Source organism: Arcicella lustrica, from assembly GCF_034930985.1.
GTDB lineage: Bacteria > Bacteroidota > Bacteroidia > Cytophagales > Spirosomataceae > Arcicella > Arcicella lustrica.
Genome location: NZ_JAYGIM010000021.1, coordinates 1 through 57,671 on the forward strand (window position 1 = coordinate 1; position 57,671 = coordinate 57,671).

30 protein-coding genes and 1 pseudogene are annotated in these 57,671 nt (G+C 37.1%); 10 read left to right on the forward strand and 21 right to left on the reverse strand.

Going from position 1 to position 57,671, the window contains the following annotated elements; all coding sequences use genetic code 11:
• A partial coding sequence (locus tag VB798_RS22535; protein WP_323689502.1) for a response regulator transcription factor occupies positions 1 to 404 on the reverse strand: 404 nt, incomplete at its 3' end.
• Positions 405 to 730: 326 nt separating this feature from the next.
• On the opposite strand from VB798_RS22535, the gene VB798_RS22540 reads away from it, so the two are divergent.
• Both VB798_RS22540 and VB798_RS22545 read left to right on the forward strand, forming a co-directional pair.
• Positions 731 to 1,405, forward strand: a complete 675-nt coding sequence (locus tag VB798_RS22540) for a response regulator transcription factor (RefSeq protein WP_309922145.1) — start codon at positions 731 to 733, stop codon at positions 1,403 to 1,405.
• Positions 1,406 to 1,434: 29 nt separating this feature from the next.
• Positions 1,435 to 2,685, forward strand: coding sequence for a sensor histidine kinase (locus VB798_RS22545; protein ID WP_323689503.1), 1,251 nt, complete (start codon positions 1,435 to 1,437; stop codon positions 2,683 to 2,685).
• A 244-nt stretch (positions 2,686 to 2,929) separates the two neighbouring features.
• On the opposite strand, the gene VB798_RS22550 is transcribed toward VB798_RS22545, so the two are convergent.
• On the reverse strand, positions 2,930 to 3,529 hold the full coding sequence (locus tag VB798_RS22550; RefSeq protein ID WP_323689504.1) for a recombinase family protein: 600 nt from the start codon (positions 3,527 to 3,529) through the stop codon (positions 2,930 to 2,932).
• A gap of 619 nt (positions 3,530 to 4,148) precedes the next feature.
• Between VB798_RS22550 and VB798_RS22555 the strand changes: the two genes are divergently transcribed.
• The 6 genes from VB798_RS22555 to VB798_RS22580 all read left to right on the forward strand — a co-directional run bounded on the left by VB798_RS22555 (position 4,149) and on the right by VB798_RS22580 (position 14,656).
• The gene (locus VB798_RS22555; RefSeq protein ID WP_323327603.1) at positions 4,149 to 4,778 is read left to right on the forward strand and encodes an RNA polymerase sigma factor; all 630 of its coding nucleotides are present in this window, start codon (positions 4,149 to 4,151) and stop codon (positions 4,776 to 4,778) included.
• A gap of 182 nt (positions 4,779 to 4,960) precedes the next feature.
• Positions 4,961 to 6,058 (forward strand): FecR family protein, encoded by a 1,098-nt coding sequence (locus tag VB798_RS22560; RefSeq protein WP_323689505.1) that lies wholly within the window; start codon positions 4,961 to 4,963, stop codon positions 6,056 to 6,058.
• Positions 6,059 to 6,280: 222 nt separating this feature from the next.
• Positions 6,281 to 9,679, forward strand: a complete 3,399-nt coding sequence (locus tag VB798_RS22565) for a TonB-dependent receptor (protein ID WP_323689506.1) — start codon at positions 6,281 to 6,283, stop codon at positions 9,677 to 9,679.
• A 67-nt stretch (positions 9,680 to 9,746) separates the two neighbouring features.
• Entirely contained in the window at positions 9,747 to 11,510 is a 1,764-nt protein-coding gene (locus VB798_RS22570; RefSeq protein WP_323327598.1) for a RagB/SusD family nutrient uptake outer membrane protein, read from the forward strand.
• 249 nt (positions 11,511 to 11,759) lie between these two features.
• A complete protein-coding gene (locus tag VB798_RS22575) occupies positions 11,760 to 12,788 on the forward strand; it encodes a family 43 glycosylhydrolase (protein WP_323327596.1) in 1,029 nt (342 codons plus the stop codon).
• 38 nt (positions 12,789 to 12,826) lie between these two features.
• The gene (locus VB798_RS22580; protein ID WP_323689507.1) at positions 12,827 to 14,656 is read left to right on the forward strand and encodes a glycoside hydrolase family 97 protein; all 1,830 of its coding nucleotides are present in this window, start codon (positions 12,827 to 12,829) and stop codon (positions 14,654 to 14,656) included.
• A gap of 68 nt (positions 14,657 to 14,724) precedes the next feature.
• Here the strand turns inward: VB798_RS22580 and VB798_RS22585 are convergent, their stop codons facing one another.
• The 13 genes from VB798_RS22585 to VB798_RS22645 all read right to left on the reverse strand — a co-directional run bounded on the left by VB798_RS22585 (position 14,725) and on the right by VB798_RS22645 (position 39,366).
• Positions 14,725 to 15,783: a serine hydrolase domain-containing protein gene (locus tag VB798_RS22585; protein WP_323327592.1), complete on the reverse strand. Its 1,059-nt coding sequence runs from the start codon at positions 15,781 to 15,783 to the stop codon at positions 14,725 to 14,727.
• Between the two features lie 14 nt (positions 15,784 to 15,797).
• Positions 15,798 to 17,387, reverse strand: a complete 1,590-nt coding sequence (locus tag VB798_RS22590) for a hypothetical protein (protein ID WP_323327589.1) — start codon at positions 17,385 to 17,387, stop codon at positions 15,798 to 15,800.
• A gap of 186 nt (positions 17,388 to 17,573) precedes the next feature.
• Positions 17,574 to 22,223: a cellulose binding domain-containing protein gene (locus VB798_RS22595; RefSeq protein ID WP_323689508.1), complete on the reverse strand. Its 4,650-nt coding sequence runs from the start codon at positions 22,221 to 22,223 to the stop codon at positions 17,574 to 17,576.
• A 651-nt stretch (positions 22,224 to 22,874) separates the two neighbouring features.
• Complete coding sequence (locus VB798_RS22600) at positions 22,875 to 23,948, reverse strand: adenylate/guanylate cyclase domain-containing protein (protein WP_323689509.1); 1,074 nt, start codon at positions 23,946 to 23,948, stop codon at positions 22,875 to 22,877.
• Between the two features lie 61 nt (positions 23,949 to 24,009).
• Positions 24,010 to 25,353, reverse strand: a complete 1,344-nt coding sequence (locus tag VB798_RS22605; protein ID WP_323689510.1) for a TolC family protein — start codon at positions 25,351 to 25,353, stop codon at positions 24,010 to 24,012.
• Between the two features lie 16 nt (positions 25,354 to 25,369).
• On the reverse strand, positions 25,370 to 28,453 hold the full coding sequence (locus tag VB798_RS22610; protein ID WP_323689511.1) for an efflux RND transporter permease subunit: 3,084 nt from the start codon (positions 28,451 to 28,453) through the stop codon (positions 25,370 to 25,372).
• A gap of 8 nt (positions 28,454 to 28,461) precedes the next feature.
• Positions 28,462 to 29,481 (reverse strand): efflux RND transporter periplasmic adaptor subunit, encoded by a 1,020-nt coding sequence (locus VB798_RS22615; RefSeq protein WP_323689512.1) that lies wholly within the window; start codon positions 29,479 to 29,481, stop codon positions 28,462 to 28,464.
• Between the two features lie 60 nt (positions 29,482 to 29,541).
• Positions 29,542 to 29,922, reverse strand: coding sequence for a ferredoxin reductase domain-containing protein (locus VB798_RS22620; RefSeq protein ID WP_323327577.1), 381 nt, complete (start codon positions 29,920 to 29,922; stop codon positions 29,542 to 29,544).
• 100 nt (positions 29,923 to 30,022) lie between these two features.
• Entirely contained in the window at positions 30,023 to 30,583 is a 561-nt protein-coding gene (locus VB798_RS22625; protein ID WP_323689513.1) for a Crp/Fnr family transcriptional regulator, read from the reverse strand.
• A 70-nt stretch (positions 30,584 to 30,653) separates the two neighbouring features.
• Positions 30,654 to 32,855 (reverse strand): alpha-N-acetylglucosaminidase, encoded by a 2,202-nt coding sequence (locus VB798_RS22630; RefSeq protein ID WP_323689514.1) that lies wholly within the window; start codon positions 32,853 to 32,855, stop codon positions 30,654 to 30,656.
• Between the two features lie 63 nt (positions 32,856 to 32,918).
• Entirely contained in the window at positions 32,919 to 34,034 is a 1,116-nt protein-coding gene (locus VB798_RS22635) for an acyltransferase family protein (RefSeq protein ID WP_323689515.1), read from the reverse strand.
• Positions 34,035 to 34,313: 279 nt separating this feature from the next.
• A complete protein-coding gene (locus VB798_RS22640; RefSeq protein ID WP_323689516.1) occupies positions 34,314 to 36,884 on the reverse strand; it encodes a glycoside hydrolase family 2 protein in 2,571 nt (856 codons plus the stop codon).
• A 19-nt stretch (positions 36,885 to 36,903) separates the two neighbouring features.
• Positions 36,904 to 39,366, reverse strand: a complete 2,463-nt coding sequence (locus tag VB798_RS22645; RefSeq protein WP_323689517.1) for a glycoside hydrolase family 95 protein — start codon at positions 39,364 to 39,366, stop codon at positions 36,904 to 36,906.
• A gap of 177 nt (positions 39,367 to 39,543) precedes the next feature.
• Between VB798_RS22645 and VB798_RS22650 the strand changes: the two genes are divergently transcribed.
• Together VB798_RS22650 and VB798_RS22655 are read left to right on the forward strand one after the other, a co-directional pair.
• Positions 39,544 to 43,734, forward strand: a complete 4,191-nt coding sequence (locus tag VB798_RS22650; protein WP_323689518.1) for a hybrid sensor histidine kinase/response regulator transcription factor — start codon at positions 39,544 to 39,546, stop codon at positions 43,732 to 43,734.
• A 234-nt stretch (positions 43,735 to 43,968) separates the two neighbouring features.
• Entirely contained in the window at positions 43,969 to 44,832 is an 864-nt protein-coding gene (locus VB798_RS22655; protein WP_323689519.1) for an AraC family transcriptional regulator, read from the forward strand.
• A 224-nt stretch (positions 44,833 to 45,056) separates the two neighbouring features.
• On the opposite strand, the gene VB798_RS22660 is transcribed toward VB798_RS22655, so the two are convergent.
• The 6 genes and pseudogenes from VB798_RS22660 to VB798_RS22685 all read right to left on the reverse strand — a co-directional run bounded on the left by VB798_RS22660 (position 45,057) and on the right by VB798_RS22685 (position 57,517).
• Positions 45,057 to 46,682 (reverse strand): RagB/SusD family nutrient uptake outer membrane protein, encoded by a 1,626-nt coding sequence (locus tag VB798_RS22660; protein ID WP_323689520.1) that lies wholly within the window; start codon positions 46,680 to 46,682, stop codon positions 45,057 to 45,059.
• Between the two features lie 20 nt (positions 46,683 to 46,702).
• Positions 46,703 to 48,940, reverse strand: a pseudogene (locus VB798_RS22665) (SusC/RagA family TonB-linked outer membrane protein); the annotation flags it as partial.
• 27 nt (positions 48,941 to 48,967) lie between these two features.
• Positions 48,968 to 49,915 (reverse strand): carboxypeptidase-like regulatory domain-containing protein, encoded by a 948-nt coding sequence (locus VB798_RS22670; protein WP_323689521.1) that lies wholly within the window; start codon positions 49,913 to 49,915, stop codon positions 48,968 to 48,970.
• 275 nt (positions 49,916 to 50,190) lie between these two features.
• Complete coding sequence (locus VB798_RS22675; protein ID WP_323689522.1) at positions 50,191 to 52,578, reverse strand: glycoside hydrolase family 95 protein; 2,388 nt, start codon at positions 52,576 to 52,578, stop codon at positions 50,191 to 50,193.
• 262 nt (positions 52,579 to 52,840) lie between these two features.
• Positions 52,841 to 54,382, reverse strand: a complete 1,542-nt coding sequence (locus VB798_RS22680; protein ID WP_323689523.1) for a RagB/SusD family nutrient uptake outer membrane protein — start codon at positions 54,380 to 54,382, stop codon at positions 52,841 to 52,843.
• An 18-nt stretch (positions 54,383 to 54,400) separates the two neighbouring features.
• Positions 54,401 to 57,517, reverse strand: a complete 3,117-nt coding sequence (locus VB798_RS22685; protein ID WP_323689524.1) for a SusC/RagA family TonB-linked outer membrane protein — start codon at positions 57,515 to 57,517, stop codon at positions 54,401 to 54,403.
• Positions 57,518 to 57,671: the final 154 nt, after the last annotated feature.

A 57,671-nucleotide genomic window follows, 5' to 3' on the forward strand; every position in this document is an offset into this window, starting at 1 on the left:
TCAATCTGCAATTCATTATATCTGATAATATTTTTACTGCTCAACTTACTTCTTCTTAGCAACGAAAATATCCTAGCGACTAACTCTGATACTTCATAAGGTTTATTCAAAAAATCATCAGCACCTTGGTATAAAGCATCTATCTTTTTTTGGAAAGAATTATCAGAGGAAATAACAATAAGTCCGGCATGCTTATTAGCTTTCTTTATTTCTTTAATGAGTTGTAAGCCTTTGTTTTCCTCGAATGTCAAGTCAACTACAATACAATCGTATATAGAATTTTTAATTTTTTGCTTCAATTCTAGGGCGTTTATTACGAACTCTGTCCTATGTCCCATTCCTAATAAATCATTGGCAATCTCATCGCTAAACTTCCCAGAACTTTCCATTATGAGAATTTCCATGTCACAAAATAAATAGTGAATTCTGAATTTTTTTTAAATTAATCTAATTCTAAATAATATTTTTGACGACTTTAGCTTTTAGAATCATTTGGAAAACCTTTTTTATTGTAGATAAACTTACTTTTGAATATTTAAAACCAATATACAACCCAGAAGGATAGAGCAATCAAGTAATTTTATTTTCTCAAACGAGTCAAGCAACTAATGAATATTTAATTAAATAAAACCCTTTACGGTAAATTGTAAGCGTTCGTTGCGTTACTAAAAAATATTTTTAATCTTGTGTTCACAAGTAATAGCACTTTATTTATAAACTTTAGCAAACTATGAAGCTTTTATTGGTAGAAGATGAGCAATTTCTTTTAGAAGAAATGGATACTTACCTGACTGAACAAGGTTATCGTTGCGAAAAAGCAACAACATACACTGAAGGGCAGGAAAAACTACATTTGTATCATTACGATGCCATCGTATTAGATATTACTCTTCCTGGTGGTAACGGATTATCACTACTTGAAATATTAAAAAAGCAACATAAAAATGTTGGAGTCTTGATTTTATCAGCCAAAGATTCTTTGTATGACAAAATAACAGGTTTGGAAATGGGTGCTGATGATTATATCACAAAGCCTTTTCATCTGGAAGAACTCAATGCTAGAATTTTCTCCTTGCTAAGAAGAAGAACTTTTGATGGAGAAAATGAAGTAAAGTTTGACAGTCTTGTTATTAATATGGTTACTAAGACTGTAAGTTATAAAGACGAATCTATTGTTTTAACTAAAAAGGAATATGAACTGCTATTATATTTTATTGTCAATAAAAATCGTGTTGTAAGTAAACAAGCTATAGCAGAACACCTTTGGGGAGATCATTATGATATGGCCGAAAATTATGATACTGTATATGTTTATACGATGAATTTACGAAAAAAAATCACCACATACACAGGAATTGACTATATCAAAACGGTATATGGAATGGGATATAAATGGATTGCGTAATGAATAAATAAAACGTTTTAGTTTAGAAAATGACTTTACTTCATAAAACTACAAGAGACTATTTAATTGCCTCTGTATCTATTCTAATATTTACGGGATTTACCCTTTTTGTGATACTCCAAAAAGCAGTAAGTGATGAAATGAATGAGCAATTAGAATTGCAAGCAGATCAAATTTTTGAGAGCATCAGGTTCGGGAATCATGTCAATGCACCATTAATTAAAATAGATAAAGTTACTGATAATAATACATCCTTAGGACTGGTTTTTGGAGATTCTATGGTTTATGATAGAGTTCAAAAAGAAATGGAAGAATATCATTACCTTAAAGAAACACAAGTAATAGGAGACTCTAGATATCATGTAACAGTGATGAGTTCACATATTGGTTGGGATAATTATTATCTTACCATTTTCTTCATTTTTCTATTAACGGCTATTTTACTTACTCTGTCTGGCATTTTAATTAACTATTTTTCTAATAAGAAGATTCTGAAACCTTTTTTTGAAAACTTAAAGAATGTCCAAGCCTTTTCGGTTAGCTCACCATATACTCTTCAACTTCATGACTCGACTATTACAGAGTTTAAAGAATTAAATTTTACGCTAAAAGACCTAACGGAAAGAAGTAAAAAAGAATATTTGGCACTCCGAGAATTTACAGAGAATGCCTCGCACGAAATTCAAATACCTTTAAGTATTATTCAATCTAAGCTCGATAGGATGAGCCAGCTTGAGATTACAGAACAAATGGCTGGCTATATTACACAGGCAAAATCTGGTGTAAATCGTCTATCAAAGATGAACAAAAGCCTTTTATTACTGGCAAAATTAGATAATCAGCTATTTACAGAACAACATGAAATTGTTTTTAGCGATGTTTTAGATTCACATCTTCGGAATATGGAAGATCTTTTTTTAGCTAAAAATATTAATTTAATAGAAACATTAAACAAGACAATCATCTATTCCCATCAATATTTGATAGATATATTAATTTCAAATTTTCTTTCGAATGTACTTAAGTACACTTCAACAAATGGTACAGTTAAAATAAATCTGAAAAACAATGTATTTATAATTTCCAATACTGGTTCTCCCTTAGGTTTTCCAGATGAATACATTTTTGATAGATTCACAAAGAATCCAGAGAATACTTCATCAACAGGTTTGGGCTTAGCAATTATTAAAGAAATTTGTGTGTTAAATCATTGGACTTTAACTTATGATTTCCAAAATGGATGGCATACATTTATCATTGTTTTAAAACAAATAAATTAACTAATACATATTCGTTCTGAAGTCAAGAAATAAAAGGTAGTCTCAAATAATATTATTAGGATAGTTTTCTTATTCTTTCCATTATTGGAAGTTTTAAACGGGTGCAAGATACTACTCTTGTCATTGTCTTTCCGTTATAAAACGATGGGAAGTATTTTCTGTTAGCTTAACACAGTCTAAGGAAAGCTATCGAGATGTTTTGTTTTTTTGTAAATGCTAAAAGTATTTAGTTATAAAGTCTAAATTAAGTTGATAATTCTTTATGATAACTCCCAATCGTCACTTTCCGATGCCTCAAATATTTATAAAGAGTCATTTTAGAAACTCCGATTTCTAAGGCGATTTGATTTACACCCATTTTGCCTTCCTTGTAATAAGTTTCGGCTAAAATTGCTTTTTGTTCTGCTTCTTTAGTCATGCCTTGGCGACGGCCACCTTTTCTTCCTCTGGCACGAGCTGCTTCTAAGCCAGCCTTTGTTCTTTCTCTGATTAAGTCTCTTTCAAATTCTGCAAAGCAAGCAGAGATATTAAAAAACAAACGTCCTTTGGGAGTAGTCGTATCAATGGCATCGCTGATACTTTGAATTCCAATTTGTTTATCGTTTAGGTGAGCTACTACTTCCAACAAATGTTTTAAAGACCTTCCCAATCTATCCAGTTTATAAACCACTACTATATCTCCTTTGCGAATCTGGCTTAGCATTTTGGTAAGTTCAATTCTATCTGTTTTTGCACCCGAAGCCGTTTCCGTAAAAATGATTTCGCAACCAGCTTTTGTCAAAGCATCAGTTTGCATTTCGAGGTTTTGATCTTTGGTACTAACTCTAGCGTATCCTATCTTCATTTGTATATAGTTATTCATGTAAAAGTAAAGATATTTATACTTTGTATAATATACAAGTATTTTATACAAATGAAAGTGTCTACAGATAGTTTTAGATTATTTCTCCAATAAATTTATTAGATTGTAAAATTGTATAATTAAACGCACTTGGAAATAGAATTTTTAGCTTCTTTAAAATCTAATAAGAAAATATCGAAACAATTTCTTTAGATAACATAGTCAGTATTTTATTTTAGAAAGCCGGAAATATACCAATGAACGATAGAAGAGAAATTGGGACTAAGTGCAATGCAACAAATTAAAAAACTATCCTCTTCTCAAAGTCAATCCAATTCTCAAAGTCAATCCAAAATAAACACAGATAGATTTCTCAATATTATACTGTGCCTAATTTTTATAAAAATAAACCCTAAATGGATAAATGGAAATATCCAAAAAGATAGAGAATATATCTTATATTCATGTTTAAAATAGGGATCAAATATTTTTAGATTGCCCAAAAAATTTATTAGCTATTGTAATAAATATATATTTTTTTGAATAAAAGTCATGAGTCAAAGAGTATCATAGCACTTAATTTACCTCTTTAATAAAACTTCTATTACGATTTTTAATATTTATGAAAACGGCAAATAGAGTTTCCTATGAGGAAACAGAGCTTAGTCGATTATGGCTCCATTTTAAAAATGGAAGTGGAGAGGCTTTTGACCAAATTTTTTTAATGAGATACAAAGAATTATACAATTATGCTACACGTTTTACAAAAGATAAAGAGTTAATCAAAGATTGTCTTCAAGATCTTTTTCTTGAATTATGGTCACATAGAGAAAGGCTACTTCCAGAAAACCCCTATGTTACAATTTATCTTATTAAGGCATTTAAAAATAATTTATTTAGAAAATTAAAAATAGAAAAACGCCTAGGGAATGTCATCGATATTGATGATTATGCAACCTTAACAGATGGAGAGTCAATAGAAAGTGAATGGATTGCAGAGGAGTTTTTACAAGAAAATGAGAAAACAATTCGTCAGGCAATAAAACAACTGCCGAAGCGTCAACAGGAGGTAATATATTTAAAATATTATAAGGGTTTTTCTAATGAAGAAATAGCTTCAATTATGGATATTGAACGCCAAACTGTGGCCAACTTCTTGCATCGATCAATTTTAAACTTAAAAAGAAACTTGCTGACAGCAGTTGAAATTTTAATCATCCCATTCTTAAAGGCACTGTTTTTTTCTCTCTAGTTGTCACAATTAAACTATTATATTACTGCCAAACATTTAGGGCTGAGTAGTGTTTACTCAGCCCTAAATGTTTGAAATGAAATTTATTTTAAAAAAATCGTAAAAATAAATTAAATAAAAAGGGTATTGTTCTTAATTAAAATACTATTTCAGTGTATAAAAGCTAAAATACAAATTTATCTATGGAAGATTATACAAAGTATTCAATCAAAGATTTCGTTTTAGATGAATTCTTTTGTCGATGGGTAATCCTAAATTCAACCGAAGATACCATATTTTGGGAAAACTGGCTGAATCAACACCCAGACCAAACAAAGACAGTTTGGGCAGCAAAAGAGCTTATTGAGAAAATACATAATGCTCATGAAGAATTAACAGAAACCGAATTGGAAACAGAGTTAATTCGTTTGACAAAGAGTAGAAATGAATTTGTGGATAAAAGACCAAATCACTTAATCAATTTAACTAAACTATGGAGAATTGCAGCAGTTTTTACTGTTGGGATACTTGCATTATTATATATTATAACACAACTATCTATCAATCCTTTTATCAATAATACTGCATACGAAAAACGTACTGATAATAAGAGGGAGTCATTGGTTGAAGTAATAAATAAAGACCAAAACGAAAAACTTGTGCATCTGCCAGATGGGAGCCAAATAACACTGAAAGCAAAAAGTAGAGTTAGTTATCCAAAGGTATTTGCAAGCACTCATCGTGAAATTTACTTGAGTGGAGAAGCCTTTTTTGAAGTTACCAAAAATCCTTCAAAACCTTTTATTGTTTATGCGAATGAACTTGTTACAAAAGTGTTAGGAACAAGCTTCACAATAAGCTCCTATGATAGTGATAAAGAAGTCAAGGTTATTGTAAAGACTGGAAAGGTGGCAGTATATTCTTCTGAAAAAGATAAAGAAGTTTCAACAAAACAAGTCCAACTAACTCTTACTCCAAACCAGGAGGCAATATTTAATCGAGCTGAAAAACAATTAAAGAGAACCTTGATTGAATTGCCTAGTCCTGTTAAACCTTTAGACATTACCAATAAAATGTTGGTTTTTGAAAATACGCCAGTGCATGAGGTTTTTGATTCGCTGGAAAAAATTTATGGAATAACGATAAAATATGACAGGCAGCTACTTTCTAAATGTCAGCTTACAGCAGCGTTAGAAAGTCAGTCTTTGTATGAAAAACTAACATTAATCTGTAGAGCTATCAATGCAAGTTATCAAGTAATTGATGGAGAAATAGTAATTAATGGAAATAAATGTAATTAAATCAGTAAGTCTCAATGAAATCTCTTTAAACAAATAACTATGCAGATAATGAACCAATTGTACTAATCCCTTTAACATTTTCTAAATGAAAATGTCGAAGATGTGCCAGCATCTTCGACAAATTTTCTCCTCCATGTTGCTTAAAGCAACAACCGACTTAAACTTTAGTTTTAGGTCGGGTGGATTTCTTTTTACTAAAAATTAAAAAAGTTAAGTCAAGTTATGAAAAAATTTACAAAACAAAACAAGATTTTGTTGAAAATCATGCGTTTTTCTCTTTATCAAATTGTAATAACATTTCTATGTGCAACCTTTGCCATTGCTCATAATAATATGGGGCAGGAATTCCTGAACCAAAAGGTGGCTTTGCATGTAGAAAATAAGTCTTTGGATTTGGCACTTCATCAGATTCAAAAATCGACATCTGTTAAATTTATATACAGTCCCCAAGTAATAGGTTCTGAAAGAATTGTTTCAATTGATGTTCAGAACGAGCCTCTTAGGAATGTACTTGTTAGGTTACTAAAGCCCTTAGATCTTTCTTATGAAACCGTAGGTTCGACCATTATTCTGAATCGAACGGCAAAGCCTATATTATTACCAATGAATTCACTTTCGGTTTCATTGGGGAGTTATATTACTGAAAAAAATGTAACAGGAACGATTGTTGACGAAAAAAACCAGCCCATGCCAGGTGTAAGTGTCTCTATAAAAGGGACATCCAAAGGTGTTAGCTCATTGTCAGATGGCAAGTATTCCATTCAATTACCAAGTGGAAATAGCACGTTAGTTTTCTCGTTTGTGGGTTATGTTACTCAAGAAGTAGAGGTAAATAACCGCTCAAAAATAGATATTGCTATGCAGGTTGATAATAAAGCACTTGACGAAGTAGTGGTTGTTGGCTATGGCGAACAAAAGAAAGAAAGTGTAGTTGGAGCCATCACAACAGTAAAAATTAATGATATAAAATCTGCTGCACCACGGTCTTTAAATAATGCTTTAGCAGGAAAAGTAGCTGGAATTATTGCGGTTCAAAGAAATGGAGAACCGGGGTACGACGATGCTCAGTTTTGGGTTCGTGGTATTAGTACTTTCGGAGCAGGAGCGTCGCCATTGGTGCTTGTAGATGGTGTTGAGCGACCAATCAATAACATAGAGCCAGAAGAGATAGAATCCTTTTCGGTATTAAAAGATGCCTCAGCAACAGCTGTTTATGGGATTAGAGGAGCCAATGGTGTAATTTTAGTTACCACAAGAAGAGGGAATAACGATAAACCTACGGTGAGCTTTAAGTATGAAACAGGTTTAAACTCACCAACACGCTTACCAGAGTTGGTTGATGGTATAACCTATTTGAATTTGTATAACGAAGCACAGTTGGCATCAAATCCAAACTTTGTAACGCCTTATACCCCTGCCATTATTGAAAAATACGCTTCAGGTGAAGACCCATACTTATATCCTAATGTTAATTGGTTGGATTTAATGGTGAAAAAAAATACACCTACTAAACGTGCAAACCTTAATATTACAGGAGGCTCAAGCAATGCTAAATACTTTGTATCTGCAACCTATTATGATGAACAAGGAATTTGGAAAGGGGATAATCTGAATACTTACAATACTAATGCAGGCTTAAAGCGATATAATTTCCGAGCCAACACCGATGTTAGATTAGGTAAAAACACAGAATTGAAATTAGGTTTAGGCGGTATTTTGATTACCTCAAATTATCCGGGAGCTTCTGCTTCAAGTATTTGGGGGGAGGTTTATTTTAATACACCTATCGGTTATGCACCAACTTATCCATTCAATAATCCAGCTGGATTTGTATATGGCGGTGTAAACGGAGTAACGAACCCTTATATGCTTCTTACAGGAAAAGGGTTTTCTACTGAATGGAGAAATAATATTCAATCGGATATTACACTTAATCAAGATTTATCTAATGTAGTAAAAGGCTTGAAATTCTCTGGAAAATTTGCTTTTGATGGATATAATTTTCACAATATCGGCAGAATCAGGTCTGCAGTTGATACTTATATTGCTACGGGAAGAAATACCAATGGTGATTTAACGCTAAATAAATTTGTGAATGGTAACGCTGATTTAGGGTTTTCAAAATCTTCAGGAGGGAACAGACGTATTTACATGCAAGCAAATTTTAATTATGATAAAACCATTGGTAACCATGCTATTAGCGGACTTTTATTGTATAATCAACAAGATTATCAATCGGCTGATGCCAATGATGCAATCAGTTCATTACCATATAGATTGCAAGGTTTAGTTAGCCGTGTATCTTATAACTACAAATCGAAATACTTCTTCGAATTCAATGCTGGGTATAATGGTTCTGAAAACTTTGCAAAAGGTAGTCGATTTGGGTTTTTTCCTGCTTATGCTTTAGGTTGGATAGTTTCGCAAGAGCCGTTCTTCAGAGACAATGATTTTATACAGTATTTGAAACTAAGAGGCTCTTATGGTACAAAGGGAAATGACCAGATTGGCGGACGTCGTTTTGCTTACTTAACAACAGTGGGAGGGGGGAATGGCGGATATACTTTTGGTATGGACGTAAATAATGGATTTTCGGGACGAGGAGAAGACCAATGGGGTGCAGACCTCACATGGGAGAAAGAAATCGAAAGCAATATTGGTATAGAGATGCGTTTCTTACGTGGATTCTACGTGCAAGCAGATATTTTCCATAGAAATCGTTCTGGAATCTTTATGCAAAGAAACTCTCTACCTGCCATAATGGGTCTTCAAAACAACCCTTGGGGAAATATTGGAGAGTTTGAGAACAAAGGTATTGATGCTAATATGGAGTATAATAAAAAGCTAGGAAAATTAAACTTAGGCTTAAAAGCGAATGTAACTTATGTTCAAAATAAGCTTATTAATGATGATGCTCCAGACTATAAATATACTTATCAAAACAGACGAGGAAAGCGTTATCAACAACCTTTTGGGCTGATTGCAGATGGTTTATTTACTAGCCAAGACGAAATAAATAGTTCTCCTGTTCAAACGTTTGGACCAGTGCGTGTCGGAGACTTAAAATACAAAGATGTGAACGAAGATGGAAAAATTGACGCATTTGATGAAGTTGCTATTGGAAATCCTAGCACTCCACAATTAGTATATGGTTTTGGTGTATCGCTCGGCTTCAAAGGCTTTGACTTTTCAGCTTTTTTACAAGGTGCAGGGACAATGAGCTTTATGCTCGGAGGTGTTGGTTTTTACCCATTTGCAGAAGGAGGAATTCGTGGAAATATCAATACAAATGTGTTAAACCGTTGGACTCCCGAAAACCCAAGCCAGGATGTTATTTTCCCTAGACTTTCTTTTGGTCCTAATACAAACAACTTTCGTTCATCTACTTGGTGGCAAAGAGACGCTAGTTATATACGTTTAAAAACAGCCGAAATAGGCTATACAATCCCTAAGAAGCTTACTCAAAAATTAAAAGTTAATACATTTAGAGTGTATGTTTCAGGTTTGAACCTTCTTACTTGGAGTACCTTTAATTTCTGGGATCCAGAATTAGGTGATGGAAGAGGTGCAGTATATCCTATTCAAAAAAACCTAAATATGGGCGTAAATATTAATTTTTAGGAAAATATATTTTTAAATAACTGGTAGTTGAAATAAAAATCAGCTTCATAATTATAAGTACAAAACTATGAAAAGAATATCCATCTTTCTTTTATTTATAGCAGGCATTATTGGTTTTTCTTGTGAAGATTATCTTGACAAACAGCCAGATGATATGCTTACCATTGATGCTGTGTTCACAACAAGACTAGAGGTAGAAAAATACCTTGCTAACGTCTATAGCTACTTGCCTGACCCAGCAGAACCTTATGCCAATTTAACGCCAACATCTGACGAAGGAGATTTTGTTTGGACAACAATCGGGGCGAATAATATCAATACAGGTAACTGGGGTCCTACTTCTATTCCTTATGATAGATATTCATTTTATTACAAAGCAATTCGGGCGGCTTCGGTTTATATTAATCAAGTAGAACGCTGTATTGAGTGTGATGGCGTTACTCCGGGCATTAATATTCGAACGAAAGCTGAAGCTCGTGCTTTGAGAGCATATTACTATTTTCTTTTGTTAGAACAATATGGTCCTGTAGTCATTTTAACGAATGCCATTCCTGTTGATGCCACAAGTGCAGAAACACTTCGTCCACGTAATTCTTATGATGAATGTGTGAAATATATTGTTGATGAACTAGACTTAGCAGCTAAAGATTTACCTAGTACTATACCCAATGTAATAGATTATGGCAGAATGGATAAGCGTGCAACAATGGCGATTAAAGCCCGTGTATTATTATATGCAGCTAGTCCTTTATTTAATGGGAATAATCAAGATTATGCCGATTTCAAAAATTCAGATGGGAAGGCACTAATGACAAATACTTATGATGCAAATAAATGGAAACTAGCAGCTGATGCCGCTAAGGCTGTAATAGATATGATGCCTGGTGGATTATATAAAAAATTTACAAGTAATGGAGATTTAGACCCTTTTGCTTCCTATCGTGATGTGTTTATTGATCGTTGGAATAGTGAAGTAATTTGGGGAAGACCAAGTGCTAATACTAATAAATGGACTATCCATGCTGCCCCAAGACAAATGAAGGGCTGGAATGGTTTAGCAATTACACAACAAATGGTAGATGCCTATCATATGGCTAATGGAAAACGGATTAACGATGCTGGTTCTGGTTATATAGAAACAGGGCTTTCAACTAGCGATACTAAATTTACCAAAACACTAGACTGGAATATGTATTTAAACCGTGAACCTAGATTTTATGTAAGTGTATTGTATAACCATGACACATGGGTTTTTTCGGGTGCTTCTGGTACACCTATTCAATTGTATGCTACTGGTGCTTCTGGTAAAAATGGGTCACACGATCATTCCAAAACAGGTTATTTGCTTACAAAATTCGTAAGTCCTAATAGCGATGTGCCTAATAATAGATACACCCAACAGTCTTGGATTTACTTTAGACTGGCAGAGATGTACCTGAATTATGCTGAAGCCCTAAATGAACATAGCCCTAATAATGCTGATATAGCTAAATATATCAATCTAGTTCGTGAAAGAGCAGGTATTCCAGCGTTACCGACAGGCTTGACTCAGTCTGAAATGCGTGAACGTATCCGACACGAAAGAAGAATCGAGTTGGCCTTTGAAGAACACCGTTTATACGATGTGCGTAGATGGAAGATTGCTCAAGAAACACAAGGTGGACCTATGTATGGCATGAATATCAGCAAGGGAACAAGCTTTACCGATATAGAGTTTTATGAAAGGTCTATTTTTGAAACACGTGTTTTTGATAAGAAACACTATTTTTGGCCAATTCCTCAGTCGGAAATAGACAGAAATAAGCAAATGATGCAAAACCCTGGATGGTAATATTGCTATTAATGAATAATAATTTAGTTGTAGGCGGTATAATTATTATACTGTTTACAACTAAACTATTTAATTATTATGATTTTTCTCTTTTTTTATCCAAATTGCTTAAACGTTTATGCTTTAAAAACTATTACAATGATTATAACTAAATGTATTTTCCTAATCACTAAATAACAAAACAGATTTTTAACAAATTATCAGGTTTATATCCTGATAATTTGTTTTCTAAACTTTAAAGAAAGATATATGCTTAAAATATTCAAACTTATTTTATATACAACTGCAACACTACTAGTTTTTAATACTTTAGCACAAAAACAATTAGTAATAAACCCTGGAGAAAAGTGGGCAGATATGGATGGAAATCATATACAAGCTCATGGTGGTGGGGTAATAAAAATCGGGAAAACCTATTATTGGTACGGTGAACAGCGTAGCAAAGAATTTGATATTGATACGGTGCATCATTATGTGAGCTGCTATGCTTCAAAAGATTTAATCAACTGGAAATTCAAGGGGAATGCCATAAAACTTGCAAGACCTGATACAGCATTAGAAGGCAAGCATTGGGTACTAGAACGCCCTAAGGTGTATTACAACAAAAAAACTAAAAAGTACGTAATGTACATGCACATAGATGGCGTTGTAAAAGGTAAAAGATATGGTTTTGCAAGTGTAGGAGTAGCTATAAGTAATAAACCTGAAGGACCTTTTAAATATCTTAATGCATTTAGACCTTTAGGAAAAGAAAGTCGTGATATTGGGCAGTTTATTGATGATGATGGCTCGGCTTATCTTATTTTTGAGAGCCGTCCTTCTAAGGGTTTTTATATTGCAAAGCTATCAGATGATTTCCTGACAGTTGAAAAAGAAGTTTCATTTATTCAAGCTCCTTTGGAAGGCGGTGCCATTGTACATTACAAAGGCTTGTATTATGTTATTGGCTCTGCCTTAACAAGTTGGGCACCTAACCCTAATAAAGTGGCAACTGCAACATCTCTTGCTGGACCTTGGAGTACCTTTAGTGATATAGCTCCTCCCGAAACCAATACTTATAGCTCACAATCTACTATGTTACTTAAAGTAGAGGGGAAAAAACAAACAACAGTTTTGTATATGGGCGACCGTTGGAAACCATCTGCTCAGTGGGATTCTCGTTATTTATGGATGCCTGTTGAGATTCAAGAAGGAAAAGTTTGGATTCCTAAACCAAAACCTTGGCATATCAATGTAAAAACAGGAGAAGTAAGGTACATAGAACAAATTAACAAATAGCTTATATTCCACTAATTATAAACTGTTTTTCAATACTTATGAAGCTTTCAATAAAAAAGATTTTAATAGTTCTTATTTTCTTTGTTGCAGGAAACTATGTCACTTATGGGCAATCATACGAATTAGGGTCTCCGTCAAAAGACACAAAACTAATAGTAAAGGTTAATAGCGAAAAAGAATTGGTATATAGTATAGAACAAAAAGGTAGTCCAATACTCGCTTGGTCAGATTTAGGGCTACAACTAAAAAAGAAAGTAATAGGCCGGAACATCCGTGTACAAAAACAAAAAAAGCGCAGTGTTAAGCAACAATTAGCTTGGACACTAGGCGAAAACAGTACCATTACAAATCATTTTAATGAATTAACACTATTTTGCCAATCCAGTGGAATAGATTTTCAGGTAGTTTTCAGGGCTTTCAATGGCAGTATTGCCTTTCGTTATATTGTTCCTAAGCAAACACAATTAGTATCAGAAGAAATTCAAAAAGAACTAAGTACTTTTAATTTTACTGATAATTATACTTTGTATCAATACAACCAAGAATCTGTTTTTACTCCATTAGCTATTGATTCTTTAATAAAAACTTGTGATTTCCCTGCTACTTTAGTCAGCCAAAAGTATTATGTTTCTATTGGTGAGGCAGAAAACAACAGCTATACAAAAGCAGAGTTAACCAAAGGTAAACTCGCTAATTCTCTTGCAGTGGCTTTCCTCAAAGACTCTGTAAGGCTTACTACTGATCTCGCAACTCCGTGGAGAACCGTGAGTATTGCTAATAATGCCATTGGCTTACACCAATTCAGCGACTTGCCCTATCGGCTCAGTAAGCGCTTTGGCGATACCATTCCTACATGGATTAAACCCGGAAAAGTAGTTCGTTTGTCGCTCAATACACAAGATGGTATTACCGGTATCGACTTTGCTGCCGCACACAATTTTCAATACATTCTTTTTGATGCTGGATGGTACGGCCCAGAATTCAGATCAGCATCTGACCCAACACAGATTATCCCTGAATTAGATTTACACAGGGTAATTCAATATGGTAAAGAAAAAGGGATTGGAGTGATTTTATATGTAAATAAAGTAGGTCTGAGAGCCCATCTAGATGAAATTTTACCATTATATAAAAAATGGGGTGTTGCAGGGTTTAAATTTGGTTTTGTCGATGGGCTAAGTCAAGAGGGGATAGTTTGGCTAAACAATGCCATTAAAAAAACGTTAGATTATGGTTTTATCCTCAATATTCATGATAACTACAAACCTACAGGTCTTAGTCATACCTATCCCAATTTATTGACACAAGAAGGTATCAGAGGTAATGAAAATGCACCAGATGCTTATCATAATATGGTCTTACCTTTTACCAGATTTCTTGCAGGAGCTGCAGATTATACGTATTGTTATCCCAACAGTGTAAAATCTTTTGCAAATAAACTTCTTGTAAGTAAAGGACAACAATTGGCTTTATCAGTAGTGTATTTTAGTCCACTACAAGCCATATTTTGGTATGGGAATCCAGCAGATTATACGAATGAAACAGAGATAGAGTTTTTTAAATATGTACCAACTGTTTGGGATGAAAGCCACTATTTACAAGGAGAAATTGGTAAATATATCAGTGTTGCACGAAGAAAAGGCACTACTTGGTACTTGGGTAATGCCACAGGTTTTTCGGATTGGGAGGGGAATTTATCTTTAGATTTTTTGACATCTAATAAAACCTATAAAATGACCATCTTTGAAGATGATGAAACTAAAGGAATCCGCAAACGAGTGTTGGAATTAAAGAAAGGTTACCAATTAGCGATTAATCTTAAAGCCAAAGGAGGACAGGCAATTACGCTCGAAGAAGTGAATAGATAAAAAAGATAAATCCATAAAAGCAGATTAAATGACAAATTTGCTTTTATGGATTCGTTACTTTAGTTGTATTATTTTACTTGTATAATCTTTCTAATTTCCAACGCTAATTGATGGCTTGTATAAAATGGAGAAAAATTCTTTTTGAAGCCTGTAATATGAGTAATCAAAAAGCCATAAATGTGGTATTTTTTGTCTATCCAAGGATAAGCCCCAGCCCAAGAAGGGCTACTGATTAGTGTGGGTTCTCCTTTGTTGTTAACCTCTTCCCGCCATTCGCCTAATCCATAAATAGCGTTTCCTTTTGTGCCTCTTGCTCTTTCAACAAACTCGCCTGGGGCTACTTTTGCTTTACCAACTTGATCTGCTTGCATAAAACGGATGACTTTTTCAGATAATACTCTTTTCCCCTGATAAGTACCATTATTATAAATCATAGACAAAAAATTTACATAGTCATTCAGTGTTGACCTTGCTCCGCCTCCCAACATAGGAGCGTGCCCTCCTGCCGAATCTACTGGCGTAAAATGTGTCTGTGTCATTCCCAGAGGTTTTGCTATTTTTTCTTGAAAAAGTTCTTCCCAATTTTTTCCAGTCGCCAACTCAGCCATACGGCCTGCAACCTGCATGGCTAGTCCTCCATATTTAAACTTTTTCCCCACCAAGGTATCCGCAGGAAGTGGAATGATATTAGCAACAGAAGTCGCCAAATCTTGAGTTATATCTGTTGGTTTACCTTTGGGTTGATAATCGGGATAACCAGCCGTATGCGAAAGTAATTGAGCTAAAGTTGCTTCTCCTTTGCTATCCTTCAGCTCTGGAATCCATTGGTTGGCTTTATCTGTCCACTTTAATTTACCTTCATCTACCAACGCAGCAATGGTAGCCGCCGCCAACCATTTTCCTGCCGATGCTATATATACGACAGTTTGGGGTGTATAACTACCGAAGAGTGATTGATACACAACTTTGTTTTGATGAGTAATCAAAAGGGCAGCACCTTTATAGTGTCCACTATCAACCCAAGCCTGTATTTGCTGTTGAATAGGTTCAAAACGCTTGTCAGTTCTTTGAGCGAAAATTGCAGTACTTATGTACAAACAGAATATTATCAAACAGAATGGTTTCATGTGGCTTTGTGTAATTATTGATATATTTCAAAACGTTGCTCTACAGGTTCGGCTGACTGTATTTTTCCTGCAATACCATACTGCCAAGCTATTACCGTAACCTTTATCGGAAACTTAGTTTTAGGCGGAATTTTTGTGAAAATTAAGCGCCCGTTTTCAACATAAGCAGGACCTTCTTTTACATAATAACTTACAGGCAAATTAGCACTAGATAAACCGTTTAAATTGATAGAACGAATGCCTTTTTTTTGATTTGGAATTACATCAAAGGCTATACTTTGAGCAGTTCCTTGTATATTCTTTAAAGGAAATTTTATTTCTAATTGTTGTACTGCCGATTTGTACGTATCATCACCATCGTTATGAGCAAGCAACCAAATACTATTACTCCTTTTTTGATTCTTGAAGCCCATTCGATAAAAACTCAATTGGAAGGTAGTATCGTTCAACTTTTTCACCGGTCCACAAATTCTATCAATCAATAATGGTGTTGTAGAATGCTTGCTAACTATATGTTTACGCAATGAGTCTGTGAAAAATGCTTCTAACTGAAAACTAATACCATCAGCCAAAGGTTTGAAAATAGGCTGATAAACAGCATGATTATTGACGGGAACAAGTATTTGCCCATCTTGCAAAAAACCTAAGTACTGCATTTTTTTTCTCCTGGCTTTGGCATAGAATACTTCTGTAACTTTAGCATGAGTTTCGTCGAAACACCAGGATGCCTCATACTTATTACCTTGATACAAATGATAAGGTTGTGGCTGTGTTGTTGGTAAACTATCTTTTCGCCAGCGATCTATCAGCCAGCCATTTTGAGGATATACAGGGTGTAAAGGCTGATTTTTTCCTTTGGGTAAACGATATTTAGCAGCCTTTTCGATAAAAAGAGCTACATAATCAACCATTACATCGTTATAGTCAAAATGCCCATGACCAGCATCGGCAAAAAATGTAATGGGTGTTTTAGGAAATTTAGCTACATGTTTAAAACCAGGTTCGAGGCGTTTTTCCCACCATTCGTATTCGCCCATGATAAATAAGCTTGGTACACCTTCAATATTTCGATTCTCCCAATCCACATTGGCACGTCCGTACCCTGTTAGGTTGGTTTGAGGAGTATCCCCATGTACCGAGATTACCGCCAATGTTCGTTCAGGATTCCAAGCGGCAAAGTTCCAAGGATAAGTTGCCATAGCAGAATGTCCAATAGGGACAATCGGTGCGGTGGACAATTCTTTATAACCCGATATTTCAGCCAAAGTATTCATCATGGATTGGAAATGTTTGGGGGCATGTCCATGAAAATCAAAAGGGAATTCTAAGGTAGGAGTAACCCAAATCTCGGCAAAGCCAATGTTGGATAACGTTTTCCTAAAGTTAGTATTCTCTAACATTCCTTCTTCAACCATATTGTGCATACCCAGTACAACTCCTTTCACTTCCTTACAATTTTCAGGAATCCATAAAAAAGCTTGAGGATTGGCATTGGTTTCAGAATGAATAATTCCTTCGACAGGAGCAGACCATTGCCATACTTGAGCAATAGTTGTGTGAAAAAGATTTAATATAAATACAATTGTAAAAGCGTTTTTTTTCATAGCAAGACAATAAATCAATTTTTATAAATCACAGTATGTAATATAAGTCTATTTAAAGAGATAATCTTTGTATCAACATACCCCATTAAAATACAGATATTATCTCTTAGTAAAAATTGCTGAGTTTTATATTAAACAAATAAAGAGCCACCAAAAGCGGCTCTTTATCATAAAACTTAATAGCACTTATCTTTGTAATATAAACTTGGAAACAGGTAACTGATTTACCTGAATTAGATAGACTCCATTTGTCATAAATGTCGGAAGGTCTATCGTTATAATATTTGAATCGGAATTTGAAACGATCTTATCCAGAACCATTGTGCCTGAGAAATTATAGATCCGTAATTGAGTTTCCGATCCGATAGCAATATCACTAGCAATTTTTACATAGCAAGTATTACTATTGACTGGGTTGGGATAGGTATATACATTTGCGGTTAGGTTTCTTTCTAATGGTCTCATTACTAGGTTATAATTTTCTACAATAGATGCAGGCTCTTCTCCTGAAATCAATACTCCTTTATGATACACCGTTATGTGTTTATTCAATAGCAAAGTATTATTGGGGGCATAAGAATAATCGTCGGTTTGATTGAAGTTAGACCAATCAGATTTTGCTAACCTATAATTAATATTACCTGAACTCGATAAAGGATAAAGTACACCAGTAGATTCGTTAAAGCCTAGTTCAAAATAAGTATCTCCACCCTGAACAGCAGGATTTACATTTACAAAATTTCCATAAACTTTGCCATTCCCTAATTTAACGTAATCGAAATAAACATTAAGGTTTGTGCCTCCATCCTTCGTAAACCAATACCTTACTTTTATGTCTTTATAATCGAGTGGAATATTTCCTTCATTATTAATAGCTACATAAGTACTTATTGTATTTGAATTAGCTATGGTCTTGGAGTCTGAATAAATTTTAATACTTTGTGATACTGTTGATTGCAAAGGTTCTGTTCCCCAAATTAATTTTCCATTTCTATAAGCAGTAATTTTATTTTGAAAAACGTAAGAAGAAGCATCTATCCATGAATAATCGTCATTTTCGCTTAACAGACTCCAATCTGTATTGGCTAATCTCGATTGAATAATACCAGAAACACTATTTGCATTGATGTTTCCAGCTGTAGGTAAGAAACTGTATTCTACATAACCCAATGCACCATTACGTGGCATTGGCAAGGCAACATAAGTCATTTTTACATTACTATTTCCTAAAGGTGTATAATCAATGAATGTATTAACCCCTGTATAATTCTCGGGGGTTAACCAATAGCGAATAGTAATTTCACTTAATGGGATTGTCTTTGTGCTTTCATTCACTAACGTTAAATATGGTCTGATTTGATTGTTGGTTGTATTTCTGTCGCCATCTTGATACTTGATTTTTATAGTTGAAAGAACCGTAAAAGTTTGAGAAACCTCCGAGGCAGCAATATAGGTAGCGTCACCCAACTGCAAAGCCGTGATTGTTACTGTTCCAACTCCAATAATCTGAACCTTACCATTCACGATTTTTGCAACAGAAGTGTCTGAACTAATAAAGGCTACAGCCAAACCAGATGAAGCTATTGCTACTATGTCGAAATCAGCATCATCAACATATTTTGCTGAGATAGATGACAACGAAATAGTCTGACTTAGTTTTGAAACTGTAAAAGATTGAGAAACGCTATTTGCTTTGTTATATAATTCATTTCCAGCTTGTAAAGCGGTAATCGTTGTACTTCCGGCTGCTACAATATGTATTTTCCCATTTAGAATGGTAGCAACGGTTGTATCAGAACTTATGTATGAAACGGGTAGTCCAGCACTAGTAATGGCTTGTGGGTCAAAGTCAGTATCTCCCACATATTTAGTAGGAATTTGATTAAAGCTAATAACTTGATTGTCCTTTACAGTTATCGTCATGGTGGTACTATTTGAACCAAACCCGTTAGATGCACCAATTGTTATTGGGAAAGTGCCTGCTGTAGTTGGTTTACCAGTTATTAAGCCCGTACAGGCGTTTAAGGTAAGCCCAGATGGTAAACTAGTAGTAGAAGTTAGTGTGGGATTGTTATTAGCACCAATAGTATAATTAAATACAGAGTCTACAGAAGTAACAGCATTGGTTATACCAGTTATTTGTGGTGCCGAGCCAAGTATTCCATAAAACTCAACCTCTGCAACATTACCAAAGCCATTATTGGGCGACAAATAACGTATATATCTAAACGGAGTATTGTTGCTAATAGTCTGTTCTGTTATTACTCCAACAGTTGGCGCTGTGGTTACTGTGTATAAAGTAGTAGGGTTACTAAAGTCTGCAGTATTTGAGCCTTGAAAAACACCCCCAATCATACGGTTTGCATTGGTTGACCGTGGAGCATATCGAACCTTATTGATAGAGCCCCAAATGCCTAAATCGTACCCAATCCAAGCAGTACCTACAGGGGCATCAAAAAATGTATTGATGTTTCCATCTACAGCGGCTTCTTTGGTGGCTGTAGCTACATTTCCCCATGAACCTGCTGTTCCTATTATTGTGCCTGAAAGTTTATTCGGAATGGATAAACTATTGGCTGTTCCATTTGAGCTTTCTCCAAACTGGTTAACTGCTGAAACCACGTAAAAAACATTATTGGCAGTACAATACGTATTACTGGAGTCTCCATAAGTATTTGTGGTAGCAGTACCAATGGTTGTATAGGCACCTGAACTAGAATTGGCTCTTTTGATATTATAAGAAGTTGCTCCATCAACAGCATTCCAATTTAAAGATACTTTATTGTTTGAACGATTCAGGTTTAACCCTGTGGGTGTTATGGGGGTATTGTTGCCAGCTAATATAGTTCCTGTAGTGGTAACATTATCAAAATATGCCGTTGTTGGTACTGTGCTTGTCCATCCATTACTTACAAATAATCCTGCATAATAAGATGAGCTTGCCATAGGAATTGTAGCTGAGCCAACTTCATACCATGTCACGCCATCTCGTGATTGATATGCTGTAAAGATGTTACCTGTACGTGTTAATTTAAACCAGACCGTAAGTGAAGTAAACATATTGCCGTTTGTCCAAGAACCATTGCTTCCTGTTGAAGTACGGCGAGTAAACCATACTTTTCTAAAACCATTATCATGAAGTCCAATAGATGCCATTGTAGCATTCGGACTAAAAGATTCACGCATGACGATACCAACTCTATCAGCACTGCTGCCTGATAAATCGACATCGTGTAAACGCCCAGAAATAGTAAAATCTCCAGAGACATTTACATATACAAACCCATGGCTATCCGAAGTTCCTCCAAAAGAAGACCCTGTTCCTTTTATAATAAAGGTTTTATTATTTACTGCATTATAGGTTGCAGTGGCAGTTACTGGTACTGTCCCAATATCTCTTATTGCCCAATCTTGTGGCATTGTAGAACTACCGTTTACAGGTGTAACGCTTACTTCAGAAGAATAGCTGCCAGTACCTGCACTATTGATGGCAGCGACTCTATAATAATAAGTTGTACCATTTGTTACACTTTCATCTACATAAAATAATTTTATATCGAAATTGTTAGTAGCTATGGTTTGAAACCCGCTACCAGAACTGGTTGAGCGTTGTATAACATAACCACTTGCGACATCTCCAGCAGGTTGATTCCAAGATAATTCTACACGAGATATACTCGTTTTAGCCGTTAGATTTGTAGGCGATGCTGGAATGGAAAGTGGTGTAAAAGGAGACAGCGTAGCATCTAATGTGAATGATAAAGCATTGTACCCAGAGTATTCTCCTGATGTGGGCTGAATGCCACGAAGTTTAAGCAATGCTTTAGTATAAGGAACATTAAGCCCTTTGTTAACAGCAAAATGATTGTATATTATCTCTAATTGCGGATTACCCGAAATCCTGCTAGACCCAAAAGGAGCGAGATAATAAAAATGATTATTGGAACAATCGTTATATTCTGTCCAGACTACTGGATAATTCAAATTATATTTACTATAGTATTCAGAGGCTGCTAATAATCTATTGTCAGCATAACTGAATAGGTCAATACCTTGATTATAGGCTGATTGACAAAACTCTGCAGCACAACCAGGCCCAATTTCGGCATGGGGTTGGTCACGCCCCATCTCGACAACTTGTCCAGTAACTGATGGAACCATATTGAGAATACTCCCACCGCCTGTGCCATTTTTGTAATAATCAACAGCTTCGTTGAATTTAGCTTGGTCATCACAAAAAATACCAATATAAAGAATATTGGCAGCAGCCGGTAAATCCCAACTAGACCAACTACCACAACCTCCAATAAAATTGTGACAAGCTGGATAAAAATAATTAAGACACATGTACTTAAATTTATCAATATCGGCCTGAGCCCAACCCGGATAAGTACGAGCTATTTCTGCTGCTTGTACCATCGTCATGATTGGTAATTGAAATAGTTCGCCTGTTACAACAGCATTGATTTTGTTCGACCAAGCATTTAATATATTCACAGCACATCGAGCATAGGTAGTATCACCTGTTACATGCCATCGTAATAAATTATAATATGCTGCTGTTGCATCTCTAGCAGCTTGCTGACGAATACCATTTGAGCCTCCAATAGTAGTAGAAGGGTTGGCAACATAGGTTTTTTGTGCCTTAGCATCCTGAATCATATTATTCCAGCCATCAATCCACGGGTGTTCTTGGGCTAATACCTTTGTTTTTATTCTATCCAAATCAGCCATAGTGTGTACTCCACCTGGATGCACAAATGTCTGAGCATTCAGCGTAGTTATACGCATAATAATCATTGTCAGTAAGACAATTAAGCATTTACTTTTTTTCATAATCAAAAAGGTTTTTAAATTTTATACATTTGTTAGCATTTATTATTTTTACTGTCATTATAATGGTTGTAAAAAACATATTTAAAATGTTTTTTAGAGGTAGAATGAGACTTCATTAAGTTTAGAGTTCTAGTTTTTGAATTTCGTTTTCTAGAATTTTAATTTATTTTTCATACACTGTTTCAAAGACCTATTTGAACTTTGTCAATACAATACCTTGTAAGTATGAAAGCTTTTTTAGGAAAGAAGATGATTGATAAAATGAGAATAGTATATCTTTATTCCTATGGTTTGCTGAAGCTTTATATCATATACTATTGTGTTAGGGTTGATTTTTTTATTTAATAAATTGTTTAATCGATTAAGCATTTACATGTAATTTTAATTTTTTTTGTCTCATCTTTTCTTCTGAAATGTTTTATACTTTTCTATACATACTGAAATAGTATGTATAGGATTTGTTATACTCTTTTTAATCGAAAAAATATTAATAATTTTAGAAAATATTTGTTTTAAGGGTAATGCTGGACAATAAATACATTAAATATGACAGCATGAGTCTAATAGGTTTTGAAATAAGCAATACTCATTAGGGGATGAGTAGATAAGTTTTATACATCCATAAGAAATTTGTTTAAATAAATAGAAAAACTATGAATTACGTCTAATAGTATATAGCTCTGTTTCTTGTTCTTTTCCTCTTAAAACCACCTTATCGGCAAGGGCAATTTCGTACTTTTTATGCGTACTTGACCATTTTTTTATATTTTTCGAAACCAATATGTCAACGTTATATTGGCTACAAAGGCTCATGATTCTGGCACAAGTATTCAGCACGTCTCCGTGATAAACAATACATTTTTTCATTGATTTAATTACAGTTACCGTAACAGTTCCTTCATGGATAGCGGCCCTGAAATGGGGTACTTCACCAAATGTTGCTAAAAAATGTTGTTTTTTGTGTTCAATTGCTCGGCAAAAATCAAAGTACAAATTGATAGGAGCAGCGGTTTTACTGGCATAATCGCTTTGCCAAAACAAAACGGCTTCATCACCCACAAACTGATACAAATTTGCCTTGTGCTGATAAAGGCAGTCGGTCAATAAGGCAAAACATTCATCTACCAACTGGCTGTATGTTTTATGACCAAGTTTTTCTGCCAAGCGTGTAGAAGATTTTAAATCAATAAAAATAAAGGTCAAAATTTCTTCTTTAGGTTGTTTGTATCGCCCAACTAGTGAATCTAAAATGGCAGCAGGTTCGAGGTATTCGGTAGCTGCTGCCCAAATATTTAGGGCAATACTAAACACCAGTAAATAAATAAAAACAGCGATGAAAGTATCGCTTTTGATAAAATTAGGGAGGTCGTTGAGAACATTCTCTATCGGTTCATTTTTATTTTCAAAAATGATAAATAAGCTAATTTCGCCCAAAATGATGGTAGTGATAATCAATCCATATTTATAAAGTACAAATTTTAGGAATGAATATTTTGTCCATTTTTCAAACACAAGTAATTCAGCTATGCCGATGACAAGCGAAATACAAAAGCCAATTGCCATACTTAGCGGAACAATCACAAAACGAGAGCTTTGTTTAATCAGAATGATTTCTTCTGTACCCAATAACTTTACATAAAAGAACAATCCAATTCCTGCAGTGTATAAAGCTGAAAGCATTAGTGTCGTGATGATTTTGTGATAAGGTATTTTAACATTTGCCATACATCTGTTTAGCCACTAATACACAGAGTAGCGTATCAGTGGCTAATGAAAAGTAAAAATTTTATTTACCAATTAAACTATTAAGTTCTGCCACAGCTACCAAGTAGGATAATTCGGCGGCATAAAGGTCTGCTTCGGCTTGTGCCAAATGGGCTTGTACTTCAAGCATTTCTGTTTTAATATTCATGCCTGATGCACTTTTATCGTGTTGTTCTTTAAGGGCATCGTGGCGGTACTTCACTACTTTTTGAGCAACGCCAATCAGAATTTTTGATTGATTTACTTTTCGCCAAGCTTTTTCTACTTCGCTATTCAACTGATTTTTAAGATAGGAAATATTTTCTTCGGCTTGCCTTACTTGAAAAATTCTTTGGTTCAACACTTCTTTGTTGGTGAAGAGGTCTTGCAAATTCCATTTCAGATTTAACCCAACAAAAAAGTTTACCGTTGGTAAAATCGGATTTCCGTATTGATACGAGTAACCTGCAACAGCTCCAAGGTCTGGAATATTTCCTTGTTGGGCCGCTTTTACGCCAAGTAAAGCTTTTTCCTTTGTAATTTGTGCTATTTGCAAATCTGGATTGGCGACAGCATCAGCTTTATATTCGTCCAATACTTTCAGCGATTCGTTACGCAAATCTATATCTTTTATGACTAATGAATCAGCCTTGATATTGCTTAGGTAGCTCAAATCACTGAGATAATCTTGAACTTGCATTGTCAGTTTCATATTGTTTTGTTCTTCTTCGGCAATACTTGCTTGTAAACCTGCAATGCTTACACTGATGATTTTCCCTGCATTCAACGCTCCTTCGGCATCATAAAGTTTGGCTTTGGCAAGTGCCAATTTTGCTTTTGATTCTTCTGCTTTTTTCTGAACGATTAATACGCCATAATACAGTTTTTCAATCGACAAACGTAATTGCTGACTGGCTTTTAGTTTTTCTTTTTCGGTTAATTGAATATCAAGACGGTTGAGGTCTAAACCTGTTTTGATTTTCCCTTGCTGACTAATAGGCTGATATACAGACAAACCTATGCCATAAGTATGGCGTTCGCCAAGGGTAAATTTGCTACTTTCTTGAGGTAACAATTGCTCTGTACCAGTATTGGTTGTTACCGAGCCAAGTACACCCGCAGGAATAGTCAATTCTGCCAGTTTGAAATTATATTGATAGTTTCCGTCCATTGATGCCGCAGGATATTTTCTAATATTATCTTCACTGAGTTTACTCTTTTTTTCCAGAATTTGCCAATCTTTAATCGTCAGTAATTGATTAGTTTTCATGGCTGATTCTACCAATTCTTGTAAAGAATATGTTTGCTTCGACTGTGCCTTCAAGCCAAAAGCATTCATTAATAAAACGAGGAGCAATACAATTTTGCTTTTGATATTAAGCTTCATGGGAAACAAGTGTTTTTTAATCTTGTGAAAATGGATTTTTATCTTTGGGATTTATCCAACCAATGTACAGCACTGGCACGGTTAGCAATGCCATAATCATACTCCAGACCACCCCAAAAGCAAGTACGCTGGCCAATGGTGCCCACATGGCAGATTTAGAAATAATCATGGGCATTACCCCAATAGCCGCCGCCATAGCCGTAAGAAAAATAGGACGCAAGCGACGTTGAGCTGCAAGGATAGCTGCCGTTCGGATGTCCATGCCTTGCTGAATCAAAATATTAGTATAGTCCACCAAAATAATGGCATTCCGAACTACAATTCCCGACAGGGCAATCAAGCCAATAAAAGCGGTGAAACTAAAGTTGTTTCCTGTAATGTATAATCCGAAGATTGCTCCAAACAAACTCAAAGGAATGGTTAGCATAATGATAAATGCTTCTTTGAGATTTTTGAACTGGAAAAGTAAGATAAAGAAAATCAGTACTAAACTAATCAGCATGGCACTCACCATATCAACAAATACTTCGTCTTTGTTGGCTTCTTCGCCGCCATATTCAATTCGATAACCGCTTGGCAATTGTAATTTTTCGGTGTCATCTTTTATTTCACCAAGCAATTCGGCTGGTAAAACATTTGGCATGGTTTCACTTTGTACCGTTAGGGTTCTTACGCCGTTTCGGTGCATTATTTTACCAGTTTGCCATTGTGGAATCAAGTCAGCAATTTGTCGTAGGGGTACATCTTCATTGGTTACAGGCGATGTCAGATATGTATTTTCTACATCTTGTGCATCTTTTCGGCGGTCTTTGTCCAAACGTAATACAATATTTACAGGATTATTTCCTTCATAAATCGTAGAAATTGGATAACCACTAAAGCCAGTATAGACCATCTGAGCAATACTTGACGTAGTAAAACCAAGTTTTTGGGCTTCTTCTTTTACTTTTATATCAATACCATAACTATCTTCTGCAAAATCATTTCTTACTAAAAAACTCCTTTTGCTTTTCTTCAAAATGCTTTCGACCTGGCTACCAATATTTTTAAGTTGAGCGATGTCTTCGCCTATAATTCGTACTTCAACGGGAGCAATCAATTGCGAACCTTGTTGCATGAGTTTTACAAAAAAAGTACCTTCGGTAGTAAGGGTTTTTACTTTTTCTCTGAGTTCTTCGCTAAGTTCTTCGGCCGTTTTTTCGTTGGTTGTGTTTACTAAAATAATTCCGTAATTGGTTGTTGGTACTTCTGGGGCGAAATTGTAATAAAATCTTGGTGCCGATGTACCCACAAACGTAGCGAAATCATTTACTCTTTTATCTTTTTTGATAAGTTTTTCGGCTTCTAAAATGACCTCTTGTGTTTTGGCAACTTTTGTGCCTGTGGGCATCCATACTTCTACGATAAACTGATTGCGTTCTGCTGGTGGAAAAAAGAGTTCTCTTACCCCATGAGTCATCAAAAAGTACGCTGCCATTACCGAAATCATACTTCCCAAAATGGTCAGTTTAGGAAATTTAACACACCAGTCTAATGCTACGTTGTAGCCATCTTGCATATAGGTCAAGACCGATTTTTTTTCTTTCTTGTGACTACTTTCATCGCCGTGGTTATGCAAACCTTTTTTGATAAAAGTATAGCACAACAAAGGCGTAAGTACCAAAGCCACAAAGTATGAGGCAATGAGGGCAATCGCAACCGTAATGGGCAAAGTAAAGATAAATTCACCGGTTGAACCTCTTAGCAAAACCATTGGCATAAACGAAGCAATAATGGTAATCGTAGCCGCTAAAACTGGAATGATGAGGTCGTAGGCACTTCGCCAAGCGGCATCCCAGCGGTTTACGCCTTCGTCTAACAGTTCAACATAATTATCAGCAATTACAATGGCATCATCCACAACCATTCCCAGTACTAAAATTAATGCAGCCAGTGAAACTTGATGTAATTCTATGCCAATGGTATTCATCAAAGCAAAAGTTAAAGCTACTGTTACGGGTATTGCCATCGCTGCTACCGAGGCAATTCTTAAAGGTAACAACAGGATTACAACCACAATTACCGAAACTATTGCCAGAAAAAACTCTTTGATGAAGTGTGAAATATTTTTATCGACCAAAGTGGGCTGCGATACCAAGGTGGTTACTTTGATATTGGAAGGAATCAACTTTTGGGCTTCCTTTATTTTTTTGTCTACTTGTTTGCCAAAATCTACGATGTTGTTGCCTTCGTGCATTTGTATAGAAAGCAACATGGCTTTGTTGCCATTTACGGTAATGATACTTTCTGGCTCGGCATAATCTCTTTGTAAAGAAGCCACATCGCCCAATTTCACCACTGCCCCAGCCGCAGAATTACCGATGATTTGATTCGCCAAATCGTTTTCTGTGCGGTAGTAGCCACTGGTATAAAGTGAAGTTTCAGCATTTTCGCTTTTTACTTTTCCCGTAGCATTGATGCTATTTTGTGATTGCAACAAATCGGCTACTTGTCCAAGATTGATGCGATAACGAGATAATTTTTCAGAACTCGACGACACCACAATTTCCTCTTGCTGTTCGCCGATGCGTTTTACTTTTGAAGCCGCAGGCAAAGTACGAATGGCGGCTTCCATTTTTTGGGTATAAGCCTTTAGCTGTTCATAAGTGGCACTATTACTTTCTAAGGCAATTACCATTGCTTCGGTATCGCCAAAGTCGGAGTCCACAACGGGGCCTTGCACGCCTTTGGGTAAATCTACTTCTTTTGAAATCAACAACTGATGTCTGAGCTTATTCCAAAAAATATCGGGTTGTTTTACTTTTTCGGTAAGTTCTACATTGATAATCACCATGCCGTCTTTGGTAGTAGAATAGGTTTTGGTTTTATCTACTTCTTCGTATTGAAAAAGATATTGCTCCAGTTTTTTGGTTACTTGGTTTTCTACTTGTACGGGTTTTGCTCCGGGAAATAGAGCAATCACAAGTCCCTGACGAATCGTCACTTTGGGGTCTTCTCGGCGAGGCATTTCGAGTAATGAATTTACGCCAATGGCAAAGAGCATCAACAAGACCGAGAGCGTAAGATGCTTATATTTAAGTGCTGCTTCTATAAAGTTCATGTGACTAATTATTTTGAAAGGGTGATAAGTGAGCCGTCTGAAAGCTTCGCTTGTCCTGATGTTACTACGGTTTCGCCCAAGGATAGGCCAGCAACTATTTCAATTTTGTTGTTGACAATTTTACCGAGGCTCACATTACGTTTGAAAGCCTTGCCCGATGTTTTGTCCACTACAAAAACATAACTTTGGCTATTGGCATCATTACCAATGCAAGAAGAGGGCAATAAAATACTTTCTTTGCTCTGGTTGTTATTCAATTTTACCTCAGCAATCATCCCCGGCCGAATGTGCAAACCTTTGTTTTCTACGGTAACTTTTACGGTAAATGCTCTGGTAGCTGGGTCAGCAACAGCTCCTACTTCGCTTACTTTTCCTTCAAAACTTTTACCCAATGCACCAATATAAATATGGGCTACTTGTCCGATGCGGATATGTTGGAGTTCAGATTCTGGAATAAAAGCCGATACAAGTACTTTTTGAATTGCTGAAAGTACAAATAGCGGCGTACCTACGCCCACAATTTCCCCAACTTCTGTTTGTTTACTTAGCAAAACACCACTGATAGGCGAATACAACTTGGTATCTTCTACATTTTTGGCTTGGAGTTTTTGTTGTAATTGGGCTTCTTCCAACGAAAAAGAAACTTTAGAGAAGTCACTTTCGCTAACGCTTCCTCTTGTACGTAACTGTTTCAAACGATTGTATTCATCGGTAGTGGCATTTACTTGTACATCCGACAATTGCTTGGCAATCAAATAATTACTGGGGTCTAAACTGGCTATTAGTTGCCCTTTTGAAACATTTTGTCCTTCTTTAGCGTGAATACTTTTTATTTTACCCGCCACCATAAACCCTAAACGGGCTGTATTAGAACCTTCAACGCTACCACTGATCGCAATTTCTGTGTTGATAGTTGTGCTTGCTACTTGTTCGGTTTTTACAAGAACGGCTTCTGTTTTTTGTACTTCTTTTGTTTGGCCACCGCACGCTATAAGCAATAGGGCAAGTGGCATGATATAAAATTTCATGTGCTTGTTAATTGATGGATTTGACGAATTGAATTAGAAGAAAAATTACTTGGGACATCATTAAGCAACAAAGTATTGCTCTTGCATGATGATATTTTTCATGCCTAAAAAATGGAGTACTTCATTGATTCTTTCTGAAAATTGAGGATTTCCCGAAATTGTAAAGCACATAGTTGGAGCAGTATTGGCATTGATAACCGCCTCGATATTGTCTTGATTCAGTAGACCGTCCTTTTCAGTGTAAGAAGATTCATAACTGATATACAATTGTGAGCTAAAATGACACTGGAGAATGTGTAATTCTTTCCGAAAATCGAAAAGATGATTAGATGAAAAATAAAGTAAAGAGACTTGGGCATGATTTGCCAGTCTTTCTTTGATAACAGGAAAAACAGAAGCGATTCCTGTATGATATGCCAAAAAGATATGATGCGTTTCCATATTTCTCTATGCCTTTTTGATTGATTAATGACAATGCAAAGCACGCATGAATTATGGTGAAAACTTTTCATATATATTAAAAAGTGAAAAAAGGCTGAAATTATTTTCTGCCTCTGATAACACTTAAAGTCTGTTGAGTAATGCCCAAATAAGAGGCAATATGCCCTAATGACGCTCGAAGTAAAATTTTAGGGCTTGTTTCAAGAAGATTGGCATAACGCTCTTCGGCATTATGAAATTGAAGATATTCAAGTTTGAGAGCAAAGGCATTGAGGATGTCTAAAGAAACACCAAAAAAGAAACGTTGAATACTTGGGTATTTGATGAATAAATCTTGTAAATCAGCATAATGAATTACTCGAAGCTTTGTTTCTTCTAAAGCTTCCCAGCCATAAGGCTCTTCTTTATTATAAAAAACACTGTTGAGTGGAGCAGTGAAGGTATCTTCATCAAAAAAGAAATGAGTAATGTCTTTTCCGTCTTTGTAATAATAACAACGAAGTAAACCTTTTTCGATAAAATAAACTTTTTTTGAAAAACTATGTGGTTGGATAATCGTAGTGCCTTTGGCATAGTCTTCTTCCTTAAAAGACTTTGCTAATACTTCGTTTTCTTCTTCTGTAAAATTTATTTCTTTATTGAAAAATTGTATTAAATCCATCGATTTTTAATATATGAGTAACACAAAAGTACATCTTTAATAGAAAGATGTACTTTTGTGTTAAGGGTTATTATTCATAAACGGAGTAAACTTTTGTATAATACTTTTTATAAAGCGATTGTGCTACCGCATTTACTTGATTTATACTTTGGGTAGGGAAGTTCTTTTGGCTTGTTACCCATTTCCATTCCCATTGTCTGATTTCTTTTTCAAAAGCCTCTGTATCCATTTTTTCGTCTTTTTCTAAGGCAAGCGCTACTTTATTGAAAAATTGTTGCCAACGAGGTTTATAAAAATCATTCAATAAACCACTCCATTGTCGATTGGCGTATTCGTGAAGAGGACTGTTGGCATCACCCCAGAGCGTAATTAAATCACGGGCATTTTGTTCGTACAAAGCTTTTTCGGCTGGATTTGTCCCTTGGTCACGAGCTGAGGCTATCCATGGACCAAGCATAAAATCTTTTCGGGTAGCCAATAGTTGGTCTAAATCTTCAATGAGTTCAATGTACTCCTGACTGTATTTTTTAAAATTCGCTAAGTCTTTCTGTCGATAAGCAGTTACCCATTTTTTCTGTAAAGGCAAGGCATAATTTGCCAATACTTGACGACTGATGTCGATTAAATCGTACTGGAAACCATCGTTTTTGCCACAATCTCCAATAGATTCTACCATCAATTTCCAAGCTGGTAAAAGGTCTTTAGGTAAATAGTTGAGTCTGGTTCTTGTCCAGATAGTAGTAGAATCGAAAGTCGGTCGACCTGTAATGATTGATTCTGCTCCATCACGAATATCTTTTCCGTTATAGGCTGTTTTTTTCAAAATTTGCCATACTTCTTGAGTTTTTGGCGTAAGTTTCCCATAACGATTCAGTATATAAGTATCCAACCATTTGTCTAAATCTAAAGGCGTATTTTCCCACACATGACGCATCGTGAGTTCATATAAAACAGGGTTTTGCTCGATGGCTTCCATCGTCAAACCTATTCCTTTCAAGTCTCCTTTATTCGGACTATTCAAGGCTTGAATTGGGCCATTGACTACGCCTTCGATTCTTCCAAAAAGGTTTACGTTTCCTCCAAAATTATGAAGCATGTTCCAAATCCACGGTTTGCCATAATATGCTTGTGTGCGTTTCCAAACGGGTTCAATTTCTGTTGCCAAATCCAAGAGTAACATTTTATCATTCGGAACAGCATCCAACAAAGCTTTGATTTGTGGTTCTTTCCAGAATTTTCTATCGCTATAAAATAGCCATCCTTGCATTACCCAAACGGCTTTTGGGTCGGCTTGTTTCATGCCTTCATATACTCTAGTACTTAGTTTTGATAAAAAAGCGGGGTCGTCGGTTGGTGGTTCGTTTTCGTTAAAAGTATCAGCCGAATAGAAGTGATTTGTTCCAAAAAGTTGTGTTTGTTTTTGTAGAAATTTCTTTCCGATTTCTGCAAAAAGTGGATCTTCCGAGTCGAGAATATAAGTATCTGCAAAGCCGTTTGTCCAGTTGGTCGCTTTTAGTTTTGCTTTTGGAAAATGCTCTTTGAAAGCCGACGGCACGTGTCCTGTGAAGGCAGGCAAAACGGGCGTCATGCCCAAAGATCTTTGGCGAGCAAGAATTTTTGTTTGTAAATTTTTATGGTTTTTCATCCAACTGATTGGGAGAGGCCCACCCCAGCCATCAAGATTTCCCATCCAAAACCATGAAAAATATGCTGGTCCGCTGAAAAACGAAGCTAAGTCGTTATCACTAAACCCCATTTCTTTATAAACTTCGTACCAAGTATATTCTTCGCCCGTGATTGCCAAAGGCATATTGATTCCGTGAAGAGCCATCCAGTCGATTTCCTTTTCCCAACGTTTCCAGTCCCACCAACTCATACTGTAATTGAAAGTACAGTAATTGAGATAATAGCGATATTCAAAAGAAGTGTTTTTATGAACTTTGGTTTTAAGAACGGGCAAGATTTTCGGAAGCTGTAAGTTTGTGCCATTCCAAGTGATTTGGCAGTGGCAGTACTCATTTAAGTAATGATTCAGAGCAGAAGCAATACTTACGCCCGAACTTCCTTTTAAGATGATTTTTCCGCTTTTACTTTCAATTTCAAAAACATCTTTCCCATTTTCTTGTGGAATATTGGCTACCTCAAAATACTGAGCTTTTTGCGGAATGATACGTTTGATTAATGCCTTTGAAGCTGCTAAATCTGCCTGACTATAAGCAAAATTCACAGCAAGTAAAAGCAATACAATACTTTGGTTAAATAATTTGGACATAGTTTTTAGGGGAGTATTGGATGATGATTTTGTTCTGATTCATAAAAGCGACTGAACTTGAAACTATACTTTCAAGAACCATTTCTGACGATATAAAAAGTATAAAAATCCTAATTGTACTATCACTATTCCGTCTGCCAAAGCTACTGCTTGCCATGAAGCCTCTATTTTACTAATCAATCCACCGAATAAGTAAATAGCAGTGGCTTCAAAATCAATTAAACCGTGAGCAGCCAAGTAAATCGTAATGGAGTTCATACCAATCCAAACGAATGGAGCTATCCAAAACTTGATTTCGAGTACGTCGATAATTAAGTAAAAGAAAGCCATGAAAAGTAAACTAAAACCACCTGAACAGAGTACAAAGGAACTCGTCCAAAGGATTTTATTGATAGGGAAAAATGGATTCCAAAGCCAAGCGAGTACAATTAGTAAAATGCCAACGGCAGCCATTGAAGCTACTTTTTTGAATTTAGAGAAGGTAGAGGAACGTAAGAAATGCCCTGTAAAAACGCCCAACAAAGCATTACAAATAGCAGGCAGTGTTGAAAGTAAACCTTCGGGGTCATATACTTTGCGGTGAAGCTTGCCGGGAAGAAAAAGTCTGTCAAGGTAAGCAGCTAAGTTTCCTTCTTTCGTCAATACGCCAGCTCCAAAATCTGGAACAGGAATGTATTTCATCATTAAAAAATAGCCCAGAAGGATACTAAAAAAGAGTATGATTTGGGTTCTGAGATTGGTATAAAGAAATATCAACCCTGCAAAGAAACAAGAAAGAGCTATTCGTCCTAAAACGCTGGCGATACGAGTATTTTCATAACCTTGCCATTTGAATAAACCATTGACAATAGTGCCGAGGATGATTAAAATAATGGCTCTTTTGAATAAACTTTTTAGAATATTGAATGGCGTATTTTTTGGGTTTTCCAATTGCCTGCCAATACTGTATGGCATAGAAATACCAGCAATGAAGATAAACAAAGGGAAAATTAGGTCGTAAAAGGTAAAACCATTCCATTCAGAATGATGCAATTGACTCGACATCCAGTTGGCAGTCGGATTGCCAGAGGCTTTGGCCCATTCATGAATAAGCCCTTCTCCACTAATAATCCAAAACATATCGAAGCCTCTGAGTGCATCCAGTGAAACTAAGCGAGCAGAAGTAATACTTTTTTGCATACTTTTAAACCACAAATATTTAAATCCTAATAATATTAGTTCTTGAACTAGTCAAGCATTCGGACAACGGTATCTCATATATTTTTTTCATTAGGATGAATAACTATACAAACATTAAAGGTTGATTTAATGCTGTATTTACACTTTAATTAAAGTTTGACTTCATAGATATCAAATTGATGTCTATTTTAAGCAAAGGTATTATTCATCATCAAACTAAATTGGCTATGTGTAAAACAGCATAGCCAATTTCACTACTTTATAATCTATTTTTCAATCTTACTCTCCGTAAACTTCAAACTCGCTTAAACCGATGATTGAGTTACTATTTGGTGTACTAAAAGCAATTCTAACCAGCCCAGCTTTTACTTTTTCTTTAAAAGTATGCGTAAGTAAAGTTTCTTTGCTTACTTGTGTGTGTTGCGTTGATAAGGTTATCCAATTGATGCCATCGTTACTAATTTCAATGCTGTAATCAACAAGGCCATCTTGCGGAAAGGCAAGTTTTATTTCTGTGAGGTGGTAGGTATTTTCTAAGTCGATTTGTAACCATGCCACTTTGTTATTGCCTTGTGCTTGCCAATAGGTTTGAAGCGAACCATCGTTTACATAACGCCCTGTATGGCTTGCTTCTTCGCTTGATACTCTGGTTGGACGGTTGAATACCAAATTCACTTTTCCTTTACGTTCGGCAGGCATGATGTCGTCAAATTTCACATAAGGACGTTCTGCAATTTTGGGTGTTTTACTCGCCAAATATACAGGGGCATTTTTAGAAATAATCGTGATAAAAGCATCGGGCAAGCCAGCCGAAGAGGCTTTTATCACCGACGTACCAGCATAATGTGAACGGAACTCAATCGCCGCTTTTCCATCTCTTATGGCAATATTAGATTTATTAGAGAAAGATATGGATGAACCACCTGGAAACTCGCCTGGGCCAGAAACCAAGGTGAGCGTTACATCGGGCGAACTGCTCAATTCTCTGCCTTGTGCATCCAGTACTGTTACCAACAAATGTACGTCGTCGGTGCCGTCGGCTTGTTGAATCACGGTTTTATCAGCACTCAATTTGAGTTGAACGGGTGTTCCTGCTACAGTTGGTGATGGCGGTTCTATGCCTCGGTATGATTTACGATACCAATACCATTTATTTTTTGGAATGCGTTGATAATCAATGATTCCCATTTGACCTAATTGCCCTGCATGAGTTCCATAATCAAAACCCGACCAAATGGCTTGTCCGCTTCTCCATTCAAATTGTGGTTGTGATTCCATATCACCCCAACCAGCGTCGTATTTGCCCGGACGAAAATCAATCACCGAACCATATTCGCTTACCACACTGGCAACACCCGGTTTGATAAACAACCTTGCACCGTCGCCATTGTAGCCAGCAATATCGCCCAATTTATCAATTTCGCCTCGTTGCGAACCACCGATAGCCGCCGCCCGTGTTGGGTCGAGTTCGTGGCTGTATGCTACCAATTCTTTCAAAAGTTCACGTACTTTTGGCATGGTACTTTGATGCGTAAAGAACGGCTCGTTACACATACTCCAAGTAATGATAGAAGGGTGATTGCGATTGACCCGAATCATTTCTCTTAAACTGGTTTTCAAACTTTCGCCAAAAGGCTTGCTATCTTCATCGTAGTAAGGGTAAGTACCTGGTCCTTGAAACCAACCACCTTCACCCGTAGCACCGCCAACACCCCAAAAATTATTTTCAGACCAAAACAACATCCCTAATTTATCGCAAGCATCGGCAAAAGCAGGGTCGTGTGGGTAATGCGACCCACGGATAAAGTCAAATCCTGCGTCTTTGATTAATTGCACATCTCGGTAAAAACCTGTATTCGTTACGGCACTCGACCAACCAGCATGGTCTTGGTGTACGTTTGCACCTTTGAAATAATAATGTTCGTCATTCAAGAAAAAGCCTTTATCAGCTGTCCATTCTACCCACCTGAAACCAAAAGGTGTTTCGTATTGATCAAGCAAGATCTTACCATTTTCATATAATTTGCTTACCAATTTATACATAAATGGATGTTCAGGATGCCAAAGTTTGGGCTGAGAAATGCTATTACCTGTTTGCTCGAATGTTGCCAAAGTATTGGCAGCAATCGTTTGGGTAGAAGAAAACGTATCAACCACTTTGCCAGTAGGGTCAAATACAGATGTGCGAAGCTCTATTTTTTTACTGCTATTACTTTTGTTTTCTACTTCGGTACTTACAGATACAAGGCCTTCTTTCGCCGAAACTTTCGGCGTTTTTACAAAAGTTCCGTACCATGCAACGTGCGTAGGATTGGTGACAATCAACGAAACGTCACGATAAATACCACCTGTAAAATTGTGGTCGCCGTTACGTGGGGCAATTCTCGGACTCCAGTGGTTCGACAAGCGAACAGCAAGGGTATTATCACCCACTTTCAGGGCTTTGGTAATATCTACAGCAAAGCCAGTGTAGCCACTTGCGTGTGTACCTACCAATGTACCATTGACAAATATTTCGGCTTCACGGAACGCTCCTTCAAATTCTAAAGCAATGTTTTTATTTTTCCAAGAAGCAGGTACGGTAATCGTTTTGCGGTACCAGCCAAAGCCCACATACCAGCGAGCTTCCTGAAAATACGGTAAGCTAAAATTGTGAGGAAGGTTGATGTTTTTCCATGATTTATCACTGAAAGTTGCTTTTTCGGCTTGAGTTGTATCGCCTAAAAAAAACTTCCACGCTCGGTTGATATTGATTTTACTCCTAACCGACTGTGCTTGCAAGTTACTGCTGAAAAGGCAAAGCAATGCCATTAACCCTATGGTTAGGGTAAACTTACTATTACATTTCATCTGTTAATAAAGATAAATTTTAAAGTGATTCTACAAGATAAACACGTCCTTTTGTGGTGTTGAAAGTGGTTGTATAGCCGAAAGAATCTTTTACAGATTTTACGGTAAGTCCCTTGATAGCTACTGGCGATTGAGTACGAATTACACATTTTTCGCCAACCAACGATTTGATGGTAGCTTGTTTCAAGCTTGCATTTTTCCACTGAATGGCTACTTCAAAGCCATTGCGTGCTTTCAAACCTTTCACCTCACCTTTTTCCCAAACGTTAGGAAGTGCAGGCAACAACTCTATTTCACCTCCGTGGCTTTGCATCAGCATTTCGGCAATACCAGCCGTTCCGCCAAAGTTTCCATCAATTTGGAAAGGCGGATGAGCACAGAAAAGGTTGTAATACGTGCCACCAGCATCCGACATATTAATGGTGTTATTGTAGGTAGGTTTCAGTAAGTTTTGCAATAATTGATGTGCTCGATTACCGTTTTTCAACCTTGCCCAAAAGCTAATTTTCCAAGCCAAGCTCCAGCCAGTACCCACATCGGTACGTACTTCCAACGATTTTTGAGCAGCTTTGGCGTAGTCTGGTGTTTTGTAGGCATCTATCCAAGTACCTGGATAAAGGGCGTACAAATGCGATACATGGCGATGGGTAATATCTCTTTCTTTAAATTCTTCTGCCCACTCCATCAACCTACCATCTGTACCAATTTTAGGAAGCATCAGGTTGTTGAGGGCTGTTTTTATTTTACTTAAAAGTGGATTGTTGTCGTTGAGGTCTTTGGCTGCCAATAACACAGTACTAAAAATTTCCTGAATTACTTCTTGGTCATGCGAAGGAGCCATACTCATCGAAACCACCGAGCCATCGGGGGCATAAAAATTGTTTTCGGGCGAGGAAGTAGGGCCAGAAACAAGCTTGCCTGTGCGTGGGTCTTGCACCAACCAATCTAAATAAAATTCAGCCGATTTGAGTAGCGTTGGATATACTTTTTGTAAATACGTTTTGTCTTTTGTGTAGGTATAATGTTGCCACAAATGTTGAGAAACCCAACCACCCGCAGCTATGTGCATACCCCAACTTGGATGCTCGCCCGGTGCGGTATAGCCCCACACGTTTGTTACAGGATGCACAATCCAACCTTTGGCTTTGTATTGAATAGCAGCCGTGCGTTCGCCGGGTTTTACAATTGACTGAATCAATTCGAGGATGGGCGTATTACATTCAGCAAGGTTTGTTACGTTGGCAGGCCAATAATTCATTTGAGCATTGATGTTCACGTGGTAGTCGCCATTCCAAGGGGTTTGGATTTTATTCGACCACATTCCTTGCAAATTGGCAGGCAAACTTCCTTTTCTCGAAGACGATACCAACAAATAGCGACCAAACTGAAAATACAATTCTTGTATATGCAAATCGTTGGCAGTAGAATTGTTGGTCAAGCGCACATCAGTTGGAATAGTATCAGTACTTATTTTTGATAAATTTAAACTTGCTTTGCTCATCAAAGATGAAAAATCTTGCGTATGATTTTTTAGTACCAACGCATAAGGCTTGGCTGTTACTTGAGCCAATTGTTTTTGCGTAGTTTCTACTGGATTGTCGCCAATAAAAGTTGGATATGCCTGTTTGTAATCGGTAGAAGCAACCACGTATAAAGTAACCTCATTGGCATTCTTCACTTCCAACACGCCATTCTGATAAGAGATACTTCCGCCTTGACTGAGGGCTTTCAAACGAGTAGCATATTTCATGCCATCGCCTTTGTTGCCATTATCCATGCTACCAGTCATCAATAATTGGTCTTTTAAGGTCTGTACTGCAAAACGTTCTGTGCGAGAAAGCGATGCCTTAAAGCTCAAAGCTCCTTTTTTATTGGTGGTAAAACGAATGAGCATGGCACGGTCTGGATAACTCACAAACACTTCTCTTCTAAAATCAACGCCTTCTTGGGTGTAGGCAATGTTTACAAGCCCTTTGCTTAGGTCTAACTTACGGGTATAATTGGAGTAAGTAGCATTTTTTTCAAAATCAATCTTTAAATCGCCTAATAATTGATAACTTCCATAAGGGTCGTTTGTGCCATTTCCTTTGCCCGTACCAACACCTTTGGCGATTTGAGTTTTATTGGTTAGTTCGTTGGCTTCTTTATATTTGCCTTCAAAAAGTAATTGCCTAATTTGGGTCAAATAAGCCGATGCGTCGGGGTTGTCGTTATCGCTTGGGCTTCCCGACCACAAGCTTTTTTCGTTGAGTTGAATGCGTTCTTGATTGACATCACCAAACACCATTCCACCCAAAAAGCCATTACCAATAGGAAAAGCTTTGAGCCATTCGGGGTCGTTGTTCCAACCTTTATTAACATCGGCAGTTGTGGCGTTGGCAGGTTGTTTGTACCACACGTTTAACGGGACTTGCTGTTGGGCAAAAGCCAAACGTACAAAAATACTACATAAAATACACGAAGTTGTAAACTTGTTTAACATCACGAGAGAGTCTTAGGTAAGTAATGATAATTTTGTCGTTATTAAATCTATGCAAAACTATCGTATTTTTATTATATTTTTGGCGGTATAAATATCCAAATAAGGAGGGTATTTCATTCAATCATGGGTATATTATACTATTTGGTGCTTCTTTTATTAAATTGAATAGTAATGATTATGGATGTGATATTTGATAAAATAAAAGGGGGTAAAGTTTTACTACTACTGGGATTCTTGTTGGTAAGTGTGGTCAAAAGTAAGGCTCAATTCGACCCCAATAAGTATAAATTTGAACGCCTGTCTGTAGAAGATGGGCTACCTCATAGCGATGCACTGGCAAGTGTACAAGACAAACAAGGGTTCGTTTGGATTGCTACGAACAAAGGTTTGTGCCGATATGACGGATATCAACTTAAGCCATATCATTTACCCCAAAACGACCAATTGATTTTGCCAAACGATAGAATACAATCGTTGTATGTGGGTAGCGATAGCCTTTTGTGGGTTGGTACAGAAAGTAACGGTATTTATATATATGACCCCACAAAAGATGGTTTTCAAGCATTAGATTTTACCTTGGTAAAAACGATGGTGGTGTTGGTGAAAACACTGAAAAGTGCCCATATTTCTTGTATTAGCTCCGATACGGAAGGTAATTTATGGGTTGGCACAGCTAAAAATGGACTTTATAAATTACAACGACGAAACAAAACAGCTATTACGGCTATCATACAAATTGCTCCTGCTCGGAGCAATCCCAATTTTCAGGTAAGTAACATAGGGATAGATGCCCAGGATAATATATTGGTTGGTACTTCTATTGGGCTTTTTTACGCTTTACCTCGCACTAATATGTTGGTAAATACACCTTGGTTTGAGGCGAAATACATAGACCAACTACTTATCGACCAACACAAAAATATATGGGTGGCAAGTGAAAATCATCTTTATTGGTTGCCCAATCAAAAGGGGCAATACCAAAAGCTCTACAGGCTGCAAAGTGAATATTCTGAGGTTTATGCGCTACATTTAGATTCGTATAATAATTTATGGATTGGAAGCGAAACCAAAGGTTTGGTCATGATTCAGTCAAAACCCAAGACTGTTGCAGGAGAGTTACCTTTGGTAGAAGAGAAAATGATTAAATTTGAAGACAACGAAACGGGTGGAGCTGATTTTAACCTAAGAAGAATTAGGCATATTTATGAAGATAAATTTAAAGTCTTATGGATTTCGACCCAAGCAGGTGGTGTAAGTAAGTTAGATTTGCAACAAAAACAGTTCGGACAGTTATGTCCCGACAAAATCGGTAGTCGTTTCAAACCTACCCATTACATCAAGGCAATTTGCAAAGACGAAGCCCGTCAGTTGCTTTGGATAGGTACTTGGGGAGGTATCGTTTCGTATGATTTTCGTAGTAAACAGTACAAAAAATACCATGTACAAAATGCAAACAATCGGCTTTTCAATTTTGATGTTTCGGTTATTGTAAAAGATAGTAGGCAAGATATTTGGGTAGGTACAAACTCACAAGGGCTTTATAAATTAGGCAATGATGGACAGTTCTATCTAGTAAAACATAAACTTGGTAAAGGTATTGTTTCGGCTCTATGTACAGATGCTTATGGACAAATGTGGCTGGCAATACCTTCCGTAGGCATTTGTTTGTTTAATCCTAATGACGAAAGTATCAAGCCTTTTTTCCCAGTAAAAACCTCTATTCAGCCTCAAGAAGTAACCTTTTTTTTCTATGATTCGAGTAAACATTTACTTTGGGTTGCATCTAAACAAGGATTGTATAAATACCAAATTCAACAAGGAGGGATTCGATTCTTACACCGATTTACGCACCAAGAAGGCGATGTACAAAGTCTAAAAAACAATTATATATGGGCTTTGCAACAAGACAAAAAAGGTAATCTGTGGATTGGTTCTATTGGCGGTGGCTTGCACAAACTGTATGTAAACGCCCAAGGGAAAGATGTCATTCAGCGTTATGATGCGTTTTTGCCAGAGCAAGACGTAGAAATTATTTTAGAAGATGAAAATGGTACTTTATGGATTGGTGGCACAGGACTTTATCGTTTTAATCCTGCAAACAATCAGTATATTAGGTATGATGTAAACGATGGGCTACAAAGTAACTCTTTCAAGGTAGGGGCAGCTTGGAAAGCTGTTGATGGAACGCTCTTCTTTGGGGGTATTAACGGCGTTTCTTATTTTCAACCCAATACCATTAAAATCAATACGTTTGCCCCTATTCCTCAGATTGTTGGCTTGCGTGTGGGTAACAAACTAGTACAGGTTGGTGATACACTTGATGGGCGGGTCTTACTCAATAAAGTTATAGATAAACAGACCAAAATTGTATTAAACTATTTTGAAAATAACTTTGCTATCGACTTTGTCGGACTTAATTATACCAATCCCCATAAAAATATTTACGCTTATCGCCTCATTGGGCTAAGTGACGATTGGATAACTACACAACAGCAACGCAACGTCAATTTTTCTAATCTTGCTCCAGGTACTTATACTTTTGAAGTAAAAGTAGCCAATGGGGATGGCATTTGGTCGAAAGAGCCAGCTACACTTTCGTTGGTAGTTTTGCCCCCGTGGTGGCAAACGTGGTGGGCTTATTTGATTTATACCCTGATCGTAGCCGGTGGTTTATGGATTTATTATCGAATTACTGAAACCCAACGAAAACTCAAAGAACAATTATTGATAGAAAGCTTAAAGTATGAAAAAGAAAAGGAGTTATCAGAAATGAAACTTAGTTTTTTTACTAATGTATCGCACGAATTACGCACGCCACTTACACTCATTTTAGGTCCAATCGAAGAATTAGTTACAGCCATTAGGTCGTCATCAAATGGTTTATCTGAAAAGGCCTATTTGGTACAACGCCAAACCCGTAAGCTTTTAGAGTTGGTTAATCAGCTTTTAGAGTTTAGAAAAGTAGAATCAGGGCTTATTTCTATGCAGTACAGAAAAACTGAAGCAATAACTTTTTTAAGAGAAATCTTCTGGATTTTTGGTATAAAAGGCGAAGAATTGGATATTGAATATACCCTTGAAATGCCCGATGAAGAGGTGTATTTTTATATTGATAGAGAAAAAATAGAAATTGTACTCCTCAATTTACTTTCTAATGCCTTTAAATTTACACCTGCCAAAGGTAACATCACCATGCGTATTTCCGTAGTTGGGTCATCTACACAGACTACGGTATGGAAAAACCAGCAATTGAATGATAACTTTTTGGTAATTAGTCTGAAAGATACAGGCATTGGCATTGAGGCAAAAGAATTATCAAAAATCTTTGACCCCTATTACCAAGCAGCTCATACAGAGTCGCTCAAAGTAATGGGTACAGGCATTGGCTTGTCTTTAGTAAAGCAATTTGTAAAAGCACATGGCGGTGAAATAAGTGTAAGTAGTACCGTAGGAGTTGGCACAACGTTTACTGTTCATCTACCTTTAGGTAAAGAGCATATTTCTACCCAAAGCCTTATTAAAGAAGAAGATGTTTTTATGGAAAGTATCACCTCATCTGATGGTACAACACAAGCCGACCAATCATTATTTAAGACAGGGCATCAATCCAACTGGCATGTACTCATTGTAGAGGATAATGCCGAAATACGCCTGTATTTACAACAACTATTTGAAAAAGTATACCAAGTAAGTACTGCTACTGACGGACAAGAAGGCTACGAAAAAGCCCTAAGTACTATGCCAGATGTGATTATCAGTGATATTATGATGCCCGAGGTAAACGGCTTAGAGCTTTGTAAAATGATACGAAATAACCCCAAAACGCTTCATGTTCCGGTATTGTTACTTACTGCACGCACGGCATCTATCCATGAAATTGAGGGCTTGGAAATGGGGGCTGACGATTATATTAGCAAGCCCTTCAACCCCCATGTATTGCTTACAAAAGTGACAACGCTTTTACAAAACAGGCTCAAGATAAAGGAGTATTATAGCAAGCAAATTTTACAAGAACCAACCCACATTGTTATTCCAGACGAAGAGCGAGTATTTTTAGAAAAAGCTATGAGAATAGTCGAAGAAAATTTAGAAAACTCCGCCTTCAATGTGCAAGCTTTGTTGAAAGAATTAGGCATGAGTCAGCCTGTTTTATACCGAAAAATCAAAGGTATTACAGGCAAATCAGTCGTTGAGTTTATTCGAGATGTACGGCTTAAGCGGGCGGCGCAACTCTTGAGTACATCTAATTTAAGGGTTTCAGAAGTAACGGGAATGGTTGGCATAGAAGATTCAAAATATTTTCGACAACATTTTCAAGAGCTATTTGGGTGCTCGCCCTCGGAGTATGCTAAAACGAATAAAAAATAGCTTTGTACATAAAAATTGTTGCCTATGGCTAGTCAAGAGATAAAATAAATGAGGACGGTATTATTTCGCCCTCATTTTTGAATTAAATCCCCCCGATTTACTGCCTAAAGCTCACCTACATTTGTACTATTCAAATGATTATTTATGAAATAGCAGGAATTTTTACTTTTTTCTCATAAATAATACTTGAAAGCAAATGGTCATATCAATCAGGATTATTAGGCAACATCACTTATGAAACCTCATCTTTTACAAGTTGCAACTGTGCCGAATCGTTCATTCAGTATTCGTCAGGAACTCATGCCCAATGTCAATTCAAGATGGCATTGCCACGCCGAGGTAGAAATGGTGCTCTTTCACAGAGGCAGTGGCACTCAGTTTGTTGGTGACAGCATCCGTCGCTTTAAGGCTGGCGATGTTGTATTAATAGGTACAAATTTACCGCATTATTGGCATTACGATCATGAGGATTATGCCACTCATGCTAAGTTTCCTTATGCAACGGTTATACATTTTTCAGAAAATTTTTGGGGTGACAGATTTCTCAATTTACCCGAAAATAAAGGCATCAAGTATGTATTGGAACGAGCCAAAAGAGGTATTTTTTTGGAAGAAAACCTAAAACTAAAAGTAGCCGATTTAATAGAAAAATTATACCATGCAGAAGGCAGTTACCGCCTCATGTTATTGATGGAAAGTTTGCAAATTGCCAGTCAGTGCGATAATAGCAGTTTATTGGCTTCTATTGGTTTTCGGCACGAAACATCTGATATTGAAAACGAGCGACTCAATATAATATATAATTACACCCTGCAAAATTTTCATAACAAAATTAGTTTAGACGAAGTAGCATCTTTGGTAGGTTTAGCTCCCAATTCCTTTTGTAGGTATTTTAAATCGAAAACAGGCAAGCAATATTCTCGTTTTTTGTTGGAAGTACGGGTTGGCTATGCTTGTAAATTGTTGCTCAATGGTCATTTGACGCTCAAGCAAATTTGCTATGAAAGTGGCTTTAATAATTTTACTTGTTTTTACGAAAAATTTAAATTATTAACAGGTGCAAGCCCAGCTATTTATCAAAAAACCTATGTTCGATAAGTCATGCAAATGCTCTTATTGTTTGGGTATAAAGTGCTAATAATCAATCCACTAGTTCACAATTTTGCATTAGTACTTCATGATTAAAAAAGAGTTAAACGGTATGCTTATGTTTGGCATACTGTTTAACTCTTTTTTGTACCCCTTTGGTCATTAAGTGGTAATTGAAAATTGTAAGTGTCTTATAATTAATAAATTAACTCACAATTAACTCAATCACTAACTTAGTAGCCATCATTTTGAATGAGTTTAGGGTTGGCATCAATTGTACTTTGAGCAAGTGGCCACCAATAATGCTTAGTTGCTACAAATTTCTTCGCAGGCGTTACGTTGAGGGTTGGGCCTTTGGGTAAGTTGTTCAGAACAGCATCAGCAATTTTCCAACGGCGAATATCAAAATACCTTACTCCTTCGTAGCCTAATTCCCATTTTCTTTCATTTTGGATAGCTGTACGCATAGCATCTTTCGATAAACCTGTGGCTAAGTTGGGCAAACCAGCTCTGCTTCGAATTTGGTTGATAGCGGCATATACAGTTGCATCTGGGCCACTAATTTCGTTTTGAGCTTCGGCATACATGAGTAGTACATCGGCATATCTCAACACAATGGTATTGGGCGCTTGTTCGTTATCGTATGCTTGGTTTTTGGCAGATGGGTCAACACCTTTGCGAATAGACATCGGATATGCCGCTTGAAATGTACCACCAGGAAAACTGTTTACACGGTCGATATTAAAGATAGAGCCATCAGGCAATGTTGAAATGCCCGCCACAAAATAAGTTGTATAGAAACGAGGGTCTCTGTTTGCCCAAGGATTTGCTGCCGAATACAAGGGCGAAGTAGCGGCAGTTAAACCATCTTTCATCAAATATGAGTCGGCATATTCAGGCGTAATTGCCGAAGAACCCCAGCCACCAGCTACTCCACCTTGAGTTGGCAAAGTACGAGGACCAAAAGGAAGCAAATTATTACCACCTTCTTGCGAGTTGTTGGCGGTGTATTCAATATTGAATAGTACTTCTTTATTGTCTTCGTTGCTTACCGAGAAAATATTATCATAGCTCGATTCCAAACCAACTAAAGTAGGGTTCTGCGTAGCAATTGTCATCAACTCAGAAGCGGCAGTTTTAGCAGCTTCCCATTTTTTAGTATCACCAGAAGGATTGAAAAGTGGACTTGCCGCATAAGTTAAGGCTCTTACTTTCATCCCTAAAGCAGCCTGTTTAGTGGCTCTACCTTTTTGACTATTGAATGGAGTAAGCGACAATTTCTGTGCAGCTTCGTCGAGGTCGGCAACTACTTGTGTTAAAACCGATTCTTTTGAATCTCTCGGTACTTTTGCCTCACTAACAGGCAATTGTTTTAAAACCAAAGGAACATCGCCGTACAAACTTACCATTCGGAGGTAGGTAATTGCTCGTAAAAACTTTACTTCTCCTTCGTATATTTTTTTGGTATTGGCATCAATACTTGCCTTATCCATATTGTCTAATATGGTGTTGGCCCAACCAATAGCTCTGTAACCATAGTCCCAAATGAATCTTACGTTATCGGTAGTTGGGGCAAGGTTTCCGTTAGAAATATCGTACCAAGGTGTATGCCACGAAAACTGGAAGTATGCCGCATCACTGGCTACTTCCCAATACAAATCTCCAGCATAAACGCCGTTACGTCCAACATTTCCTTTGCCTTGCATATAGTTATATAGACCATTTACGGCAAGGTCAAAGTCTTCTTGTGTTTTGAAGAAATTTTGGGTACTTATCGAGTCTAAAGGACTTAGTTCCAGTTTATCAGTACATGCGTTCAATAAAAAACACATTACTGTTAGAATACATATTTTTTTCATAATCCAGTATATTACATCAATTAAAATTCAACATTTACGCCCGCAGAGAATATTTTCACTTGTGGAATACCACTTCTGTCTAATCGAGCACTCTTTTCTGGGTCAAATCCTTTGAAATTTGTCCACGTAAGTAAATTTTGACCACTTACATATACTTTAAGGCTTTTAAAGAAATTGGTTTTAACCAAATCTTTAAAGTTGTATTCCAACGTGATATTCTTCATTCTCAAGAACGAACGGTCTTGTACGAAGAAAGAGTTGGTCATTTGCGTATTTGGGCCAGAAGTATCCCATACACGAGGCATTGTTGTACTTGGGTTGCTTGGTGTCCAACGATTGAGCCACTGTTCGCCAAAGTTTGAGCCTTGGAACGTTGGTATAAAATACTCATAAGAGCCATACGTTTGAGCATCTCCAATGCCTTGGAATTGAGCCGATAAGGTAAACTTTTTGTACGATACCGAAGCATTAAATCCATACACCCAACTTGGAGACTCTTTCCCTAGTACTTGTCTATCGTTGGCATCAATTTTACCATCTTTGTTGAAGTCCTCGTATTTCAAATCGCCAGAAGCTGTACCACTGAATTGCTTAGGTGAGTTATCTACTTCGCTTTGATTTTGGAAAATACCTATAACTTTCAAGCCATAAAGGGCATCAACGGGTTGACCTCGCAAAAGGGCATAATTTCCATCGATTACTCTATCTTTCTCATCACTCGATTCAGGGTTGATGTAAACCAACTCGTTTTTGTTGTAGGCTGCATTGCCTCCAATGCTAAATGATACATCTCCAATTTTGTCGTTGTAGTTTACCGCCAATTCAATCCCTTTGTTTTGTACACTTGCTAAGTTTGAAGTAACAGAGGAGAAACCTGTATTAGAAGGCAGTGGCGTATTATAAATGATACCTTTAGCATTTTTCTGATAGGCATCGGCTACGATGCTAAGTTTTGATTTGAATAAGAACAAATCGAAACCAATATTGGTCGTAGTAGAAGTTTCCCATTTAAGGTCTGGGTTGCCATAAGTCGTTTGTACAGCACCGCCTACCGTAACATTGTTGAAGTTGTAGTTGTTACCAAAACCAATCAGTGCTACATAAGGGAAATCAGAGGAAGCATATTGGTTACCCAATTGTCCCCAAGAAGCTCTGATTTTCAAGAAGTCTATCACATTTTGTTGCTTCATGAAACTTTCGGAAGTCATTACCCAACCTAAAGAGAAAGCTGGAAAAACCCCAAAACGGTTATTTACCCCAAAACGAGAAGACCCATCTCTTCGTACTGTAGCTTCAAAAAGGTATTTACCATCATACGTGTAGTTGAATCTACCGAACTGAGAAACCAAGGCGTTTTGGGTAGCAGTACCTCCGTTGTTTTGAGTAGAAGGGTCGCCCGCCGAAAGGATTCTTGTTTCGTTTGATGAGAAATTTCTACGAGAAGTATAGTTGTAAGTCCATGTATTTTTCTCATAGCTATAGCCCCCCATGATTCCCATTTGGTGTTTGCCAATAGTTTTGTTGTATGATAATTGAGCATAAGGGTTGATTCTTTTTGATTCGCTGTTGGTCAATGTCAACGAAGACGTTGAAAGTGCACCTGTCAAATCACTCAATTTATACCCTTGTGTCAATAACTCTTGATAACGCCAGTTGTAGCCTGTAAGGTTTGATGCCCAGTCGAAGCGGTCGTAAGGGTTGATATTTACCGTAACGCTACCTCTTAAATGAAGGTCTTTGATAATTTCCCAATCGGCATAGCCCGAGCCTAAAAACGATTGTGTGGTAGAAACTACCTGATTGGCCGCCGACCTTGCCAAGGCATTACCTGCTTGGATAGAGTTGAGTGCCGAAAACGAATATCCATCCAAGATTGCCAACTTTCCATCGCTGGTATAAGCAGGCATTACAGGTGTAGCACGCATAGCATCAAGTACCGACACATACAAAATGTCGCTTGATGGCATATTTTGTTCGCCTCTACTGAATGTTAAGCTTGTTCCAACCTTGAAGTTGTTTAATACTTTTGAGTCAATGTTCAAACGAGTATTGTAGCGTTGATAATTCCCTTGTGTTACGATAGCATCTTGGTTCAATACACCAAATGAAATATAGTAATTGGTATTGGCATTACCACCAGAAATCGACAAGTCGTGTTGTGACATAGCTGCCGACTGTTTGAAAAGCAAGTCCATCCAATTGGTGTTCGTCATATTACCAAAACCTTTGTATGTATTCATGGTAGCAGTCGAGAAAGATGGAGACTTCCCACTGTTTACAGCAGCTTAGTTAGCTAAGGTCATGAAATCCATGGTATTAGAAACCATCTTAGGAAGACTCGTAGCCGAGCTTACCCCATAATAGCCATTGTACTTGATTGTGGGTTTTGCTGATTCTTTTCCTCTTTTAGTTGTCACCAAAATTACCCCATTTGAAGCTCTCGAACCATAAATAGAAGCAGCAGAGGCATCTTTTAATACGGTAATCGATTCAATATCAGTAGGGTCGATAGAATTGAGCGGGTTGATAGATTTGCTTGGTACACTTCCACCACTGGCATTGAATTGTGGTGTCGATTCGGTAGTAGCAATAACTCCATCAATAATGATTAAGGGGTCTGAGTTTCCGAGTGTTCCTGTTCCACGAATCACAATCTTAGAGTTGTCGTCACCTGCCAAACCTGAGTTTTGGTTAAGGTTTACACCAGCTACTTTACCTGCCAAAGCCTGTGCTGCGTTGGTCAATGGTTGGTTTTCAAATTGTGAGGCTTTGATTACCGACACCGAACCTGTAACGTCGTTTTTCTTTTGTGAGCCATAACCTACCACTACTACTTCGTCTAAGGCTTTGTTGTCGCTGGAAAGTACGATGTTAAAAACAGTTCTGCCACCCACTGTTACTTCTTGGGTTTTGTAGCCTATCATTGAAAACACCAATGTTACATCTCCTTTGTCAGGAATCGTAAATTTGAAGCTACCCTTACTGTCGGTGCTGGTACCTTTAGTAGTACCTTTAATCTTGATGTTGACACCTGGCAATCCTTGACCATTTTCGTCAACTACTTTGCCCGTAATTGTTTGGTCTTGGAAGAATTTAGACTCAATACGCTTATTATTAAAATAAGGTTGATTGATTGTTGACGCTAAAACCTGTGTGGAGTAAATTGCTAGAGAAGAAGCAACAACCGATGACAGAATTAGAGCATTCAAATGACGTAAAGTTTTGTTGTCCATAAAATGACTCAGCTAATCAATGATTGTAAATAATTTGATATAAAAGCTTTTAACGTATCTCAATGTTAGAAACGTAACTAAGGCCTTATTGTTAAACATTGAACGATACAAAGAAAATATATTAAAAAAGAGGCTTTTGGTGGTTATTATCTTTTTAGTAAGCTATCTTAACCTGTTGTAATATTTCTATAATAAATAATATATTTTAAGGATAAAAACCCCAATAAATGCTGTTTATTGGGGTTTTTAAACAATACAAGATTGAGTCAATTAGTTTATAGAAAATCTGCGTCGGTTAACGTAAAACTACTCAAAGGTTTTACTGTTAATTGTTTTACTTTATCTTTATAACGTATCGATACCTTGCCTGCTAAACGTGATTTTATAACGACTTTTGTAAGTTTGGTATTTTCCCAAAATACATCTACGGTGTAGCCACCTCTTGCTTTCAGACCTGTTACGTAACCAGTAGGATATTTCGAGGGCAAAGCAGGCAATAAGGCTATTTCGCCCCCTTGGCTCTGCATAAGCATTTCGCCTATGGCGGCAGTCATGCCGAGGTTGCCGTCAATTTGCCAAAATCCAGTAAACTGGCAGGTCAAATTGGTGTACAGGGCTTTTGAAAAATGTCTATCTAAAACCATTTGTACGCTGTCGCCTTCGGCTAATCTCGCCCAAAAGTTAGCAGCAAATGCCCCCGACCAACTTCCCGTGTTCATGGCATAAGCGGGTTTTCGATAGGTGATGGTTTGACGAATGGCTTTGGCTAAATCGGGCGTTTGATGAAGGGTGATTAAATCACTGGCAACAAGCCCCCAACCATGCGGTACTTGCCCGTTGAATGGCTCGGCGGCATCCCAGTCGTCGTTCCATTCTTGTAATTGCCCCGTTCGTGGACTTATTTTCATTGGGGCTAATCGGGCTAAGACACGGGCAATTTCTTGTTTTTGGGTTTGGTCTTTTCCCAAAATATCAAACGCTTGGAGGGTGTTTTTCAATAATGAACGGATAATTTGCATATCTTGTACAGCTCCTTCACAAGCCCATACTTTTTCTTTTTTGGCATTAAAATAATGATTTTCAAATGACTCAGACGGATTCGTAACTAAATAACCTTGGCCATCTTCTTGCAAATTATCGACATAAAAAAGGGATGCTTCGTATAAAATTGGAAAGTATTCGGCCAAAAATTGCTTATCCTGTGTAAACAAATAATGCTCCCAAATATGCTGGCATAGCCATGCTCCGCCCACTTGATAAATCGCCCAAAGGCCATTGCCGCCTACTGGCCAAGTGGTTCGCCATAAATCTATGTTATGATGAGCCATCCAACCACGGGAATTGTATAAGTTTTTGGCTGTTTTTTGACCATCTACTGTCGTTTCTCGAATTAAATTTAAAAGCGGTAAATGACATTCAGATAAATTGGCAAGCTCGACAGGCCAATAATTAATTTGAGCATTGCAGTTGATTGTCCAGTTGGCACTCCATGCTGGTTGTAATAAATTACTCCAAATGCCTTGTAAATTAGCTGGTTGCGAGCCTTTTCGAGAAGAAGAAATCAGTAAATACCTGCCAAACTGAAAATACAAGGCTGTAAGGGCTGGGTCTTTGTCTTTGTTATAGTTTTTGATGCGTTGGTCTAAAGGAAAATTATCTTCAGTACTTGTCCCCAAATGAAGATTTACACGTCCAAATAACGCTTGGTAATCTTTGATATGTGCCTGACGTATGGCTTGATATGACTTTCCCAACAAGCCTTTACTGTATGCTTCGCATTGCTTTTTTTCGTCTTTTCCTGCTGAAAAAGGGTCTTTATCAAAACCATTATAACTGGTGGCATCTACAAAAACTAAGGTAGCAAAAGAAGCATTTTGTAGTTTTAATTGGTTGCTATCAGCAAGAATTTGTCCATCGGTTTCAGTAATAAATAATCGCCCTTCAAAACGCATTCCATGCCCATCTTGGTAAATGGGAGGGTGTATGCCTTGATAATTGGGTTCTATATGAATGGGCGCTTGACCATTGATGATGAGCTGCTGGTTGGCAGAATGGGTTTGGTATTTGACCAAGCTTTGGAGAGATGCGATGAGATTGAGGGCCTTTTTTTTGTCTGCGGTAAGACGAATGATGATGGCTTGCTGTGGAAAAGAAGCAAAGATTTCTCTTTTGTAGTTGACTTCTTTTTGCTTGTAAGCTATCGTAACAATGCCTGTTGATAAATCTAATGACCTTTTATATGCTGTTGCTTGGGTTTCATCTTGATTCATTCGTAGTAAAATATCTGCCAAAGGCATATAACTTTGGTTCCAAGCACCAAGCATGTGGCTATTGATGAGCTTTTGGGCTTCTGAGGTATTGCCATGCTTTATTTGTTTTCTTATCTCTTCGAGGTATTGATATGTGCCAGGTTTTTGAAGATTACGGGGTTCTCCCGACCAAAAGGTATCGTCGTTTGTTTGGATAAGTTCTTGATTAACAGTGCCAAAAATCATACTACCCATTCTCCCATTGCCAATAGGAATAGCCTCGTTCCAGTTGGAGGCTGGTGTGTTAAAATAGTAATTTAGAGTATTTTTATGGTGACTTTGATTGGGGGGCTTTGCTATGTTCTTTAATAAAGAACAACATAAGAATGGCAAAAATAAAAGACTTCTAAGCATGGATTAGGATTATAAGTATATAAGTATAAATGATGCGTTGGTAGCTAAAAGAAATAATACTTTGGTTACTGCATTTTTGTAACTCGAAAGCTGTTGCAGACTTCGTCCTTCTAAAAAAAGTGGTGAGTGATACTTTTAAAAACCGACTATCAATTTTTAAAAGTATCACTCACCACTAAAAAATGTTACACTAATATTTGTAAGTTACCACAGATAATAAATGTAGTATTTCATATCTGTGGTAGGGTATTAATACTAGGACTTAGTATCCTGAATTTTGAACTAACCCTTTTGTACGGTCGATTTCAGTTTGTGGAATTGGCCAGTAATCAAAAGTAGTTTTGTAAATTTTCTTTTTAAGGTTGGTATTGCCTGGTACAATTTCAAAACCATTCAATTCTTGTATGGCAGTCCCCCATCTTCTTAAATCAAAATAACGGAAACCTTCAAGAGCCAATTCAACTCTGCGTTCGTGTCTGATTCTATCTCTCATTTGTGCTTGTGTCAAGCCTGTTGGTAAAGCAGGCATTCCAACTCTGGCACGAACTTGGTTGATAGCAGCATAAGCATTGGCTGGGCCATTGGCTTCGTTTTCAGCTTCTGCGTAGTTCAATAATACTTCTGCATAACGCATCAATACAATATCTTGGCTACTTACTGTACTATAACCAGGGTCACTTTGGGTTGGATCTAGGGTTTTCTTGATAGCCAAACCTGTAGTATTACTGTTGGTAAATGCTTTGAATACCGTTTGCGAACCATTGTATTTTTTCCATCCTTTCGATTCATCGTCACCATCTACAAAAACGGTCATTCTCAAACGAGGGTCACGGTTTTCGTAAGGAGTAGCAGCGTTGTACAATGGCGAAGATGAAGTTGGTAAACCATCTTTACATTCGTACTCACTGGCAAGGTCTAACGTAGGTTGTAATGCCAACCAGTTACCAATAACCAAGTCGATACCTTGTACAGGGTATGAATTTGGAGGTAAGTTCTTTACAGAGAATAGAATCTCGTTGTTATTGGTTTGTCCAGGCTTATAGAAAATTTCGCTGAAATTAGTTGAAAGTTTGAATTTACCTCCATCAATAACCGCTTTTGATAAAGTGGCAGCCTCAGCATATTTCTTTTGGAACAACAGTACTCTTGCTTTTAGTGTTTGAGCCGCACCTTTCACCACATGACCGTCAGTATATGCGATGTCTGGTAAACCAGCAATAGCCTTATCTAAATCTTGGATAACCAATGTCAGTACCTCATCTCTGGTTGATTTACTTTTAGACTCTTTGAAAGTAGTAGCTTCTGGCTGTGTTGTAATAATCACATTGCCATAAAGTTGAGCCAATTGGAAGTAAAAATACGCACGCAAGAAATTTGCTTCGGCAAGGTATTTGGTTTTTGCTGCGGCATCCATCGAAATATTTCCAGCGTTTGCCAACAGATTGTTTATAGCAGCGATAGCCTGATAGCTAACTGCATAACTATTGTAAACATAACCACCAGTATTTGGGGTTGGACCACTAAAGCTGATGTCTTGAATAGCAGCATCCCAAGGATATTGGCTATAAGCATCGTCTGTGAGGGCATCCCATCCTGCTTGGTAAAACAACGAAACAGGAGCACCACCAGTTTTTAAATAAGCATAACAACCCGCCAGAGCCGATTGTACGTCAGATTCTGTTTTCCAGAATACGGAAGTGGATAGCCTATCAAGAGGAGCTACTTCTAAGGCATTCTCTTTACATGACTGAAGTAAAGTAAGCGATAAAGCAAGCAGACAAGATACTTTTTTATATGTTTTCATAATAAAGAAGTTCAAATTTTAGAATTGAGCATTAAGACCAAATGTGAATACCTGATTTTGCGGATACGAAACGTAGTTACCACTGATACTTGTACGCTCAGGGTCAAGTCCAGGGAATTTGCTTATGGTTAGCAAGTTATCTCCTGCAAAATACACTCGTAAAGATTGAAGTTTCACTTTATCAAGCACTACTTTTGGAATGTTATAACCTATTTGTAAGTTTTTCAAGCGTACAAACGAAGCATCTTTCAAATAGAAAGTTGAAGCATAGTTTTGTACCGCAGGATAACCATCTGCAATGTAAATTCTTGGCATTGTAGTAGAAGGATTCGTAGGAGTCCATCTGTTTCTCCAATCAGTAGTAGGCACAGAACCCTGTCTAAACGGTTCTACCCCCCAACCATTCACATAAATTTTTTGACCAAATGAACCAAAAATCTGTGCCGATAAATCGAAGTTTTTCCACGTTAAACCTAAATTGACATTGTAAGAAGCCACAGGATAACGGCCAGGCGTGTAGGTTCTGTCGTTAGCATCAATTTTTCCATCGCCATTTACATCTTTAATTTTCAAATCTCCAGGTCTAGGAGTGATAGGCTGCGTTGGCCATGCGTCAATTTCAGCTTGGTTTTGGAAGATACCATCCCATTGGTATAAATAGAATTCATCTAAAGGACGACCTTCTTCACGAATCGTATTGCCACCAATTTCTTTAGCACCATACTCAACTAAAGTATTTTTATATGTTTGAATGTTACCTCCAATTTTATACCCTAAATCGTTAGTAATTTTATCTTGGTACTGTACATCCAACTCAAAACCTGTGTTTTTCACTCTACCGTTGTTTACAGTAGGTGCTCCTAAACCAACATAAAGAGGTACTTGATAGCCACGTAAGATATTGAAAGTTTGTTTGTCGTACCAATCAGCTGTAATATTCAAGCGACCATTTAATAAAGCAAGATCAAGACCAAAGTCTAAAGTTTGCGTAGTTTCCCAAGTAAGTGAAGGGTCCACTAAACCTCCAGCATAGTAGCCAGTTGTAAGGGAGCTACCAAATGGATAAGCTGTGGCAGTCAATACATTTTGATAAGGATAAGTACCGATATTTTGGTTTCCTAATTTACCCCAAGAACCTCTCAATTTTAAATCAGTCAACCAGCTAGCATCTTTCAAGAATGCTTCTTCCGATACTCTCCAACCACCAGAGAATGCGTAGAATAAACCCCAACGAGTATCAGTTGGAAGGCGAGAAGTACCATCATATCGAGTACTTAAACCTACAAGGTATTTGCCTTTATAGTCGTAGTTCAAACGACCATAAAACGACCTAATCGCCCATTCAGAAGCAGTACCACTGTTGTTCATGCCTTCTGCAGGTCCTGCGTCTAATTCTTGTACAAGGTTAGAAGCAAACTCTCTTCTGAAAGCACTCATGAACTGGTCTTTATTTTGTTCTTGTTGAGCTCCCGCCAAAGCATTTACGTGGTGGTCGCCAAAAGTTTTATCATAGTTCAACTGGCTATAAATTACCGTATATAAACTATTATTTTGTGATACATAAAGCCCTAATGTTCCTACGTCAACGTTCCCTGCTGCACTTAAATCAGAATACAAATACATCGGAATCTTTGGTCTAAAATCATAGGTCTTATAGAAAGTAAAGTTAGCTCCACCTCGTGTTTCCCAAACCAATCCTTTGGCCAAATTTACATTTACATAGCCGTTTACTTGTGCGTAGTAGTCGTCAGTAGAGGCATTTACGTTTTCAGCAATTGCCAAAGGGTTTTTGTTACCTGCTTCGTTCGAGAAAGCTCTGAATGTATAACGACCGCTACCATCCCACAATTTTGGTTTGTATAATGGAGACTGAGCTAAGGTTGCTAAAAATAAATCGCCCGAACCCTGTCTTGCACCCATACGTTTACCATAGCGGAGAAGGGTATTCGTACCAAATGAAATAAAATCGTTTACCTTAGAATTAAGGTTGAATTGCAAAGTATATTTTTTGTAATCAAAACCTTTCATTACACCTGGTTGGCTTGTATAACCCAAACCAACGCTGTAATTGGTATTGTCTTTGCCGCCACTTACGTTGAGGTAATGGTTTTGTACATTCACTTTTTGGAAAATATCGTCCAACCAATTGTGGTTAGGGTATTTCTCACGGTCAGTGGCGTTTCTATACAAATCAATTGTAGCTTGCGAATATATAGGGTTTAAGCCAGAGTTTACTCTTGCTTCGTTGTTCAACTCCATAAACTCGGCTGAATTAGTAATCAAGTCAGGAAGCTTAGTTGCTTGTGTGATACCATTGTTGTAGGTATAATTAAAGACCAGTTTTCCTGATTTCCCTTTTTTGGTAGTGATAAGCACTACCCCATTAGCACCTCTTGCCCCATAAATTGCAGCTGAAGATGCGTCTTTCAATACCGAAACCGTCTCAATGTCATTAGGGTTGATAGAGCTAAGGCTACCGGGCAAACCATCTACAATGACGAGTGGGTCATTACCCGCACCACTAAATGTACCAACACCACGAATTCTTAGACTAACACCTTCATTACCGGGTTCACCTGAACCTTGTACAACTTGTAAGCCAGGTAATTGACCTTGTAGCATTGTTGCAGGGTTGGTCGCAATACGTTTATTAAGCAGTTCACCAGAAGCTACCGCTACAGAACCCGTTAACTCTGTTTTCTTTTGAGTACCATAACCCACGACAACTACTTCTTGTAAATCTTTGGTATCAACACTCATTATAATATCAAGTGAATTCTTACTTCCAACAGTCACTTCTTGTGTTTTGTAACCAACTAACGAAAGTACAAGTATTGCATTTCCTTTGTCAGGAACTGAAAGTTTAAAATCACCATTGCTGTCGGTACTTGTACCTTTGGTAGTACCTTTGAGCTTGATGTTTACTCCAGGTAGGGCTTGACCATTTTCGTCAACTACTTTTCCTGTGATACCCCGATCTTGTAACGTATAATTTGCCTCAATTCGCTTATCACTATAATAAGGATGGTTGATACTGGGAACTGCCAAGACTTGTGTTGATTGTAATGTCAAAGAAGACGCTACAACTGAAGACAACAAAAGGGCACTCCAATTACGTAAAGTTTTGTTTTCCATAAATTTACTTAGCTAATCAATGTTATATTTGTCTGATTTTCAAGCTATTAATTCGTATCAATGATTTATAGCGAATAACTAAGGCCTTAGATTTGATATTTTCATTGAACGATACAAAGAAAATATATAAATAAAGTATCAATGAGAGGATTCT

What these genes read in the sequence shown, in the direction of transcription:
- VB798_RS22605 (WP_323689510.1), bottom strand. Translation starts at nt 25,353, where the DNA reads ATGAAGCTTAATATCAAAAGCAAAATTGTATTGCTCCTCGTTTTATTA.
- VB798_RS22545 (WP_323689503.1), top strand. Translation starts at nt 1,435, where the DNA reads ATGACTTTACTTCATAAAACTACAAGAGACTATTTAATTGCCTCTGTA.
- VB798_RS22640 (WP_323689516.1), bottom strand. Translation starts at nt 36,884, where the DNA reads ATGAAATGTAATAGTAAGTTTACCCTAACCATAGGGTTAATGGCATTG.
- VB798_RS22615 (WP_323689512.1), bottom strand. Translation starts at nt 29,481, where the DNA reads ATGAAATTTTATATCATGCCACTTGCCCTATTGCTTATAGCGTGCGGT.
- VB798_RS22660 (WP_323689520.1), bottom strand. Translation starts at nt 46,682, where the DNA reads ATGAAAAAAATATGTATTCTAACAGTAATGTGTTTTTTATTGAACGCA.
- VB798_RS22585 (WP_323327592.1), bottom strand. Translation starts at nt 15,783, where the DNA reads ATGAAACCATTCTGTTTGATAATATTCTGTTTGTACATAAGTACTGCA.
- VB798_RS22625 (WP_323689513.1), bottom strand. Translation starts at nt 30,583, where the DNA reads ATGGATTTAATACAATTTTTCAATAAAGAAATAAATTTTACAGAAGAA.
- VB798_RS22675 (WP_323689522.1), bottom strand. Translation starts at nt 52,578, where the DNA reads ATGCTTAGAAGTCTTTTATTTTTGCCATTCTTATGTTGTTCTTTATTA.
- VB798_RS22670 (WP_323689521.1), bottom strand. Translation starts at nt 49,915, where the DNA reads ATGGACAACAAAACTTTACGTCATTTGAATGCTCTAATTCTGTCATCG.
- VB798_RS22595 (WP_323689508.1), bottom strand. Translation starts at nt 22,223, where the DNA reads ATGAAAAAAAGTAAATGCTTAATTGTCTTACTGACAATGATTATTATG.
- VB798_RS22560 (WP_323689505.1), top strand. Translation starts at nt 4,961, where the DNA reads ATGGAAGATTATACAAAGTATTCAATCAAAGATTTCGTTTTAGATGAA.
- VB798_RS22655 (WP_323689519.1), top strand. Translation starts at nt 43,969, where the DNA reads ATGAAACCTCATCTTTTACAAGTTGCAACTGTGCCGAATCGTTCATTC.
- VB798_RS22635 (WP_323689515.1), bottom strand. Translation starts at nt 34,034, where the DNA reads ATGCAAAAAAGTATTACTTCTGCTCGCTTAGTTTCACTGGATGCACTC.
- VB798_RS22540 (WP_309922145.1), top strand. Translation starts at nt 731, where the DNA reads ATGAAGCTTTTATTGGTAGAAGATGAGCAATTTCTTTTAGAAGAAATG.
- VB798_RS22565 (WP_323689506.1), top strand. Translation starts at nt 6,281, where the DNA reads ATGAAAAAATTTACAAAACAAAACAAGATTTTGTTGAAAATCATGCGT.
- VB798_RS22600 (WP_323689509.1), bottom strand. Translation starts at nt 23,948, where the DNA reads ATGGCAAATGTTAAAATACCTTATCACAAAATCATCACGACACTAATG.
- VB798_RS22570 (WP_323327598.1), top strand. Translation starts at nt 9,747, where the DNA reads ATGAAAAGAATATCCATCTTTCTTTTATTTATAGCAGGCATTATTGGT.
- VB798_RS22685 (WP_323689524.1), bottom strand. Translation starts at nt 57,517, where the DNA reads ATGGAAAACAAAACTTTACGTAATTGGAGTGCCCTTTTGTTGTCTTCA.
- VB798_RS22590 (WP_323327589.1), bottom strand. Translation starts at nt 17,387, where the DNA reads ATGAAAAAAAACGCTTTTACAATTGTATTTATATTAAATCTTTTTCAC.
- VB798_RS22610 (WP_323689511.1), bottom strand. Translation starts at nt 28,453, where the DNA reads ATGAACTTTATAGAAGCAGCACTTAAATATAAGCATCTTACGCTCTCG.
- VB798_RS22650 (WP_323689518.1), top strand. Translation starts at nt 39,544, where the DNA reads ATGGATGTGATATTTGATAAAATAAAAGGGGGTAAAGTTTTACTACTA.
- VB798_RS22555 (WP_323327603.1), top strand. Translation starts at nt 4,149, where the DNA reads ATGAAAACGGCAAATAGAGTTTCCTATGAGGAAACAGAGCTTAGTCGA.
- VB798_RS22630 (WP_323689514.1), bottom strand. Translation starts at nt 32,855, where the DNA reads ATGTCCAAATTATTTAACCAAAGTATTGTATTGCTTTTACTTGCTGTG.
- VB798_RS22550 (WP_323689504.1), bottom strand. Translation starts at nt 3,529, where the DNA reads ATGAAGATAGGATACGCTAGAGTTAGTACCAAAGATCAAAACCTCGAA.
- VB798_RS22645 (WP_323689517.1), bottom strand. Translation starts at nt 39,366, where the DNA reads ATGTTAAACAAGTTTACAACTTCGTGTATTTTATGTAGTATTTTTGTA.
- VB798_RS22575 (WP_323327596.1), top strand. Translation starts at nt 11,760, where the DNA reads ATGCTTAAAATATTCAAACTTATTTTATATACAACTGCAACACTACTA.
- VB798_RS22580 (WP_323689507.1), top strand. Translation starts at nt 12,827, where the DNA reads ATGAAGCTTTCAATAAAAAAGATTTTAATAGTTCTTATTTTCTTTGTT.
- VB798_RS22680 (WP_323689523.1), bottom strand. Translation starts at nt 54,382, where the DNA reads ATGAAAACATATAAAAAAGTATCTTGTCTGCTTGCTTTATCGCTTACT.
- VB798_RS22620 (WP_323327577.1), bottom strand. Translation starts at nt 29,922, where the DNA reads ATGGAAACGCATCATATCTTTTTGGCATATCATACAGGAATCGCTTCT.